This is a genomic window from Paraglaciecola sp. 20A4, from assembly GCF_011378905.1.
Lineage (GTDB): Bacteria > Pseudomonadota > Gammaproteobacteria > Enterobacterales > Alteromonadaceae > Paraglaciecola.
Genome location: NZ_WTPY01000002.1, coordinates 346029 through 402840 on the forward strand (window position 1 = coordinate 346029; position 56812 = coordinate 402840).

At 42.4% G+C, this 56812-nt stretch carries 61 protein-coding genes (2 of these 61 only partly in view); 24 read left to right on the forward strand and 37 right to left on the reverse strand.

What is annotated here, in order from left to right:
- Window positions 1–446: the 5' portion of a tRNA dihydrouridine synthase DusB gene (dusB, locus tag GQS54_RS03985; protein ID WP_166422700.1), read on the reverse strand. Its footprint begins 556 nt before the window's first position; only the first 446 of its 1002 coding nucleotides appear in the window; the start codon lies at window positions 444–446; the stop codon falls past the left edge of the window.
- A gap of 269 nt (window positions 447–715) precedes the next feature.
- Window positions 716–1021, reverse strand: coding sequence for a DUF962 domain-containing protein (locus GQS54_RS03990; protein ID WP_166422701.1), 306 nt, complete (start codon window positions 1019–1021; stop codon window positions 716–718).
- A gap of 175 nt (window positions 1022–1196) precedes the next feature.
- Between GQS54_RS03990 and GQS54_RS03995 the strand changes: the two genes are divergently transcribed.
- On the forward strand, window positions 1197–2042 hold the full coding sequence (locus tag GQS54_RS03995; protein ID WP_166422703.1) for a tetratricopeptide repeat protein: 846 nt from the start codon (window positions 1197–1199) through the stop codon (window positions 2040–2042).
- A gap of 91 nt (window positions 2043–2133) precedes the next feature.
- Here GQS54_RS03995 and GQS54_RS04000 read toward each other — a convergent pair whose 3' ends face one another.
- The gene (locus tag GQS54_RS04000) at window positions 2134–3012 is read right to left on the reverse strand and encodes a LysR family transcriptional regulator (RefSeq protein ID WP_166422704.1); all 879 of its coding nucleotides are present in this window, start codon (window positions 3010–3012) and stop codon (window positions 2134–2136) included.
- Between the two features lie 121 nt (window positions 3013–3133).
- On the opposite strand from GQS54_RS04000, the gene GQS54_RS04005 reads away from it, so the two are divergent.
- From GQS54_RS04005 to GQS54_RS04045, 9 genes are all read left to right on the forward strand, one after another.
- Window positions 3134–3778, forward strand: a complete 645-nt coding sequence (locus GQS54_RS04005; RefSeq protein WP_166422706.1) for a peroxiredoxin-like family protein — start codon at window positions 3134–3136, stop codon at window positions 3776–3778.
- Window positions 3779–3894: 116 nt separating this feature from the next.
- A complete protein-coding gene (locus GQS54_RS04010; protein WP_166422707.1) occupies window positions 3895–4578 on the forward strand; it encodes a haloacid dehalogenase type II in 684 nt (227 codons plus the stop codon).
- Between the two features lie 273 nt (window positions 4579–4851).
- Complete coding sequence (locus tag GQS54_RS04015; RefSeq protein ID WP_166422708.1) at window positions 4852–5436, forward strand: pentapeptide repeat-containing protein; 585 nt, start codon at window positions 4852–4854, stop codon at window positions 5434–5436.
- 711 nt (window positions 5437–6147) lie between these two features.
- A complete protein-coding gene (locus GQS54_RS04020) occupies window positions 6148–6495 on the forward strand; it encodes a hypothetical protein (RefSeq protein WP_166422709.1) in 348 nt (115 codons plus the stop codon).
- Between the two features lie 365 nt (window positions 6496–6860).
- Complete coding sequence (locus GQS54_RS04025) at window positions 6861–7898, forward strand: succinylglutamate desuccinylase/aspartoacylase family protein (RefSeq protein ID WP_166422710.1); 1038 nt, start codon at window positions 6861–6863, stop codon at window positions 7896–7898.
- Between the two features lie 551 nt (window positions 7899–8449).
- Entirely contained in the window at window positions 8450–8584 is a 135-nt protein-coding gene (locus GQS54_RS23490; RefSeq protein WP_346766548.1) for a hypothetical protein, read from the forward strand.
- 218 nt (window positions 8585–8802) lie between these two features.
- Window positions 8803–9753, forward strand: coding sequence for a DUF2268 domain-containing putative Zn-dependent protease (locus tag GQS54_RS23495; RefSeq protein WP_166422712.1), 951 nt, complete (start codon window positions 8803–8805; stop codon window positions 9751–9753).
- Between the two features lie 423 nt (window positions 9754–10176).
- Window positions 10177–10599 carry a tetratricopeptide repeat protein gene (locus tag GQS54_RS04040; protein WP_166422713.1) on the forward strand — a complete coding sequence of 141 codons (423 nt, stop codon included), beginning with the start codon at window positions 10177–10179 and terminating at the stop codon, window positions 10597–10599.
- 25 nt (window positions 10600–10624) lie between these two features.
- Window positions 10625–10840 carry a TIGR02450 family Trp-rich protein gene (locus GQS54_RS04045; protein WP_166422715.1) on the forward strand — a complete coding sequence of 72 codons (216 nt, stop codon included), beginning with the start codon at window positions 10625–10627 and terminating at the stop codon, window positions 10838–10840.
- 140 nt (window positions 10841–10980) lie between these two features.
- On the opposite strand, the gene GQS54_RS04050 is transcribed toward GQS54_RS04045, so the two are convergent.
- The 6 genes from GQS54_RS04050 to GQS54_RS04075 all read right to left on the reverse strand — a co-directional run bounded on the left by GQS54_RS04050 (window position 10981) and on the right by GQS54_RS04075 (window position 16618).
- Window positions 10981–11424 carry a PA2169 family four-helix-bundle protein gene (locus tag GQS54_RS04050; RefSeq protein ID WP_166422717.1) on the reverse strand — a complete coding sequence of 148 codons (444 nt, stop codon included), beginning with the start codon at window positions 11422–11424 and terminating at the stop codon, window positions 10981–10983.
- 453 nt (window positions 11425–11877) lie between these two features.
- Window positions 11878–12927, reverse strand: coding sequence for a mechanosensitive ion channel family protein (locus tag GQS54_RS04055; RefSeq protein ID WP_166422718.1), 1050 nt, complete (start codon window positions 12925–12927; stop codon window positions 11878–11880).
- 88 nt (window positions 12928–13015) lie between these two features.
- Window positions 13016–13561: a hypothetical protein gene (locus GQS54_RS04060; protein ID WP_166422720.1), complete on the reverse strand. Its 546-nt coding sequence runs from the start codon at window positions 13559–13561 to the stop codon at window positions 13016–13018.
- A gap of 283 nt (window positions 13562–13844) precedes the next feature.
- On the reverse strand, window positions 13845–15467 hold the full coding sequence (locus GQS54_RS04065) for a diacylglycerol kinase family protein (RefSeq protein ID WP_166422721.1): 1623 nt from the start codon (window positions 15465–15467) through the stop codon (window positions 13845–13847).
- 108 nt (window positions 15468–15575) lie between these two features.
- Window positions 15576–16106, reverse strand: a complete 531-nt coding sequence (locus tag GQS54_RS04070; protein ID WP_166422722.1) for a redoxin domain-containing protein — start codon at window positions 16104–16106, stop codon at window positions 15576–15578.
- Window positions 16107–16177: 71 nt separating this feature from the next.
- On the reverse strand, window positions 16178–16618 hold the full coding sequence (locus GQS54_RS04075) for a hemerythrin domain-containing protein (RefSeq protein WP_166422724.1): 441 nt from the start codon (window positions 16616–16618) through the stop codon (window positions 16178–16180).
- Window positions 16619–16902: 284 nt separating this feature from the next.
- On the opposite strand from GQS54_RS04075, the gene GQS54_RS04080 reads away from it, so the two are divergent.
- Window positions 16903–17304 carry a DUF2177 family protein gene (locus GQS54_RS04080; RefSeq protein ID WP_166422725.1) on the forward strand — a complete coding sequence of 134 codons (402 nt, stop codon included), beginning with the start codon at window positions 16903–16905 and terminating at the stop codon, window positions 17302–17304.
- Window positions 17305–17437: 133 nt separating this feature from the next.
- Here the strand turns inward: GQS54_RS04080 and GQS54_RS04085 are convergent, their stop codons facing one another.
- Both GQS54_RS04085 and GQS54_RS04090 read right to left on the reverse strand, forming a co-directional pair.
- Window positions 17438–18361: a formate/nitrite transporter family protein gene (locus GQS54_RS04085; RefSeq protein ID WP_166422726.1), complete on the reverse strand. Its 924-nt coding sequence runs from the start codon at window positions 18359–18361 to the stop codon at window positions 17438–17440.
- Between the two features lie 24 nt (window positions 18362–18385).
- On the reverse strand, window positions 18386–18958 hold the full coding sequence (locus tag GQS54_RS04090; protein ID WP_166422727.1) for a VTT domain-containing protein: 573 nt from the start codon (window positions 18956–18958) through the stop codon (window positions 18386–18388).
- Window positions 18959–19759: 801 nt separating this feature from the next.
- Between GQS54_RS04090 and rarD the strand changes: the two genes are divergently transcribed.
- Window positions 19760–20668 carry an EamA family transporter RarD gene (rarD, locus tag GQS54_RS04095; protein WP_166422728.1) on the forward strand — a complete coding sequence of 303 codons (909 nt, stop codon included), beginning with the start codon at window positions 19760–19762 and terminating at the stop codon, window positions 20666–20668.
- On the opposite strand, the gene GQS54_RS04100 is transcribed toward rarD, so the two are convergent.
- Window positions 20649–21917, reverse strand: a complete 1269-nt coding sequence (locus GQS54_RS04100; protein ID WP_166422729.1) for a diguanylate cyclase — start codon at window positions 21915–21917, stop codon at window positions 20649–20651. The two genes, rarD and GQS54_RS04100, sit on opposite strands and share 20 nt — an antisense overlap.
- Before the next feature lie 91 nt (window positions 21918–22008).
- Window positions 22009–24183, reverse strand: coding sequence for a DNA helicase II (uvrD, locus tag GQS54_RS04105; protein WP_166422730.1), 2175 nt, complete (start codon window positions 24181–24183; stop codon window positions 22009–22011).
- A 146-nt stretch (window positions 24184–24329) separates the two neighbouring features.
- Here uvrD and cysE point away from each other — a divergent pair, with 146 nt between their 5' ends.
- The gene (gene cysE / locus GQS54_RS04110) at window positions 24330–25109 is read left to right on the forward strand and encodes a serine O-acetyltransferase (protein WP_166422731.1); all 780 of its coding nucleotides are present in this window, start codon (window positions 24330–24332) and stop codon (window positions 25107–25109) included.
- Window positions 25110–25196: 87 nt separating this feature from the next.
- On the opposite strand, the gene GQS54_RS04115 is transcribed toward cysE, so the two are convergent.
- The 7 genes from GQS54_RS04115 to GQS54_RS04145 all read right to left on the reverse strand — a co-directional run bounded on the left by GQS54_RS04115 (window position 25197) and on the right by GQS54_RS04145 (window position 31698).
- Window positions 25197–25910 carry an HAD-IA family hydrolase gene (locus GQS54_RS04115; protein WP_166422732.1) on the reverse strand — a complete coding sequence of 238 codons (714 nt, stop codon included), beginning with the start codon at window positions 25908–25910 and terminating at the stop codon, window positions 25197–25199.
- A gap of 32 nt (window positions 25911–25942) precedes the next feature.
- Complete coding sequence (locus tag GQS54_RS04120) at window positions 25943–26839, reverse strand: tyrosine-type recombinase/integrase (protein ID WP_346766549.1); 897 nt, start codon at window positions 26837–26839, stop codon at window positions 25943–25945.
- On the reverse strand, window positions 26839–27537 hold the full coding sequence (locus GQS54_RS04125) for a DUF484 family protein (protein WP_166422734.1): 699 nt from the start codon (window positions 27535–27537) through the stop codon (window positions 26839–26841). The genes GQS54_RS04120 and GQS54_RS04125 overlap by 1 nt, the downstream gene beginning before the upstream one ends.
- Complete coding sequence (gene dapF, locus GQS54_RS04130) at window positions 27534–28364, reverse strand: diaminopimelate epimerase (protein WP_166422735.1); 831 nt, start codon at window positions 28362–28364, stop codon at window positions 27534–27536. The genes GQS54_RS04125 and dapF overlap by 4 nt, the downstream gene beginning before the upstream one ends.
- 151 nt (window positions 28365–28515) lie before the next feature.
- Window positions 28516–29763, reverse strand: a complete 1248-nt coding sequence (lysA, locus tag GQS54_RS04135; protein WP_166422736.1) for a diaminopimelate decarboxylase — start codon at window positions 29761–29763, stop codon at window positions 28516–28518.
- A 337-nt stretch (window positions 29764–30100) separates the two neighbouring features.
- Entirely contained in the window at window positions 30101–31177 is a 1077-nt protein-coding gene (locus tag GQS54_RS04140; RefSeq protein ID WP_166422737.1) for an MJ1255/VC2487 family glycosyltransferase, read from the reverse strand.
- Window positions 31178–31188: 11 nt separating this feature from the next.
- Complete coding sequence (locus tag GQS54_RS04145) at window positions 31189–31698, reverse strand: phosphatase PAP2 family protein (protein WP_166422738.1); 510 nt, start codon at window positions 31696–31698, stop codon at window positions 31189–31191.
- 205 nt (window positions 31699–31903) lie between these two features.
- Here GQS54_RS04145 and rraA point away from each other — a divergent pair, with 205 nt between their 5' ends.
- A complete protein-coding gene (gene rraA / locus GQS54_RS04150) occupies window positions 31904–32389 on the forward strand; it encodes a ribonuclease E activity regulator RraA (protein ID WP_158771836.1) in 486 nt (161 codons plus the stop codon).
- Between the two features lie 93 nt (window positions 32390–32482).
- Here rraA and GQS54_RS04155 read toward each other — a convergent pair whose 3' ends face one another.
- The 4 genes from GQS54_RS04155 to GQS54_RS04170 all read right to left on the reverse strand — a co-directional run bounded on the left by GQS54_RS04155 (window position 32483) and on the right by GQS54_RS04170 (window position 35204).
- On the reverse strand, window positions 32483–32890 hold the full coding sequence (locus tag GQS54_RS04155; protein ID WP_158771835.1) for a biopolymer transporter ExbD: 408 nt from the start codon (window positions 32888–32890) through the stop codon (window positions 32483–32485).
- 360 nt (window positions 32891–33250) lie between these two features.
- A complete protein-coding gene (locus tag GQS54_RS04160) occupies window positions 33251–34084 on the reverse strand; it encodes a CLCA_X family protein (protein ID WP_166422739.1) in 834 nt (277 codons plus the stop codon).
- Window positions 34081–34629, reverse strand: a complete 549-nt coding sequence (fldB, locus tag GQS54_RS04165) for a flavodoxin FldB (protein ID WP_166422740.1) — start codon at window positions 34627–34629, stop codon at window positions 34081–34083. The genes GQS54_RS04160 and fldB overlap by 4 nt, the downstream gene beginning before the upstream one ends.
- Window positions 34630–34742: 113 nt before the next feature.
- Window positions 34743–35204: a nuclear transport factor 2 family protein gene (locus GQS54_RS04170; protein ID WP_166422741.1), complete on the reverse strand. Its 462-nt coding sequence runs from the start codon at window positions 35202–35204 to the stop codon at window positions 34743–34745.
- A gap of 255 nt (window positions 35205–35459) precedes the next feature.
- On the opposite strand from GQS54_RS04170, the gene GQS54_RS04175 reads away from it, so the two are divergent.
- Together GQS54_RS04175 and GQS54_RS04180 are read left to right on the forward strand one after the other, a co-directional pair.
- A complete protein-coding gene (locus GQS54_RS04175) occupies window positions 35460–38570 on the forward strand; it encodes a glycoside hydrolase family 2 TIM barrel-domain containing protein (RefSeq protein ID WP_166422742.1) in 3111 nt (1036 codons plus the stop codon).
- Between the two features lie 153 nt (window positions 38571–38723).
- Window positions 38724–39878, forward strand: a complete 1155-nt coding sequence (locus GQS54_RS04180; RefSeq protein ID WP_166422743.1) for a hypothetical protein — start codon at window positions 38724–38726, stop codon at window positions 39876–39878.
- A 17-nt stretch (window positions 39879–39895) separates the two neighbouring features.
- Here the strand turns inward: GQS54_RS04180 and msrA are convergent, their stop codons facing one another.
- Complete coding sequence (gene msrA, locus GQS54_RS04185) at window positions 39896–40438, reverse strand: peptide-methionine (S)-S-oxide reductase MsrA (protein WP_166422744.1); 543 nt, start codon at window positions 40436–40438, stop codon at window positions 39896–39898.
- Window positions 40439–40579: 141 nt separating this feature from the next.
- On the opposite strand from msrA, the gene GQS54_RS04190 reads away from it, so the two are divergent.
- The 3 genes from GQS54_RS04190 (at window position 40580) to GQS54_RS04200 (ending at window position 43347) form a co-directional block, all read left to right on the forward strand.
- Window positions 40580–41026, forward strand: a complete 447-nt coding sequence (locus tag GQS54_RS04190; RefSeq protein ID WP_166422745.1) for a DUF393 domain-containing protein — start codon at window positions 40580–40582, stop codon at window positions 41024–41026.
- Window positions 41026–41787: an SDR family NAD(P)-dependent oxidoreductase gene (locus GQS54_RS04195; protein WP_166422746.1), complete on the forward strand. Its 762-nt coding sequence runs from the start codon at window positions 41026–41028 to the stop codon at window positions 41785–41787. Before GQS54_RS04190 ends, GQS54_RS04195 begins: the two co-directional genes overlap by 1 nt.
- A gap of 138 nt (window positions 41788–41925) precedes the next feature.
- Window positions 41926–43347, forward strand: a complete 1422-nt coding sequence (locus GQS54_RS04200) for a sodium-dependent transporter (protein ID WP_166422747.1) — start codon at window positions 41926–41928, stop codon at window positions 43345–43347.
- A 64-nt stretch (window positions 43348–43411) separates the two neighbouring features.
- On the opposite strand, the gene GQS54_RS04205 is transcribed toward GQS54_RS04200, so the two are convergent.
- Entirely contained in the window at window positions 43412–44278 is an 867-nt protein-coding gene (locus tag GQS54_RS04205; protein ID WP_166422748.1) for a sugar nucleotide-binding protein, read from the reverse strand.
- A gap of 16 nt (window positions 44279–44294) precedes the next feature.
- Complete coding sequence (locus tag GQS54_RS04210) at window positions 44295–45074, reverse strand: DUF2884 family protein (protein ID WP_166422749.1); 780 nt, start codon at window positions 45072–45074, stop codon at window positions 44295–44297.
- 276 nt (window positions 45075–45350) lie between these two features.
- Between GQS54_RS04210 and GQS54_RS04215 the strand changes: the two genes are divergently transcribed.
- Window positions 45351–45551, forward strand: coding sequence for a hypothetical protein (locus GQS54_RS04215; protein WP_166422750.1), 201 nt, complete (start codon window positions 45351–45353; stop codon window positions 45549–45551).
- Between the two features lie 25 nt (window positions 45552–45576).
- Here the strand turns inward: GQS54_RS04215 and GQS54_RS04220 are convergent, their stop codons facing one another.
- From GQS54_RS04220 to GQS54_RS04240, 5 genes are all read right to left on the reverse strand, one after another.
- Window positions 45577–46821, reverse strand: coding sequence for a mechanosensitive ion channel family protein (locus GQS54_RS04220; protein WP_166422751.1), 1245 nt, complete (start codon window positions 46819–46821; stop codon window positions 45577–45579).
- Window positions 46822–47718, reverse strand: coding sequence for an acyltransferase (locus tag GQS54_RS04225; protein WP_166422752.1), 897 nt, complete (start codon window positions 47716–47718; stop codon window positions 46822–46824).
- Between the two features lie 4 nt (window positions 47719–47722).
- Window positions 47723–48625, reverse strand: coding sequence for an acyltransferase (locus GQS54_RS04230; protein ID WP_166422753.1), 903 nt, complete (start codon window positions 48623–48625; stop codon window positions 47723–47725).
- Between the two features lie 113 nt (window positions 48626–48738).
- The gene (locus tag GQS54_RS04235) at window positions 48739–49314 is read right to left on the reverse strand and encodes an HNH endonuclease (protein WP_166422754.1); all 576 of its coding nucleotides are present in this window, start codon (window positions 49312–49314) and stop codon (window positions 48739–48741) included.
- Between the two features lie 184 nt (window positions 49315–49498).
- Window positions 49499–50074 carry a pyridoxamine 5'-phosphate oxidase family protein gene (locus tag GQS54_RS04240; RefSeq protein WP_166422755.1) on the reverse strand — a complete coding sequence of 192 codons (576 nt, stop codon included), beginning with the start codon at window positions 50072–50074 and terminating at the stop codon, window positions 49499–49501.
- 275 nt (window positions 50075–50349) lie between these two features.
- On the opposite strand from GQS54_RS04240, the gene GQS54_RS04245 reads away from it, so the two are divergent.
- The 4 genes from GQS54_RS04245 (at window position 50350) to GQS54_RS04260 (ending at window position 52786) form a co-directional block, all read left to right on the forward strand.
- Window positions 50350–50892: a carboxymuconolactone decarboxylase family protein gene (locus tag GQS54_RS04245; RefSeq protein ID WP_166422756.1), complete on the forward strand. Its 543-nt coding sequence runs from the start codon at window positions 50350–50352 to the stop codon at window positions 50890–50892.
- Window positions 50893–51095: 203 nt separating this feature from the next.
- The gene (dusA, locus tag GQS54_RS04250) at window positions 51096–52133 is read left to right on the forward strand and encodes a tRNA dihydrouridine(20/20a) synthase DusA (protein WP_166422757.1); all 1038 of its coding nucleotides are present in this window, start codon (window positions 51096–51098) and stop codon (window positions 52131–52133) included.
- A gap of 209 nt (window positions 52134–52342) precedes the next feature.
- Window positions 52343–52618, forward strand: coding sequence for a hypothetical protein (locus tag GQS54_RS04255; RefSeq protein WP_166422758.1), 276 nt, complete (start codon window positions 52343–52345; stop codon window positions 52616–52618).
- A 9-nt stretch (window positions 52619–52627) separates the two neighbouring features.
- Entirely contained in the window at window positions 52628–52786 is a 159-nt protein-coding gene (locus GQS54_RS04260; RefSeq protein WP_166422759.1) for a hypothetical protein, read from the forward strand.
- 31 nt (window positions 52787–52817) lie between these two features.
- Here GQS54_RS04260 and GQS54_RS04265 read toward each other — a convergent pair whose 3' ends face one another.
- The 5 genes in view from GQS54_RS04265 to GQS54_RS04285 are tightly spaced (at most 52 nt apart) and all read right to left on the reverse strand, a layout consistent with a single transcriptional unit that may run on beyond the window.
- Window positions 52818–53867 carry an acyltransferase gene (locus tag GQS54_RS04265; protein WP_166422760.1) on the reverse strand — a complete coding sequence of 350 codons (1050 nt, stop codon included), beginning with the start codon at window positions 53865–53867 and terminating at the stop codon, window positions 52818–52820.
- Window positions 53868–53882: 15 nt separating this feature from the next.
- Window positions 53883–54533: an acyltransferase gene (locus tag GQS54_RS04270; RefSeq protein WP_166422761.1), complete on the reverse strand. Its 651-nt coding sequence runs from the start codon at window positions 54531–54533 to the stop codon at window positions 53883–53885.
- A gap of 52 nt (window positions 54534–54585) precedes the next feature.
- Window positions 54586–55929: a fatty acid--CoA ligase family protein gene (locus GQS54_RS04275; RefSeq protein WP_166422762.1), complete on the reverse strand. Its 1344-nt coding sequence runs from the start codon at window positions 55927–55929 to the stop codon at window positions 54586–54588.
- Entirely contained in the window at window positions 55926–56621 is a 696-nt protein-coding gene (locus tag GQS54_RS04280; protein WP_166422763.1) for an SDR family oxidoreductase, read from the reverse strand. Before GQS54_RS04280 ends, GQS54_RS04275 begins: the two co-directional genes overlap by 4 nt.
- A gap of 4 nt (window positions 56622–56625) precedes the next feature.
- Window positions 56626–56812, reverse strand: partial view of a hypothetical protein gene (locus GQS54_RS04285; RefSeq protein ID WP_166422764.1) — the 3' portion only. It continues 107 nt past the right edge of the window; only the last 187 of its 294 coding nucleotides appear in the window; the start codon falls outside the window, past its right edge; the stop codon is at window positions 56626–56628.

Genomic DNA, 56812 nt, shown 5'->3' on the forward strand with positions numbered 1-56812 from the left:
CGATTATCCGTATTCCAGCCTGTGCGTATTTTTAAGGTTACCGGTACTTTTACTGCCTTCACTACAGCTTGAACAATACGTTCAACCAATTGTGGATCTTGCAGTAGCGCAGAGCCCGCCAACTTTTTATTTACTTTCTTTGCTGGGCACCCCATGTTGATATCAACAATCTGAGCACCGTTATCCACGTTAAACTGTGCCGCTTGAGCCATTAATAATGGATCAGCGCCAGCAATCTGTACTGCACGAACCCCTTCTTCGCCAACATGATCCATACGTTGCTTAGATTTATTTGATCGCCAAACGTCAGGATTCGACGAAAGCATTTCAGAAACCACTAAGCCAGCACCCATGCGTTTGCATAATTGCCTAAACGGTCGATCTGTCACACCTGCCATTGGCGCCAGAATCAAATTATTTTCGAGCTTGTAAGGACCAATCTGCATAATTCAAAACGCGAAATCGCGCAAAAACTGTCCGGTTTGCAAAAAAGGGCGGCAAGTTTACGGTTTTTTTACAGGCTTGGAAAGGCTATATTTTGAACAAATTGTCAGTTTTTTTGCCATTTTGGGCTTGACACTTATAGAACAAGGCGAATCACGGGGGTTCCGCCATGTTGCTGCGTAATATCTGAACGCCGGTGTAAATTAAATGTAGCTAAGTTGGCAGGGTTTGTAACAGAGAAACCCTATAAAGGCTGAGGGTAAGAGGGTATTTAAAACTTTATTTTGCCGGTCAGCATATCCTTAAACATCACCCAATCCCCTAAGAAACTGTAAAACGGGTAGGTAAACGTGGCTGGTTTGTTATGTTCAAAAAAGAAATGACCTACCCAAGCGAAGCCATATCCTAATACCGGTATAAACCATAAGAGCGCTAATTGACTATTCATAACAGCATATATGATGAGCATAATAATTAAGCTTGAGCCTATAAAATGTAGACGGCGGCAAACGTTATCTTGATGTTCACTCAAGTAATACGGATAGAAATCGGCAAAACGTTGGTATTTATGCGACATTGGGTTTCCCCTTCCATGTTGTTCCAATAGACTATGACGTTAGCACGGCCGCAGCCTAGGTAATTGTCTAATCGGCGACAATTCAGCGTTTTTCGCTGATTGGTGCTTAAAATGTGGCTTGAGTTTGGAGCAAATGACCCCACCATTTGATCATTAACATCATAAGAGATCTGAGATGCAAAATAGCGTAGACATCACCATAGAAAACTTTCAGCAAGTCATATTACAAGACTCAACAACTCAATTGGTTATGCTTGAGTTCTGGGCGCAAGGTTATGAGCCGAGCGAGCAACTAGCACCAGTTTTACAAGCGATAGCGCATAAACAAGGCGCAAATTTGTTGCATGCTCGGGTAGATTGTCAGGCGCAACCAGATATTACAGCGCAATTTGGCGTGCAAAATCTGCCCACAGTTATGTTGATTAAAGATGGTCAACCCATTGATGGTTTTGCTGGCGTTGAAAGCGAAGTCAATATTCAAGCTATGTTAGACAAGCACCTACCTAAGCCTCAAGACGAATTATTTGCTCAAGCGAAGGCTATGGCAGAACAAGCAAATTACCAAGAAGCCTATACTTTGGTTAAAGAGGCGTCAGATCTTGATGCTAGCCGTGCTGATATCAAATTGTTACTAGCTGATTGCCAAGTGGAAGTAGGTCAGGTTAATCAGGCTAAAGCGTTATTGGCGACGATTGGCTTGGTAGACCAAGATGGATATTACCGGACTATTTTGGGTAAAATAGAACTCGCTGAGCAAGCGGCAGAATCACCTGAGATTATCGCTTTGCAACAGGCCCTAGAAAATGATCCAGATAACTTAGACTTAAAAGTAAAGTTGGCTGTGCAACTGCGTCAAGCCAATCAGATAGAAGAAGCGTTAAGTTTAATGCATAGTGTTTTGCTTAAAGATCTTAACTTTCAAGATGCAAAAAAGCTGATGCTCGATATGATTAATGCCTTACCTGACGGCGAACCGCTTAAGTCGCAATATCGACGTAAGGTCTATAGTTTACTGTATTAATAGTCATCGAGTCCGTCCAGCGGCAGACCAAAATCAAGCTGAAATGCCAAGGGTGGAAATCCTTGGCATTTTTTATCCTATATGCTTAGCTTTAGCTAAATGCCTGTTTCACGAAATCAAAAAAAGCCTCAGCTTTGCGTGTTGCTAAGCTGTTTTGTGGGCGTAAAAACCATACAGGTGCTTGGGGCATCGCAAGGACATTGGGCAATACCTCAACTAATTCACCGCTGGCCATGCAACCTTTAATAGCCAACTCAGATTTGATGCCAATGCCATGGCCACTGAGCAGTGCCTGAGTCATATTGTCACTATTGGAAATAGTGAAGCGTGTGGAAGCGTTGAAGGTAAAAACACTGCCGTCGTTGTGCAGTAGCTTAAATTGTTTCTGCCAAGGTAAGCATACAAATCGGTGTTCGGTTAGCGTTTGCACATGGTCAATCGGGGCAAATTGATGCAAGTAATCGGGAGACGCGCATAATATACGCTGGTTATTAGTAATTTTACGAGCCAGTAGTCCAGAGTTAGCCAAGGTACCCACACGAATCGCGACATCTTGGGCATCATCGACTACATTGACAAAATGGTCAGTGACGAGAAAATCCAGAATCACATCAGGATATTGCTGTTCGAATTTCGCTAAATTGGGCAGTATATAAATTGAAAATACCCAAGGCGGGAGTGTCACCCGCAATGTTCCGTTTATCCCACTATCTCTTGCTCCTATAGCAAATTCGGCATCATATAAAGCCGCTAAAATATCCCCTACGCGTTGGTAGAATTCCTCACCTTCGGCAGAGGGTCTAACGTTTCGACTATCCCTGAAAACAAGAACGGTGCCCAATATGCGTTCAAGTTTGGATAAACGGTGGCTGACCGTAGCGGGGGATATATTTAGCGCATTGGCTGCAGACACTACGCCTGTATTTTCTACAATCGCTACAAACGTTTCTAAGTCATTGATTGTATACACGATGTCTTCCAAGATTGGCTTAATTCGAAAATATTAAACCATGCATTCGGTTTTACACGGTAGGTTTTAATTTTTCTAACCCCATATTTTACGAAAGTAAAACTTCACTTAGGAAACGTTTATGTCACTACATGCGCAAATTGCAGAATATGACGCCCAAAAAGCCATCAATATGCCGAAGGATATCTTTGACTTAATGGCCAAAACCACAGATACCTTGGTTGCAACAGGTATTGCCAATGATGCACTCACCGTTGGGGATTACGCGCCGGATTTTAGTTTGCCCAATGTTACCGGGAAATTAGTCACATTGGCTGAACTGCTTGCCCATGGTCCTGTGGTGTTAAGCTTTTACCGCGGTGGCTGGTGTCCCTACTGTAATTTTGAATTACGGGCGTTTCAAAATGTATTGCCTGAAATTCAGCAGTTAGGTGGTCAATTAGTGGCGATCTCTCCGCAGACACCTGATAACTCATTGAGTACCAAAGAAAAAAATGAGTTGGGCTATGCGGTTTTAGCCGACGTTGGAAATAAGGTGACAAACGATTATGGCTTGGTGTTTAGTTTAGATACGCGTTTACGACCTGTGTATGAGAAATTTGGTTTAGACATTCCGGCGATTAATGGCGATGACACTTTTACCTTACCGATGCCAGCAACTTACATTATTGGGCAAGATGGCAAAATCGTTTATGCCTTTGTGGCTGAAGATTACACCAAACGCGCCGAGCCCAGTGATGTAATTGACGTTTTAGCGACGCTATAGACAACACGTTTATCCATTTACGATTAGCAAGAGTATAGATTCCCATGCATTCAACAAAATTAATCCGTTATATATCTATAGCGGTACTTTTTTTCTCACTAGTAGGAGCAAATTTTATGGCCCTCGCAGCCCCTAAACCTAAAGTTATTATTTTTGACGTAAACGAAACATTACTTGATTTGGATACCATGCGTACCTCGATTGGTAAAGCGTTAGACGGCCATGAAGAGCTCACCACTTTGTGGTTCTCAACCATGTTGCACCACTCATTAGTGACAACAGTTACCGGCGATTATCAAGATTTTGGTAAGATTGGCGTCGCCGCGCTGATGATGGTCGCGCAGAATAACAATATTGATATCACTGAAGAAGAAGCGCTAACGGCTATTAAAACGCCCTTATTGTCTCTGCCGGCACATGCTGATGTTAAACCGAGTCTAACGGCACTTAAAGCACAAGGATTCAAAATTGTGAGCTTAACCAACTCATCGAATAAAGGTGTTGAAACACAATTTAAAAATGCCGGGTTAACTAATTATTTTGACAAGCGCATGAGTATTGAAGACATCAAAGTCTATAAGCCTGACTTACGTTCTTACGCTTGGGCTCTTAAACAATTAAACGTTAAACCAGAAGAGGCGCTTATGGTCGCTGCTCACGGTTGGGATGTGGCTGGTGCTAAAGCCGCAGGCTTGCAAACCGCATTTGTGGCCCGCCCAGGTAAAGCGCTATATCCGTTGGCATCTAAACCAGATTATGTGGTTAAAGACCTTAGCGAATTGGTTGAAATACTTAAATAAAGTTTAAATTGATAGCTATATTGTTTATAAACCGCCTCAGAGTATGCAACGTGATTCTGGGGCTGGCTTAAAACCCATTAGATTTAAGCATATCTATCCGCTTTAACATTTCATTTTTCTGTTCTATCAGTCTTCGACCATAACGCCCGAACTATAATGCTTTAAATATAGGCATGTTAACGTTTTCCGATTTTATGCTTATACCAGCCCCACTAGGAAATCGTTAGGGGGGGTAATGTGTAGTCGACAAATAATCGAATGAGTCATTAAAGAATGCAACATGAATATTACGACATTGTCATAGATGCTCACCACCCGCTGTTTAACCTTTCGTGCTGGGATAAAGTTCGCTTTGAACAGTGTCGCTTCGAAGGACTCAATTTACCCAAAAATCAGTGGCGATATTGCGTATTCGACGAGTGTGAATTTTCACACTGTGATTTATCAATGCTCGGCTTGAACAATAGTCAATTTCACAGTGCGTTATTTAGTGATTGTAAGTTGCTAGGTATCGATTGGGCGCAAGCAGATTGGACAGCTAATTTAGGTGATCCACCTAAATTTATCCGTTGCCTACTCAGTGCAGGGTCGTTCTTTGGTCTGAACCTTCAAGGGCTGTGCATGATTGATTGCAAAGTGCATGACGTTGAATTTTCTGAAGGGGTATTTATTAAAGCGATATTTTGCGGCAGTGAGCTGACACATAGTCGTTTTCACAATGCTGATTTGAGACAAGCTGATTTTAGTGACGCACAAAATTATCAGATCGATGTCAGGCACAATAGGTTAGACAAGGCGCGGTTTTCTCGTATTGATGCCTTGGGATTGCTCGATTCGTTGGGTATTGAATTGGTGTGATCGTGTGTCATTATTAACGAGATTTCACATATCTTCTAAGCGTTTCTAGCCATTCTTTTCTAAACGGCTATCCTAGGCGATCAGCGCTCTTTGCGATCGCTTTCAAATCCCAGATAGGATACGTAACGTAAGGCAAATTAATTCAAAATGAACACGCCACCTTAAGTCGGTATCTATTTTATAGAACCGTCCGTTAGCCATCCCGGCTCTAAAGGTTCCTAGAATCGGATAAAAATTAAAAGCAAGAATATGCTCGATAAGCCGTATGTTGTGCTTATTTATCACTTCTCTCAGCTGCGAGAATACTAATTTAGTACATATTTAATTTAGCTTTCTAAGCATATTGTCTAATCGTTAAGCGATTTTACCCATGTTATCTTCTTTGCATCGAAAGCTGATGTTCAATTTAGCCTGTAAAGCATAAAAATTAATCAGTCTATACATCAGTATTTTTTATCTGATGCGTGTGTAAAAAACTCTAAGTTATTCAGGAAGATGTAGGCCTGTTTATAGTAGGCGCTACCAATTACATGCAGTGAAGCAAGAGTTGAAATTAATTTAACTTCTTGATTTTAATTGTAATTTTATTTATTTGCACTGAGTGCCCGCTAATTTATTGCCTTTGGCTAGATGGGGCACCGATATTGCAAATACTGTTTTTAAGGCAAGGCCACAGCCCTTGTTTAATTAATTACCATGAAGAGAGAAACCATGAAAATCTTATTATCTGTAACCACTATTATCACATTAGCTGCAGGCAGTGCGCTTTTGAGTGCGCAAGCGGATGAAAGTGTCTTTAATGTTAGCGCTGCAACGACAATGCCGATATTACCGGCAGAGCTTCAGCAGCTTGAAGCTAAGTTGACTGAAATTCAGTACGACATGTCTGATCGTAATACCAAGCTACGTGTTGAACGTGCTGTGCATTATTTTAGTATGGCTCGTAAGCATGCTGATTCTGGTTGGAGCAAAATGGCTTCAGATCAAGCGACTCGTGGTTTGTCATTACTTGAATTAGATAATATGCAATATATGCAAAGTAGTGATGTGCAAATGTAAATTACGTTTCTTTTAATCCATCGTATCTGCTGATGGCCACTACTACATCATGCATTCCCTGCACCTAGGAACCGCGTTTAGTTTATCCGGTTAGTATTCACGCCTTTTTCTCACTCCGTCTTTGGGGACGTCTTCCCACGAATTTAAGTAATTCCTTCTTCAACAGCTAAGCAAGAGCATAAGATGCTCGGGAAACTTGAGTCGGTGGTAAATCAAAAAGCGGCTACTGCGTCGCAAGAGTATTCGCCTCGCTTATCAGCATTGGTTAAGACCAGATCTTCTAGAGTAAGATATTTTAATATACAATTTGAGATATGTGATTTCTATACCTACCCCTTTCCCTTCGTGACTTATTTGGAAAAACTATGCTTTTACAATCCCGTTATTTGATAATCGCTCTGTGCTTTTTTGCTTCCTCAGCGAATGCTACTCGCTCACCCTTTGAGCTAGCGGGCAATAGCATCCCTGCTGGCCAGAAGCGTTCATTTTTCGCCAGTGTTGCAGATACTGATATGCAGATCCCGATCACTGTCTTTCATGGTGTTAAAGCGGGTTCGGTTTTAACGCTATCAGCGGGTACCCATGGTGACGAGTTCCCTGCAATCACAGCGCTACAACGTTTGCGCTCTGAGATTGATCTGACTGCTCTTAAGGGAACGCTTATTCTTGTACATGCAGCGAATTTGCCAGCCCTTCATCAGTACGGCCTAAGCGCGCTACATCCAGGTGATAATAAGAACTTAAATCGTGAGTTTCCTGGCAATGCAAATGGTTCAGATACAGAACGTCTTGCGCACTTTTTAACACGAGAAATTGTCGACCGTAGCGATTACTTTGCTGACTTACACTCTGGCAGCGCATATCAGCAACTCTGGCCGCATATCTACGCACCATTTGTGGGTGATGAAGCGCTAGATGCCCGCACCTTAGCTTGGGCCAAAGCCTCTGGCATGCGTCACGTCATTTTATACGGCGATCGCCCTCGAGACCCCGCAAATTCAATTAGTTACCCCAACACAGCGATGACACGTGGAAAACCCGGTCTGACTCTTGAAATCGGCGATCGTGGACACAACGAGGAAGAAGACGTACTCACTTATCTTGATGCTTTGCGTCGTCTTATTGCGGGTATCGATATGCTGCCTACCACATTACCTGCATCTGAAGGACAAGTTATCTATAAACATCTCGTAGACGTTGAAACCCCGGTCACGGGCATTTTTGAACCTCATTGTAAAATAGGCGAACTGGTGAACGCGGGCGCCTTGTTGGGTATTGTGCGGGATTATTTTGGCGAAACAATCGCTGAGCTTCGAGCACCAAATCGCGGCGTAGTGCTTATGCTTCGACATGCCCCGCCCGTAAACAAGGGAGCTGGGTTAATCTCTATTGGCATTGAATAATGAGTTTTGAAGTGCAAATGGTATTTGCACTTCGCTTTTTAAAAGCTGCGCTCGCATTATAACCTGCAGTCGAAAGTAGTAACCAAAAAAGCTCGTTCTCAAGTAAACGTTCCAATCTAATAAAGCCATGCTTACTTTCCTAGCCAATTGGCAAGTCGTGCGTGTTATCGGCAAAGTTTGGGTGGACTACCTATTCGTTGCGCTTATGAGTGAAAATGACCGATTGATAAAGAGCTATTATCCTTGGCGTTCTGCCTATCCCGTGTACGTCAGCTTCGGTAATCTGAAAGCTATTGCAATGATGTGGTATTTCTATAAAAACAACATATAGCGCTGGAGAAAATTTAACCTGTGCAGTAGGTTAATGCTCGTGCAAAAAATGACTGCTATCGGAGGCTGAAAATCCGTTTTACATTCACATACTCATCACGGATTTGTTCAGACAATCACGTTGTGGTTTGCCAAGGAGAAAAGGCGCAGCATTTAGCTAATATCCCAGATTCCAGAGCCCATACTACGCCCTTACTTTTACGTCCGTTTGCAGTGACGTTGTGAAAGGATATAGCGAAACGGCAAATAGAATGGCAGAGCTTGCCCTGCAACAACCACAATTTTTAGGCGCAGGGTCAGCTCGGGAGAATGTAGGTATCACCGTTTCTTATTGGGCAGACTTTGAGAGCTATTAAAAACTGGAAAACAAATATAGAACATCTAGCGCCTCAAAGGACGGGTCTTAAGTTATGGTATGAGTTGTTTAAGGTTCTCATATCAAAAGTTGAGTGGGCCTAAGGTATTTAGAAAAAGCAATTAATCAGAAATTCAGCTTAAATAAGCTCAAGTTAATTCGTATTCTTGATAAATAGAATTTATATAAAATACATAAAGACAAAATATGGAATATAGCGTGTTCACCAGATTAGTGTTGGTATTGTGCATTAGCTTGTTTTTGCAAGGTGCGCTAGCTGCTAGTTCAAACCCTAAAATAGATAGCTTCACTATTAATGTTGGTGATGTTCAACGCTTTGAAAATATGCTTACCAAATGGCAAGTCGGCAACCCAGCTTACAATATCAGGCTAATCGAAACTGAATATTTGTTAGATGCATCAGCTGGGCTAGAAGATTTTTATCGTTTAAAAATAAAGAATGAAGCAGAACTGGTAACCACTGTAGATACACTATTTAGCTATTATCAAACTCTCGATATTTATACGTATAACCCGGCAGCATTACGCCCTCAATTGTTGCAGATGTTTAATCAGTTTAGCCAATGGTCTGACGATGCTGAGCCGTTAGACGTCTATTTTGTCATCGGAAGGATGAGCTCAGCTGGCACCGTAAGTAACCGAGGCATTCTGGTGGGAGCAGAGCAGTTGGCTAAAATAGCCCCACCTGATTTAGTAGCGCAAGGCTATAAATTTGCCAGTCTTGATCTGCTAGTGCAACTGATAGCGCACGAATACGTGCACTCATTTCAGCAGCAAGCGGGCCCGGGCACATTGATACGAGCAGCCATATTTGAAGGAGGAGCTGATTTTTTGGCTGAATTATCCACAGGAATTTCGCCCATGGTAAAACTGCATTATCAATATGGAACTGAAAACGAACAAGAAGTGTGGCATCGCTTTTCTCAACAAATGAATTCCACTGATGTTTCTAATTGGATCGCTAATCAGAAAAAAGGCAGCAGACCGGGAGATTTGGGTTACTACGTAGGCTATCAGATAGCGAAAAAATTCTATTACAATATGGCTGACAAAAGAGAAGCGTTTACATTGCTAACCACCGTTCCAGATGCGAATTACATTTTGCAGGTGAGCGGATACGCCAGAGAAGAAAAAACTCAAAACCATTAAAGTCACTGTTGTGAGTCCTCTACATTACGCCACTGAGAACGAAGCGCTCGCAATCCTCATGGTCCAGCATTGGCGTTACTAAATGTTGTTGCTAAACAGCCTCAAGTAATTTTGCGCGCACTTGATTAGCAATTACATTAGACCAGACTCCACTAGCAGGAGAGTGGCCCTTTTTGCTTATTTTTTGCCGCTGTCTATTGAAAGCCAGTTGCCCTTGCGCGGCGACCACCCAGGACTGGGTTTAAAAATGCGTCATGGATGATGTGGCCGAAGACCATAAGTAAGCGTAGCTGGGTTGAGTCGCCGCAGGCCATAAATAACGGTTGTGCGTAGGTTACGCCACAAACCCATGTTATCTTGGCTGCCATAAAATGGGCTTCGAAGATGTCTTCGTTGCTTGATGATGCCTAAAAGGGTTGCGTGATGATTAACACCAAAATATACAAAGCAGTTTATGGCCTATCTGAAAAGCTGATGGCGGCGGCTAACAAGAACGATCAGAAGGCGTTTGATGCGCTCTACGATGAATTAAAAGCGCTTTGCCTTGAGCATGAAAATAGTCATAAAGATCACCCTGAACAGTGGGAGACCCTAGCCGATTTTACTGAAAATCTTAGTGACGCTGTGCTTATTTATCAAAAAGCGTTAGATAAAGCCACAGCCATGAATTCGAAAGACCACATGTCGTCTATCGCTTATTCAATGGCGAAATTACAAGTGGAGCTTAATCTCACTGGCGACGCGATTAAAAATCTACAAGCGGCGAAAATCAGCGCGAATAAAATTGAAGACAAGGAATTGAAAGCAGAAATAGACGATCTGCTTGAATCATTACTGGTGGCGTAAAATCGTTCGTTACTAATAGGCTAAAATGAATCAGATAAACCCAAAAAAGTTGCTCAATAGCAAATGGACTGCCGTGACACCACAGGATAAAGAGAAGCACTTTATCGTTACAGAGATAGAATTTGATGAAGACGGCCTGGTTGTTTCTTGCTGTATTGAGGCCATTATGTCGAAACGGCCTATGTCTATTAACTGGCGAGATTTAAAAGACACCGATCGTTGGCTTCAAGGCTGGAAATAGCTAAAGTTTGTACTAATAGGCGACAGACAATAAAACACCCCGCCACTTGTGTGACGGGGTGTTTTTGTATTAAACGATTATTGAATGCTAAAGGTACACTGCTGACAAGGCACCACCTTCAGTATCGTCTCTAACGCGACTTATGCGGTGCTTTTTTGTAAGGCACGCATTTGGTCGTGGTTTCGCTTCATATCTGTTAGTACACCGTTTAACGCCATTGTGCACGCTGCGGGTTGGTCTTCCTTAAGTGCATCACGCAATACTGCTAATATTTTATCTTCTACTTCTTCTAACTGGCTCACGTAAGTGTGATCACTATTAGAGGTGAGTGAGCTGATTACACTGGTGTACATATTTCGGATATCAACACTCATCGCGTTATCATCTTCATATTCACCCTGTTCGGCAACCGCGAATGGTTGTAGGGTAGTAATAGCTGCTTGCTTGTCGCTGATCATCTTCTCGAAGACTGCTTTAACACTTTGAGAGTCAACTTTCTTAATGGCGTCCGAATAAAACTCGATGCCGCCGTTTAGCACTTTGATAATCGATGATACTTTTTCAATATGATTTGGATTAGACATAGATTACTCCTTTGTGATTAAACTTATTATCTCGTCAGAGGGTTCCTCTGAGTTAATCAAGTAATTGCAATGGCTGTACCAAATAGTGCGTATTTAGTTAATAAGTTAAAAGTATTTTGAATAAAATAAAACCTAAGTAAAACAGTTGCTTGCATCTTTCTCTAAAGGGTTTTTGAATTATTCCGAATTATTTAAGTGAAAATGCTTAGGGATTATTTTTACGCTAAGTAAAGATTGCATTGACGTTGAATAAACTACCGAGGCAGCTTCTAGTGAGGTGACATCCACAGAGCAGGTAGAAGTAGATATCGGTGTGGTTTACCCAGTGAATTACCAAAAATATTTATCTGCTCAATTCAAATAGACGCTTTTTATAAAGCATCAAGCATAAAATAAAAGCACCGAAGGTTGCCCCAAGGTGCTTTTTACAAGTTATATCCAATCTAATTTTAATTATGTTTGGTTACCCCTTACAGAGGATGGCGTGTCTAGGGTTGTTGCATTCATTTTACTTACGCTTTTTTCGTTAGTACTGGGCTTAACAGTATTTTTATGTCCGCCACCTTTGACTTGAGTGTTGTGATTTTGCTGTGAATCGTTGCCTGAGCCTTGCTGGCTGGCCAACATAGTGTCTAACTTCTCACCGCCTTTAGCACCGAAGTCCAATGTACGAATCGGAAACGGTATTAAGACGTCGGCTTCTTCTAAGGTCTTTTTAATTAAGATAATTGCTTCGTGGCGGGCGACCATAAATCCTGTGTCGCCTGGATAATCTATCCAGAACCACACCAACATATTGATGCAGCTGTCGCCAAAGCTTTCTACATAAACTGCAGTTTCTTGTTTTTTGATAACGAAATCACATTCGTTGATCTTATCTGTTAGTAATTTAGCCGCTGCTGCGGGGTCATCGCCGTAAGAGATCCCTACGGGAATTTCGAGTCGGCGTACTCCTATGGTGGAATAATTAGTCAGAATGTTTCGAAAAAGAATCTTATTGGGAATCACTTCAATTTGACCAAAAAAAGTCTCTACGATCGTATTGCGTAAATTAATCGCCCGAACATTCCCGAATACACCTTCTGCTTGAACTACATCACCTAGTTCGAATGGCTTTCTAATACCCATCGCGATGCCGGCAATTAAGTTCTCAGTCATATCTTGAAAGGCGAAACCAATGGCTAAACCGACAATGCCGGCACCGGCTAATAACGAAGTAACCGTTCCGGATAAGCCTAAAAATTCCAAAGCGATGAATATACCGGTACACATTACCACCGCTTTAAATATAGATGCGAGCAAGTCAGCAATTTGTCTTGAGTCAAGTGCGCGATGTAAGCCTTTGCGCAGCATTTTGCTCATCACGCGCGCTAAAATTGAAAATACAATAATAATTACAATGGCCACAACGAAATTTGGCAGGTGGGCGATGGTCTGCTCAAGCCAACTTTGCAGTTTGTCGTTGATCAATGAAGAAAACTCACCGAGTGCTTTAAATTCCATTATCTGATCCTAAGGCTGTTACAAGTGAAAAAAGCGAGTACCAATAGGTACTCGCAAGGGGGAACGCACACAATGTGCAGCAGTTAATCTAATGAGCTTGGCGCAAATTTTTGGAAAGTTGTACCGCATCGAATACTTCCAGTGGTGTCTTTGGATCACCCTTGCCCATGGTAATTAGCAGTGATGACATAATGTTTTCTTTTACTTGCTTGGTGGTGACTTCGCCGCCAGCATAATTAGGAGAGCTTGGTGTAGCACAACCCAGTAAACCGCAAGTTGTCTCGCCCTGTATAGGTTTCATGGTACTTGGGCCAACACGGGTTAAATCTTTTGTTTCAATGTCAGTATCGCTTTCGACAACGGTAAACCAATTATAGCCTTGTGCGGTAGTTAGCTCTGCAGCGTGAAGTAACGCGAAATTTTTTACATCATTTTCGGTAGTACTTTTGTTGCCCTTAAAAACAACACGGTATTGGTTATCGCTTAATTGAATATGGCTATAACCTTGAGCTCCATTTTCTAAGGCTGCCTGATATTGAGTTGGCGGGACGCTGGAACAACCGAATAAACAAAGGCAAATCATACAAAGGGTTAAGGTTGGTTTTAGCAAAATGTAATCAGGCAATATATTCATAGTGATGCTCTTCGTGGTCTTTGCTGCGAGTCGATTACGCAGCTTATTGAGTTTGTCTTGATATATTGTCCTATTCAAAATTGAAGCCAACCTTGCAGTCCTTTGTTTACAAGGCTTTCACTAAATTGCTCTTTTAAGTCTAGGCAAAAATTACTGCGGGTATGGTAAAAAGTGCACACCAAAGTAGGGAATAGTTGAGTGGTTTATCTACCTAAAATACAGGGTATAAAAAAGGGCAAGCCGTGCTTACCCTCTTAATTGATTTTGCTTAACGCTGTACACATTATTGTTCAGGGGCAATCAACATGATTAATGAGCTTGGGTTAATGCGTATATCCAAGGCGTCATCTTGATACGTTTCACCATCGATAACATAGTTAAGTGGTTGGTCGGCAGATATTTTTATCTTCTTAATGCGTTGGTGATGAACATTTTTATTCTCTGCATCAGCGAATAAGCTGGGGGCAATTAATTCAGACAGACTAAACATATGCTCGCTGACAGACGTTTGTGGGGGCAACCAAGTAAGATCGAGCTCGCCGTCTGTTGCATCAGGCTCGCCTCCGCCCTGTGCCAATACGGTAGTAAAGGGCGCAGCATTAGCCACCACAAGGCTACAGACAGACAACGACTGCTGTGCCTCGTCATCTATAGTGATGCGAAGGTCAAGAGAATCATTAACATTGACTGCCTCCCAAAGAGCTTTGATGTACGCCATTTGACCCCCTTGGTTTTTTTCATCGCGATCCGCGCCTTCAATCATTTTCTGCTCGAACCCTACAGCGGTCACTAACAACATTAAGTGCTCGTTACAGTTGGCCGTGTCAATCTTTGTAGGTACGCCATTTTCGATATGCTCACAAGCAACTTCTATGGGCATCACTTTTGATTTGGCACCAAATAATGCATGAGCCAGGGCATTTGCAGTGCCCATAGGAATGATCGCGAAATGCACATTAGTATTTACCAATACCGATGCGACTTCTGTTAATGTGCCGTCACCACCGCATGCTATAACCCTACTGGCACCGGCTTCAATAGCTTGTTTAGCTAGATTTTTGGCACTGACATCTGGCGTGGTTTCCACTATCTTAAGCTGCATTGAACCAGACAGGCGTTGTTCGATAAACTCACGATTCTGCGGCCATTTACCTGCCCCCGATACAGGATTAGCTATTAACCAAGTAGGGGCTTGTGCACTTAATTTTCCGCCTTCGAATACCTTACATAACGCCCTTAGCTGATGGCTATTTAAACGTGCTGTTTCTCGTACATCTTGAATGCTTGAAATCGCCTGTCTTACACTCATTTTAGGATTTATCCTGAGTAAATAAGCTGCCATCACGAGCACTGATCTTCCTCGACCTAATGCACAGTGCACAACCACACCGCGTTTTGCTCGGCGGTGGTTATCAATCCAGTTTACAGCTCGGATCAAATCCTCTTCACTGGGGCTTTGATGATCAAGTACAGGGACGTTTAAGTAAGCGAGCTCTTCAGATGTGGCGGTCCAATCAAGCCCATCGAATTCGGCGGTAACGTCCAAAATTGCTTTAACGTTCAAGTCATGTAGCTGTTCTACATCGCTAGGAAATAAGCGACAGGCAAGATACAAATCATCGTCAATCTTCTGAATGGCGGGGACTTTGTCATGCTTTCGCGCCCAGCTGTTATAAAGTTGAACACCTAATAAGAAAGGAATAAACACCCAACGAATATAAAATGGGATTGAACCGTCTTGTTTCTTACGAAAAATAGCAGGCTTTTGCAGTAAATAAGCGCTACCGACGCACAGTAGCGATAACCCAATCCATATCAATGGCAGGGAGACGAGTATATTTGCGCTGAAATACGCCAACAGTAAAGCGCCCAGCGCACCACCTAGGTAATACTTGACAATAAACATACGGAGATTCCTTTACTGAATTGCTGACGGCCCATGAATGGTTTGTTTTTTCGATGGGCTAACCTAAGCGTTTTAGGCAAAACGCTTAGGTTTTTTACTTCTAGCCGGTTAAATCGATTTAGTACCACGAATAGGGTAGTCATTCTTACGCGTGTAACCTAAACCTGATACCAACATATTGAGATCAGGGCGAACAAATGGACTGTTAGCTATTTCAATTATCTGCACCTTGTTATCACTGTTAATAATGAACAAGCCAGGTTCTGGGAACGGGTGGTCTGTTTCGGCATCTGATCTAGGATCTGATACGAATAAACCCAATTGCTTCATATAATCCATGCTCAGACCAGCATAAACCGGATATTCAGCGGCCACATCATCAAGCTTTCTGTTTAACTGCTCGACGGTATCGGCTGACACGGCAACGATATCCACTTTGATATCTTGAAACTGTGTACGCATTTCCTGTAGTTGGGTTAAATACTTAGTGCACACAGGGCAATGCACACCTCTATACACCACAACCATAGTCCAATGCTCTGGGCTAATTGGATTAACTAATGGAACACATTCTCCTTTGTTATTTAATACTTCAATATTGGGGAACGTCGCCCCTGGAGTTAGTCTTTCAATATTCATGTTTATCCTCTTATGTAGATTGCTTATCGTTACACATTTATGGACGACAAAAGCCTCAGAGAGGCTCTGTATTAGGCTGTTTGTTGCTCACGCATTTCTTCACGATAGCTGCTAGCCAATTTGCTCTTTTGGGTTTCGTTTAGCACCTTACCTGCCATTTGAAAGAATTGATGTTCTTCATCATCTAAATGATGCAATACCAAATGTTGCAGGCTTTTCATATGCGTTAACCAAGCCGACGAGCTCATATCCGTCTGTTCAAGTTTTTCGATCAACTCATCGATTTCATGATGTTCTGCAATAGCATGACGAGACTGGTCCGCCATGTCATCTGATTCCATCAGCGGCGCATAGAAAAACCGCTCTTCCGCCAAGGCGTGACTTTCAAGTGCTTCCTTTAATTCGTTGAATGCATGGATACGTATATCGCTTTTGCCAGATGTATTTATCAACTTATTCATCAAATCACGCTGAACGTCGTGATCGTTACGTAACGCTTCAAAAATTTTCATCTTTATTCCTCGTCAGTTACATATTCGCTATATTTGTATGCTTTAACAATGCGAGCATCATACCAATCTTGGAGAGCCTCTAATCTGTTGAAAAATATAATTTTTTATTTCATGCACAACATATTTTATGATCCATACGCGGTAATATTTACACAACTAAGGTAGTTCTTTCTGTGTGTAAAAATAGTTTTTTTGGGCGTTTTTTAATATTTTTCGTAATATTAATTAACGATGATTCACCGTTAGGGGTTTGTGAGTGTTTATGGCAATTAAAGGAAGACAACATGAAAAAATCTATTCGAGCTTATTGTGGGTCTTTGCTGGGGTTCTTGCTACTGGATGCCGTGTGGCTTGGATTGATAGCGAAAGATAGTTACATTGCTGCAATGGCAGGGTTGATGCGTAGTGATGTGCATATTTGGCCTTGGATAGTATTCTATAGCTTGTATTGTATGGCCATTGTGTATTTGGTTATACGGCCAAATTATCACGTCGCACAGAGCAAAAACGTGTTGTTAGGCGGGGCTATATTGGGTGCGGCAGCATATGGTGCTTATAACATGACTAACTATGCGTTATTGGCAGGTTGGCCATTGGGCATCAGTTTACAAGACTGGGCATGGGGTACAGTCGTGACCAGTTTAAGCGGTTATTGCGGTTGGCGCTTAGCACAGACGACGAATTGATACCTGCGTCGAGGTGTAAACGTTACATTGGATCTTAAGGCCGACAAGGTATATTGCTCCGTAAAGCCAAAAGTTATATTTTTGCGCAATATATCCTTTAAGGGACAGCGATGACTGTAGCTTAAAGGATATATTATTTATTTAGTTTTCGTATGTGACTGTAATTGAGCAGAGCCACAAACACAGAGCCGCCGATAGCGTTACCTAATAGCATTACAGACAACGCGCCTAGCATGCTAATAAGAGAAATACTGTCAGCAGTAAAGTAGCCAACGAGTAATTCAACCGAGCCCGCAATGGAGTGGTGTAATCCACCTAGGCCAATAATAAAGGTAACGATGTAAATACACAGTATTTGGCTGGTGGTTGAATGAGTAGATAATATGGTCCAAGCACCGAGCGCCATTAACCATCCTGCTAGGGTCGCGCTAACGAGAAGTGTTCCTGGCGAGTAAGACAAAATATGGTCTGCGATAATCAAATAACCCGCACTAGCGTGAATTACTTCATCGCTCATGGTCAGCAAACCTGCACTGAAAATACCACCGATAATATTGCCCGCAATGACAATTGCCCATAAACGAAACATACGAGTAATATGTATTCTTCTGTCTAGAATAGGGTAAAAGGCCGTTGCCGTATGTTCAGTAAAGAGCTGGGTCCGACTTAAGATACACATAACAAAACCCAAAGGATAAACCAAGGCAACAAGTACGCGATTAAAGCCGCTAGAGAGATCACCAACGATGGTGGTCATCACGCCTACGGCTAACACGGTAAAGCAGATGATCATACCAGCAGCTAATGCCGACATGAAAAGTGACATAGCGGGCCTAGCGAGTTGCTCAACACCTTCATCAATGGCTTTTTCTAGAATATCGTCAGGATGACGGAAAGTTTCATCTACGCGTTTGACGATGACTGAAACATACTCTTTACTTTCACGGGTGCGTTCTTTAGTTCGCTCGCGGGTATCTTCATTAAACAGCAACTCGCCGGAAGGCGAGACGATTCTAGCTTCATGATCGTGCTCCCCATGCTCTAAATCATCACTCATCATTTTATCCTTGATAGTCATAGGCTAGTGCTTTATCCACCAGAAAAGTGCCACAGCTAGAGTAAGCACGATAGCGGTGGGAATTTTATATTTTCTAAAAATAGCTTCAGCTTTATTTCCCGCAACCTTTACTAATAAGGCTAGGCCAAAATAGCGGATCGTGCGGGCAATTAAGGTAGCCAATAAGAACATAAAGAGCGAATACTTAGCAGCTCCGGCAGCTAACATAGCGATTTGGAATGGGATCGGAATAATACCAACTGATAACACATACCAAAAACCTTGTTGCTGCATCTGGTTTTTGACGTTTTCTAATTGCTGCGGATCTGAGAACCAACCGGCAATTTGTTCGGCAAATTGATCAAACAAGTAATAGCCAACGCCATATCCGATGATTGCGCCAAAAATACAGCCAAGAGTTGCTAAGAAGGCTAATAACCAAATTTTTTCGCGCTTAGCCTGCATTAAGGGAATAAGTACTGCTTCTAATGGAATAGGAACAATAATCGATTCCGAGAATGACGCGATAACTAATGCCATATACATGTTTTTAGATTCGATAAACTGCTTAGTTTTACGTTTAAAGTAAGCGACCATACTTGTCCTATTCAGGGGTTATTAACACGTTTTATCTGTGCCAAATGGTGAAGAAAATGTACTTCTTTCTATATCCAAAAGCAGGATATATACCAAATCAATAAACTGGGATGCTTAGAGGGCGCCAATGCTCCGAGTTTTCTCCCAGACTGATGTATTTCCTAGGTTTGAAGCCTATTCAATAAAGTGAAATATAAAAGTAGTGATAGATTTTCACCGTCATAAACGAGGTTTAATGTTATCTATGATTTGTCTTGTGGCGCAATAAGTCCGTGTCTTTGAAAATTTTACTGAGTGGATGCAGGCCAATAAGTGAGCAAGCTACAAGTAAAACCGATTTTTAGTTACACGGTTAATAAATGACTAGTGTTAACGCGGATGGTCAACTACCTGCGTAGCTTTTGTGTCTAATGGGATGTTCGTAGTTTAGCTAGTAAGGTAAATACCAACGCCAATAAATAATTAACTACTCAGCGAAGATTTAAAAGGACTTAATCAAGGCGTTTGAATGATAGCCCTTTATTGAAAATAATATGGCGCTCTTTCAAGTTTGAGCAACACATAGTAAGTCCTTTTAAAGTTAGCCCAAAGGTAATATCCCAGCGGATTTTGTATTACGTTCTCGGTATTTGAAAGGGAGCAACCATTACTGCACCCCGACGCCTTGTTTAAAACCCGTTGGATGAATTCTCAGAGGGCAATTATTTATTGGATTTGAGTATTAAGTATGTCCGGTTTGAATATTGCTTTTTACTGGCAGTTAACTCACACTCCAGCGCTTGATACACAAGGGGTGGCAAGATGAATGATAAATCAGTGAGGTCAGGTATCTTGTTCGCAATAGCGGCTTATACCATGTGGGGCATAGCGCCGTTATACTTCAAGCTGATAGGGCAAGTCCCTGCGATGGAAATTTTAATGCATCGTATTGTTTGGTCTGTCCTTGTTTTAGTCTTACTGGTGGGAATTACTGGCAAGTTTGAGAAGGTTAAACAAGCTATTTTTAACCCTAAGGTCATGCAGGTTTTATTGATTTCTGGGGTACTGCTTGCGGCTAACTGGTTTATTTTTATTTGGGCTATTAATAATAATCATTTGTTGGATGCCAGTTTAGGATATTACATAAACCCCTTGCTAAATATATTTTTAGGTCGATTATTTTTAGGTGAACGACTGCGGCGCCTACAAAAAGTGGCCGTTGCTTTAGCCCTTTTTGGTGTCATGTATTTTATCGTAAGTTACGGGCAATTGCCTTGGGTTGCGCTAGCACTAGCTGGTACCTTCGGTGTATACGGTTTACTGCGTAAGCAAGTCGCCGTAGATTCATTGCCGGGTTTACTGGTTGAAAGCTGTTTATTGCTGCCACCTGCAATCGTTTACTGGATTTGGTTCGCTGGTGAGTGGAGTAATATGCTGACTAATGATTCGGCTTTAAATATCACGCTTATCTGTGCTGGAATTGTGACTACGGCTCCTCTATTGTGTTTTACCGCAGCAGCGAAACGCATTATGTTTTCGACTTTGGGGTTCTTTCAATATATCGGCCCGAGCATTATGTTTGTGTTAGCCGCGGTGGTTTATGATGAGCCACTTGATGGCAATAAAATAGTGATGTTTGGCTTTGTATGGCTAGCGCTAGGGTTGTTTAGTTACGACTCCTTGCGTCAGTATCGAAAAATTAGAAAGGCTCTTAAGCTCCCCCAAGATTAGTTCTCGCAGGGGGATCGTGCTCTACACGATTGCGGCCATTTTTCTTCGCTTGGTATAGATATTCATCTGCCTTACGTAACATGCCATTCACCCCGCCATGTTTAATAGCTGTTACGCCAATGCTGACACTGATATGGAAAGTCTGCCCCTCAAATTTGAAAGTGATACCCGCTAATGCGTGGCGGAAGTCCTCAACAATCCGTACGGCACCCGGTAAATCTATATTGGGCATAGATACACAAAACTCTTCTCCACCAAATCGTGCAGGTATGTGAGATTCAAAAGTAACAGCAACTAATGTGGCAATTTCACGTAATGTGTAGTCACCACAATCGTGGCCATAGGTGTCATTAATCACTTTAAAATGATCAATGTCGATAAGCGCTAAGCTGTGGTTAACAGGGGCTAATTGATTGGCGGCGGCGACGCGTTCGAAGAAGTGACGTCGATTGGGTAAGCCGGTGAGAAAATCTGAATTGGCTGCCAAGCGAATAAGTTCGATATTTTCTATTAATTCAATGTTTTGCATTATACGGCATAGAAACTCTTCTTCACCATAAGGCTGTGCTAAGTAATCGTTGGCACCACTTTTGATAAAACGGGCTGAAACCCCAGTATCACTATGGTCAGATAAACCAATAACTGCAATATCATCTTTTTTAGCGAGTTTGCGGACTTCACTGAGCATTTCAATGCCGCTCATGTCTGGTAATTCGTTGGCAATAATAACTAATTTAACGTGACTAAAATGGGTCAATGCCTCTAACCCCTGTTGACCTGTAGTGGCTTGATGGGTGATAAAATTGTGACGTCGAAGTAGCGAGGTACTGCGATTACGACTGACTCTGGCGTTGTCGACTACTAATACGCCAATATTTTTATTTTTCTGTAAACGGTTAAGTAATACGCTGAGATATTCGTAAACTTGCTCGTTCTCTTTAAGAATGTAGTCAATCACGTTTTTGTTAAGAATACCCGCGCGGGTTTCAGCGTCCAAAAACTCGGTGGTTGCAATCGTAGGTAAGAACGAGCTCAGGGCAAAATCAATGGCTTGGCCAATGGGCGCATCAGGTAAGCGGTAATCAACGATGGCGCACAAAAAATCTTCTGGTGCCGAATTTGAAAATAAATGTTGCGCAGCAGTCAGGCTGGTGGCCGTGACTGGTGTTAGTTTGGCCTTCAGTAGCAAACTGGCGATAATATTTAAACTGTGTTCGTTACCATCAATTATCAGTACTTTTGGACGCATAAAACGAGTTTACCTTTTGCCAGATACAGAGACGGTACACAACTTCGTGTTACCCACATAGTACCGAGTTACTCATTCAAAGTTTACGTTTTTATAATTTGTCTAATTTAGCGAACGAAAGCACTAACCATTTACTGCCTACATCATCAAAATTTACCTGAACTCGAGCGTGCTCGCCACTACCTTCATAGTTGAGTACCGTGCCTTCGCCAAACTTACGATGCGCCACTCGTTCACCTAGTTTAAAGCCTGTGGAATCAAATGCTGTATGGCTAGCTGATGATTGAAAGCGGCTTTGCATTGGGCGCGATACTGTGGCTTTGGTGCGTAGGCGTACTTCTTCTATATATTCACTCGGTATCTCTTTGATAAAACGTGACTGAGTATGGTATTTATCTTGGCCGTAAACTCGACGATTCTCTGCATAGGTAATATAAAGCTTTTGCATAGCGCGGGTCATGCCCACATAACATAAGCGCCGTTCCTCTTCGATTTTGCCTGGCTCATCGTTACTCATTTGGCTCGGGAACATGCCTTCTTCTACGCCTACCAATAACACCAAAGGAAACTCTAAGCCCTTAGCGCTATGTATGGTCATCATTTGTACCGCATCTTGGTGCTTATCAGCTTGGGCGTCTCCGGCCTCAAGTGATGCATGGGCTAAAAAGGCTGACAAAGGAGACATGTTTTCTGCTTCTTCTGGCGGTGCAAACTGCTTACAAGCAGTAACCAATTCTTCTAAGTTTTCGATACGAGCTTGGGCCTTCTCGCCTTTTTCAGCCTTGTACATAGCGTATAAGCCAGAATGCTTAATGACATGATCAGCTTGCAGCTCTAATGCTTGTTCTTGGGTATCTTTTTGTAACTGTAAGACTAAATCAATAAACGACTGCAAGGCGTTCGACGCACGGCCTGATAAACGTTTTTCGCGTAATAGTTGTAAGCTGGCTTGCCACATCGAAAGCTCGTGTTCTTTTGCTTGCTCGCGGACTTGTGCCAAGGTTTTATCGCCAATGCCGCGGGTTGGCGTATTCACTACGCGTTCAAAGGCTGCATCATCAATCTGCTGGTTGATGATCCGCAAATAACCTAAGGCGTCTCTAATTTCCTGACGTTCAAAGAATCGTAGCCCGCCATATATTCGATAAGCGACAGATTCTTGTAATAAGGCTTCTTCTAAAACACGGGATTGAGCGTTATTACGATACAAGATGGCACAATCGCTTAGCGCATTGCCTTGGGTATGCCAATCTTTAATCCGTGAAACCACAAAACGTGCTTCATCTAATTCGTTAAAACCGGCATATAAAGAAATGAGCTCGCCGTCGACACCTTCTGTCCAAAGTTCTTTGCCTAGGCGGCCTTGGTTGTTATCTATGACTGCATTGGCCGCTTTAAGAATATTGCCGGTAGAACGGTAGTTCTGCTCTAGGCGAATGGTTTTGGCATTCGGATAGTCGCGTAAAAAATGCTGAATATTTTGTACGTTCGCTCCACGCCAGCCATAAATTGACTGATCGTCATCACCAACAATAATCATATTGTTGGTAGGGGCGGCTAGTAGGCGTAGCCAAGCATATTGGATATTGTTGGTATCTTGAAACTCATCAACTAACACGGCACGAAAACGATTCTGATAGTGTTTAAGGAGCTCCGGATTTTCCGCCCATAGGCGATGAGCGCGAAGCAACAACTCAGCAAAATCGACTAATCCAGCCCGGTCGCAAGTTTGCTGATAAGTTTGATAGATATCGCGCAGTTTTTGCTGATTATAATCGCCATGGGTATCAATATGCTCTGGACGTAGGCCTTCGTCTTTATTGCCATTTATGTACCATTGAACATGCTTGGGTGCCCATTGCTTTTCGTCTAAGTTCATACTTTTTATTACCCGACGGACTAAACGATATTGATCATCTGAGTCGAGGATCTGAAAGTTTTCGGGTAACTTGGCTTCAGCGTAATGGGTGCGTAATAGGCGATGGGCAATACCATGAAAAGTACCTATCCACATGCTACTCAGTGCGCTGCCTTGCAACTCTTCGATCCGCCCACGCATCTCTCGAGCGGCTTTATTGGTAAAGGTTACCGCTAGAATACCCCACGGGGCGATACCTTCGACTTCCATCAACCAGGCAATACGGTGAACCAATACACGAGTTTTACCACTGCCAGCACCGGCCAAAATAAGCATATCGGCGGCGGGAGAAGCAACGGCATCGCGTTGTTTGTCGTTGAGTTGTTCTAAGAGTCGAGATACATCCATGGGGAGAAAAATGCTGTAGAATTATGCTGGCATTATAACAGTTATACTGTGTTTTTATACAATTAATGAATTTGTTCTTAGTCAATATTGGGCTTTATTATCACAACTGATTACACTAAAAAGTCATACAAACTAGAGGGTATACCGTGGACAATAACTTTTGGCTAACGCTTCGTGATGAAGCTAAGGTGATGGCTGAAAAAGAGCCCGTACTCGCCACCTATGCTGAAGAATGTATTTTAAAACAAGATAACTTCGCAGGTGCATTGAGCTTTATTTTATCTAATAAGCTGTCGGACAAAGTTATGTCGGCCGAAGCATTGCGCAGCATGTTGCAACAAGCATATCGCGATCAACCCTTGCTTGTTGAAGCAACTGTTTTTGACATTCAAGCCACATTTGAGCGTGATCCTGCGGTGAAATCTTTCCTTACTGTCTTGTTATATTTTAAAGGCTTTCACGCTATCCAAGTACATAGGTTTGCACATATGCTTTGGTTGATGGGGCGCCACGAATTAGCCTTGTTCGTACAAAGCCGCAGTTCTGAAGTCTTGTCAGTCGATATTCATCCAGCAGCCTATATCGGTCAGGGCGTGATGTTCGATCACGCCACAGGCATTGTAGTCGGTGAAACGGCTGTGATTGAAGATAATGTATCCATTATGCAATCTGTGACACTGGGCGGCACAGGAAATGAGAGTGGCGATCGTCATCCAAAAGTACGCCGGGGTGTAATGATAGGTGCCGGCGCTAAAATATTGGGCAATATTGAAATTGGACCAGGGGCAAAAGTCGGTGCCGGTAGTGTGGTATTAAGCGATGTACCAGCTCATGTAACCGTCGCGGGTGTGCCTGCTAAGATTGTTGGTAAACCTAGCTGTCAAAATCCTTGTCTAACCATGCGTCAAAACGTATTAGAAGACTAATTAGAAATCAGCTATACCTCAGGTGCAGCTGATTTATTTTGTCGGACTCGAGCAACGGTGGTCGTTATGGTAAGTTGCGTTTTTCAGTTATAAAGAGCACAGTTCGCTTAAGTGTTGTAACTGAATATCAGGCAAAACAGTCACATCCTCATTCTGTAAGTTCATACTGCGATTATCCGCGTACCACGCACTCATAAACCCAGCTTTTTTTGCACCAAGCACGTCTTTTTCTAAATTATCCCCTACGTGCAAAATCGATTCACTTGGTAAATTAAGTAACTGCTGGGCAGCATCAAACATGGCGCTACTGGGCTTCATGGGAAACGTTAAGCTGGCATGAAAACTTTCTTGAAAGTAGTCCGCGATACCAATTTGCTTAAGGTTGACGTTGCCATTAGTAATGGCTACCAAAGGCCAACGCTCACCAAGCTCGCCCAGAATACGGGTTACGTCTTCGCCAACCTGAAAGTTGCTGCGCTCAAAGTAAAAAAAATCAAAAGCTTGGTCTACCGCATCTTTAAGTGCGGATCCGCTGTGACCGAATGCTCGCAGGCCACTGGTGAGAACTTCTCTACGTAACAACCCCATATCGCTATGTAAATTTGGTTTTTGCTGCAAGGTTGTATGTTTATGGCGACGCCAATAGTCGGCGTGACTGTGAGCAGGATCATCGGCGAAGCTACCTAAGAATTCGATCAATGCATGCTCGGCTCGAATGATATAAGGGTAGTTATCGTACAAGGTGTCATCGAGATCAAATGTCATGGCCTTTATTTGGCCTGTTTTACGATAGTAAATCATTTACGCGGTTTCATCCTCTTAATGTGGCAAGCTTATTTGCGTCTTTTGGCTCTGGGGTGCGCTGTATCGTATACGCTCGCTAAATGCTGAAAGTTCAAGTGTGTATACACCTGAGTTGTAGACAAATTCGCGTGTCCTAGTAGTTCTTGCACCCCACGTAAGTCGCCGCTTGATTCGAGAATATGGGTGGCAAATGAATGGCGTAGCTTATGGGGATTTATATGTTGGTCTAAATGCTGTTGCTTGGCCCATAACTGCATACGCTTGGCAATTTGCCTGTGGCTAATTCTACGTCTGTGTTTACTGAGGAATAGCGCAGGTTCATCACCGTCTACTAATTCGCCGCGTACTTTTAGCCATTCATTCACGCAACCTAAGGCAGTTTTTCCGATAGGCAATATGCGTTCCTTACTGCCTTTACCCATGACTCTCAGCTGTGCATCGTTTTGGATGCTAGCGAGATTTAAATCGGCTAGTTCAGCTAAACGTAAACCGCAGCTGTAGGTTAATTCCAACATGGCTTTGTCACGGATTCCGAGTAACGAATCATCATCAAAGTCGAGCAGTTGATGCATCTCATCTACATTGAGTTGCTTGGGCAGAGGACTACCTTGTTTGGGCGCCTGAATAGCTTTTGCTGGGTTGCTAGTTAAAATATTTTTCTCGACTAAATAACTACAGTAACCGCGTAGGGCTGAAAGCCTAAGGGCAATACTTCGCGGGCTTAAGCCTTGCCGACGGGCTTGGTTTAGTACTTGTCGAACATGATCAACGGTGAGTTGTGTCCAATTATTTATCGTTAAAACAGCACAGATACTGGCCAGTTGACGCTGGTAATTTTGGATTGATTTTGGTGCAAGATTACGTTCGTACTTTAAGTAATAGAAGTACTTGTCTAGCGAAGGTTGCAGGCCGGGCTGCGACATCACTAATACGCAAGTAATTTAGGCAACAGAATACTTAAAAACTGCTGCAATTGCGTGATGAGTAGCGTGTCCATATCGGGATTAAAGTGGCCTGGATCATTGCTACCGATTGCCAAAATACCTAACTCGCCATTTTCACCTAAACGCAGTAAAGCGACTGACTCTGCTTGTTGATCGTTGAACAACAACTTTTTTTCATGCTCACTTAAGCGGCCAAAGAAAAAGGAATTATCTTTAAAACGTTTTTCAGCAAAAAGCTTACGTTGAATTTCTGGTATCGCAAACGCCCCTTTATAGGGTTTTAGGGCAACAGATGATAAGTTCAACTGCTCTTGCATAACATTTTCGAGTACATATTGTACCGAGCTAATATCGGTGCATTTGAGCACACGCAAGTTCAAGTCAGCATAAATTCGATAAATTGCTTCGTTTTGCTTCGCGATATTGATCAATTGACTGAGTTTGCTATTTAACAAACGCACTTTTTGCCGTAGCTGTTCACTTTGTCGTTCTACAAGCGACACGCTGCCTTTATGGGCGTGTGGTATTTGTAGTTCTTCAAGTAATATAGGCTGTTTAACGAAAAAATCAGGGTGCTGAGTGAGATATTCCGCCACCTGTTGTTCCGTTACGCCATCCGGTTCAGCAAAAGTGGAGGTGACGTCGAGTTGACTTTTTTGCTGACCAGATGCTTCATTCATAACGTGATATTTCCATCAAAGACATGCTCAGCTGTCCCTGTCATTTTTAAGATTGAGCCCGGCCCTTGCCAACGAATCTTCAAGGTGCCACCAGGTAAATCGACGGTGACTTCTTTATTTAACTTTTTCTGCAATTGGCCAACAGCCACAGCGGCACATGCACCACTGCCGCAGGCGAGTGTTTCACCTACACCGCGCTCATATACACGCAGCTTAATATGGCCGCTGTTTAAAATCTGCATAAAGCCGATATTTGCCCCTTCAGGGAATCGTTCATGGGCAACTAACATTTTACCGATGCCTTCTACATCAGCTGTTTCCACATCATCGACCAACAATACACAATGGGGGTTACCCATTGAAACTGCACCGCAAAAAAAGGTGTGTTCATTGTTGCGAATAATATAAATGTTTTCTTGTTTGTTGGCCTTAAGCGGTATTTTTGCCGGTTCGAAATTGGGCTCACCCATGTTCACGGTAATTTGGCCATCACGCTCATGGTACAACACCATGCGGCCAGCCTTGGTGCTGACGACTATTTTATTACGATTTGTTAGACCTTTCATCTTAACGAAACGTGCAAAACAGCGGGCACCGTTGCCACACTGGGAAACTTCAGACCCATCAGAATTGAAAATCCGGTAATGGAAGTCTTGTTCGGGATCGTACGGAGGCTCAACAACCAATAGTTGGTCGAAGCCGATACCGAAATTGCGATCTGCCAATTGGGCAATCTTTTCTTTGCTGAAAAAAACGTTTTGCGTCACGTTGTCAATCACGACAAAATCGTTACCCAAGCCGTGCATCTTTGAAAACTGAACTTGCATGTTTGCCACTTACGTAAAAATCACTTAACCGGGCGACAATCGCCCTTGTATCAAGTACCTATAATGACGTTTATATCATTTCAAAGCACAGCTGACTACGCATTTGCACCCAGCCCAACTGGGTTACGGTGCAAAGAGGTCGACTTGGTTGCTACAGCACGCTTTCGCCGCGCCATAAATCTTCAAGTTTTTCACGCTCGCGCACGACGATCACTTTATCACTGTCGACCATAATCTCAGCTGCCTTGCAGCGGCTATTATAGTTCGACGCCATAACGAATCCATAAGCCCCGGCGCTACGTACAGCCAGATAGTCACCCGCTTCGACGGCAAGTTCACGGTCTTTGCCGATAAAATCCCCGGTTTCGCAAATTGGACCAACGACATCATAAATGGCGCTATTGCGCGTTAACGAGATGTCTAGCGGAATGATATTTTGCCAAGCGGAGTAAAGCGCTGGGCGAATTAAATCATTCATAGCAGCATCAACGATGGCAAAGTTCTTTTCAGCACCTTGTTTTAAAAACTCAACTTTGGTTAACAGTACACCCGCATTCGCCATAATGGCTCGGCCCGGCTCGAAAATTAGCTGCAGGTCTTGACGACCGCTCATTCGCTGAGTAATCGCTTGGGTGTATTCGTCTGGATGCGGTGGTGTTTCATCTTTGTAAGTTACACCTAAACCGCCGCCTACATCCAAATGAGATAGCGTTATATCGTTTGCTGCTAGTTCATCGATTAACAATAGAAGTTTATCGAGAGCGTCGACAAAGGGGGCTATTTCAGTTAGCTGTGAACCGATATGACAATCGATTCCTTTGATGGCCAGATTAGGTAATGAGGCAGCATGACGGTATACGTCCACAGCTTGTTCTCGCTCGATACCGAACTTATTAGCTTTTAAACCGGTGGAGATGTAAGGATGCGTTTTGGCATCTACATCTGGATTTACACGAATAGAGATCGGCGCAATTTTGTTTTCGGCAACAGCGACTTGACTGATGCGTTCTAATTCGGCTGGTGATTCGACATTAAAGCACTTGATATTGTGTTGTAGACCGAGTGCAATTTCTTCATGGGTTTTACCCACACCTGAAAATACCACTTTTGTTGGATCGCCGCCTGCGGCTAGCACCCGTAGTAATTCACCGCCTGAAACAATATCAAAACCCGAGCCAAGCTTTGCCAATACGCTTAATACGCCTAAATTCGAGTTAGCTTTTACCGCGTAACAGACCAAATGTGGATGAGCTCCAGCTGCTTTGTCGAATGCCAACCAATGGCGCTCTATTGTTGCCCGAGAATAAACATAACATGGGGTGCCATGGGTTTGGGCTATGTCTTGCAGTGATACATCTTCTGCATATAGTTTTTCATTTTTGTAGCCAAAAAAATCCATATTACTGCTTACCTTCTTGCATATCTTTAGATGGGAGAGGCGATGCTTGTGGTGACGTATTTTGTTGCGGTTTTTCAGGCAAAAATAGCGGCTTCTTTTGCCCGCAACCTTGCAATGTTAACAGAGTAATAGTGCTAATTAGCGTTAATAGAAATATGCTTTTACGTCCCATCACAGGCCTCAACTGATAGTGTAGCCGCGTATGATGGCACTCCCAGCGTAAAATGCAACGTGTTAGCCGTGCTTTAGGCATTATATTCTATATCTATATCACCCTAAGCAGGCCTTTGGTTAAGGTTTGTTTTAATAGTGCGAAGTTATACCAATTACACAAAGACTAGCGACTGATGACAGGTAGCTTATCCAGTTGGGTGATAACGGATTGGGGAAAGCGAACTTTACTCCATAATTGCTCGCATAAAGAATCAACTGCTTGCCAGTCTCGTTTGAGCAACCAATCTATTAAAATATCTGGATTTTGTGGATACTCTATGCGCTCAATTGCTGGTTTGAGTAACCATTCTTCAACAATATCAGTATCTAATGTAGCCATACTCTGGCCAAGCCCGAGTTGCATTAACGTTTTAGCATTGGAAAGCTGTTCGAATTGCCCACTTAACGGTTTAATTAAAAGCTTTTTACCAAAATGCAAACACTCACTCGCCAGTTCAAATCCTGCATTGGCGATAACTCCCGAACAGGTCTGTAAAACCTGCAAAAAGTCCATTTTTGACGGACATCGCCAACTAATATTTCCAATTTGATGATCGACTTCTATTTTTGGATGGAAACAGACAAAGTCATGTTCTGAAAATGAGTCAAGTAGCGCACTGACATCAGCTATTTCTTCAAAGGGTAAATATACTAAATACGTCCGAGATAGTGGATTTTTTGCGTCATCAGCTTCGATGAAGGGTGGCATAATAGCGTGGCCAAAGTGATACCAGTGTACGCCGAGCTGCAAATCGGTAGGTGCGAAGTACTGGGTAATTAAGCGGTCGAACAAAGTACCCTCGTGTTTGGGTATAGGATGCATAAATGCAGCCTGATGACTTATAGAGATAGATGGGATCTTGTTTAATTTCGCAGCCCAAGCGCTAATGGGTTCAAAATCATTGATGATCAAATCATAATCTTGGGCGCGTACAGTTTTAATGTCGCGGTATAACTCACCTATCTTGGCCGCTTTTAGGGTCTCGTATTGACTGATTTTACCGCCCCGTGTTTCGAAGCTCAATCCACGATAACTGGCAAAGTCACCAAATACTTGCATGTCGAAATATTTATTTTTTTCACGACCAGAGAACAAATAATCTACCTGAATATCTTTGCGCAGGCTAAAAGCTTTAGCCATGACTCGAGCACGCGTTGTGTGTCCGTTTCCTGTACCTTGTACACCGTAAAGAATTTTCAAAGTTTCGACTCTTATAATAAGGATAAACTGAAATAGGACATACTCAGACCCAATGCGGCGCCAGCAATAATATCGCTTGGATAATGCACACCCAGTAATACACGAGACAAGCCAATAATACTGGCCCAGCAATATACTAAAATCATCATTGATGGGTAAAAGCTAGCGATTAAAGAAGCCATTAAAAAGGCTGCCGCAGTATGGCCGGAGGGCAGGCTAAATTTGTCTGAGGGCGTGATATGCGCGTTGAAATTTTGCAATAAGTCACAGGGACGCTGGCGGCGTAGAAACTTCTTTAAAATTAGGTATACAGGCAATTCAAGACTATAAGCAAGCAAAGCGCTGTATATAAACAGGGCGCCGTGTTCAGCTTCAAATATCCACAGTAGCAAACCGAGAACTAGGTATAAATGACCATCCCCGGTTCGTGACATCCAAATGACTAAGCGGCAGTCGCGCTTAGCGGTAAGTCCGAATAGCCAATGAAATAGCTGGGTGTCTGTCTGAGTAAGTGTTTTCAAGGTCACACTCCATCAACGCGCAATCAATTCGATGGGTTGATACTATTTTTGCTGTGTGAAGTTTAGGTGACAGATTAAAGAACACTTTATGAATTAAATTACCCACGGCAGTTGCAGACAAAAAGCGGGATAAAAGGACGATTAGTAGTAGCATTGCAAATGCCTAGCAGTATACTGGGTGTAAATCGACTAAAGGGGATTAACAATGGAATATAATACGTCTGCATTATGTGATTTGTTTGCCGATAGTGTTGATGTGGTTGAACCCATGTTTGTAAGTTTTGGTGGTCGCGCGTCATTTGGTGGTGAAATAACGACAATCAAATGTTTTGAAGATAAAGGCTTGATCCTTAATGCGCTTGAACAACCTGGGCTTGGAAAAGTACTGCTGATTGACGGCGGTGGTTCAATGCGCCGAGCGTTGATCGATTCAACCGCCGCACAAATTGCTTTTGATAATGGATGGGAAGGTATTATCTGTTATGGCAGTGTACGAGAGGTTGATGATTTAGAAGAAATTAATGTGGGTGTACATGCCATTGCGTCTATTCCGGTCAGTGCCGATGATAAAGGTGTTGGGGAAGTGGATGTTGCGGTAAATTTTGGCGGTGTGACGTTCTTGCCTGAAGATCATGTGTACGCCGACAGGACCGGAATTATTCTGTCACCTGAACCCCTCGACGTCGAATAATCAAACTATTTTTTCAGTAAAACTGTTATTTCAGATATAAAAAAACGCCATCAAATGATGGCGTTTTTAGTATCAATATCTGTAACTATAAGATTACTTACCAACAAGAACTGAAACGTTCGCGATACCCGCTTCTTTTGCTTGGTTAATAACTTCTACCACAATACCGTGCTTCGCTTTTGGATGAGCTTGAACAGCCGCAGAATCGGTGTTGTTTTCAGCCAAGAAGCTTTGAATGTTTGCCACGATACGGCGGATGTCCACTTCACGACTATTCATCATGATAGTGCCATCTTGCTCAACGCGGATTGCTAGAGATTTAACATTCGTTTTCGGCGGCGGTGAGTTTGTGTCTTTTGGACGCATAACATCTAAACCTTTTTCTTTTACGAAAGAGGTGGTAACAATGAAGAAAATCAACATGATGAACACGATGTCCAACATGGGGGTCATATCTATTGCTGCTTCGTCATCAGCAGCGCCGTGCTTCTTTCTTTTCATCTGTTCTTGTCGCCAAATTGTTGATAATGAATTCGCCTAGTATAAAGGCACTTTTAATTGAGAGCATCCACTAATTACATATATTTATGCAATTGTATTAACGAAAACGTATTGTTGTTCACATGTATGGTATTAAAAATAACCAATTCAGATTTGCCAGACGGCGAATCAAAGATGCGAAGGATGCTGATTTACTAGCAAAACAAATCGTTTATTCTCTTTATTGACATATTCCCACGACTTAAAACAACCACGAGTGTCGCCCAGATCGTGCTGAGGATCTCGCAGATCGTTTCTGGTTCGCAGGCTATTTGTATCGTAGAACGATCTTTTTTGCAAACCCAGTATATTTTTTGTGCACTAAAATTGTATTCGACTATGTGGTTTTAGAGTTTTAGAACTTTTGTGCTCAATGGCTTGGCCTAAATGGGCAAAGTAATCAAGAAAGTGATGTTGCACGGTAACGCGATGCTGCTCTCTTGGATAAATACCTAGTTTGGCTTCAGGACTTTTTTTTGTACCTTGAACCAAAAAAGCATTGCGTATGGAATGATCTTGTATGATCGCTTCAAATGCGCGAGCTGCGAGCTCTTGAGGGCGTGCAAAATAAAACAACTTCATTTCTTTATCAACTGCGGCGCTGGTTAGCACATATTGATTGGCTTCTTTTTTATTGCTGCTTAGAAATATACTTTCGAAACAGCCGCTTAATTTTTTATTCAGAGGATGGGTGTGCATTTCATGGTCATCAAGCCATAACTCTGAGGCGAAATTTTGCGCGTTACTAGCAACGAATAGTTTGTCACACACATAATGATCAAATGCATGAAACCACTCATGGGCTAAGGAGCCGCCACCTGCATTTTTAGCTAACGCTAAACGCTTAGTTTGAGATTCGTAATGGGCGCAACTGTGCTTGCGGCCACCTGTCCCAAACGCTAGAGATAACGAGCCATTTAAGGTTATCACGGACTCCGGAACTTGTAGAATGTCCATCAGATCACAAAACCCATCGAAAAAAAGATTAGCGGCTATCTGTTGTTCTTCAGGGGTGACCCATTTACCGATATTAATAGTGCGAAAACCAAAAATTTTAACGATATCGTGAAAGCTCACGTCTGCGCCCGCACGATGTTCAATGCCGTTACGGTAATAAGGTCGATGCAGACGAGATTGCCCTGCTATAGGTGTCACTGACTGTCGCTGTCCAATTCTAATAGCAATTGTTCTGTCCAACTCTCGATGCGTTGCTCAGTTTTATCATATTGATTTTCATCATCCAGAGACAAACCGACAAAGTGAGTACCATCTTTTGTTAGCCCTTTCGATTCTTCGAATTCGTAACCTTCGTTAGGCCAATAGCCAACGATATTGCACTCGAGAATTACTAACTCGTCATGCAGCATACCAAGGGCATCTTGAAACCATTGTGTATATCCAAGTTGATCACCTAGACCAAACAGCGCAACGGTTTTGTCTTTAAGGTTAAGCTGACTGATATCTTGCCAACTTGATTCCCAATCTTCTTGTAACTCACCGAAGTCCCAGGTGGAAATACCAAATATGAGCACCTCAAATTGTTCAGCTTGGCTCAATGGTACATCTTTAATATTAAAAATATCGACCACATGCTCATCGAACAAACGGTTGAACGCAGTCTGAATTTTTTCAGCGGCCATTTCGGTGTAGCACGTGGTTGAGCCGTAGAATAGGCCAATTTTAAAGGACGTATCTGACATGAATACCTTTTTTAAAGCGTTAAAAAATGGTGCTATTGTCCTTGTTTGCTAGGCATTGGTCTAGGTCTGATAGGCCTTGAGAGTGCAATTATTCGCTATTAAGAATACAGACATCAACACTTAGCTGCAGCGTAATAGGTAATGCTGCTAATTAAGCCATTACGTAATTGGTAAATTGACATAGCACACTGGGACGATGTAATGCCATTGTGTTGGGAAAAAGCTTCTTCAACGATCGCAATAGTATCGCCTAAGACAACACTGTCTTTTATTTGCGAACGGGCGTTCGGTTTTGCTTTGAAATGGGCTTGCATGGCTTCGTGCAGCTGATTTTTGTCAGCTGTTTCTGCCACTAACTGATTATTTGCTACGTTAAGCCATTTAACGTCTTCAGTCATATTGAGCAACATGGCATCAATGTCATGGGCATTGTAAGCCTGCATGAAGCTGGCAATGCGATCTAAGTTGGCCGTGGCTTGTTGTGCATGGCTTTGAAAGCTAAATACGCTTAGCACAAAAAGTATGGAAAAGGCGTAGCGCGCACAGGTTGTAAAACGAGCGGAAGGTATTTTCATAGTGTTTACTCATGAGATTGAATCATTAAGGTATGGTCAATATTCCATTCTTTTACAGTAGGCGACAACTGTTTACCTATAAAGATTTTAGTTAACAATTCGTTAATTATTTAATTAATATATAGTATAAATACTATTATAATGGACTATGTCACGGCATCGTGTCATCGCTGCTAGCTCTTTAGCCCATCTTACAGGCGAATAAAAATTCGCAACCTGTGCTAACCATTTATCTGTTTATAGGATCCGTTTGATATGACATTCGCTAATTCGACTACGTTGCCTGATTGGCAAAACCCTCAGATTTTTGCGATTAACAAAGAGCCCGCTCGTGCTTCGTTTTATAGTTTCTCAAAGGACCCAGGTGGATATGTAGATAGACCGTTCACGTCTAAAAATTATTTGCTGCTCAATGGTAAATGGGATTTCAATTGGGTTAATTCGCCGGCATTTCGGCCCGATGATTTTTTCAAACCTGATTTTAATACCGACCAATGGGGCAAAATAGATGTTCCAGGTAATTGGCAACTTCTGGGCTATGGAGCGGCAAATTATATTAATACGCGGATAGATTTTGCTGAGCATCCTATTGCAGGACAAGTGCCTGAAGATAATAATCCGGTTGGCTCTTACCGACGCACTTTCTCTTTACCCGAAGGGTGGAAAAATCAACGAGTTTTCGCCTATCTCGGAGCGGTCAAATCTGCTTTTTATTTGTGGATCAACGGGCATAAGGTTGGGTATTCTCAGGATTCGAAAACGCCGGCAGAATTTGATATTACCGAGTACCTAAAAGCGGGCGAGAATGTGATTGCCATGCAGGTGTATCGTTGGTCTGATGGCACCTATTTAGAGTTACAAGATATGTGGCGTTTAAGTGGGATTGAACGCGATGTGTATTTATATAGTACGCCAAACATGCGCGTACGTGACTTTCACGTTCTTAGTACCTTAAACGACACTTATAACGATGGGCAGTTTGAGTTGCAAGTCAATATTCAATCTCACTTAGCCTGCCAAAGCGATGAACAGACAGCTTATCAATTGCAGGCCCAATTACTGGGGCCTGATCAACACTTAGTCATGAGCGAAAAGTTATTCATCCAAGCTCATAACAGGCAACAAGTCGATGTGATTTTTACCAAAAAAATTGACAATGTAGCCAAGTGGAGTGCTGAAGATCCGAATCTATATCAGTTAAAACTGACACTACTTGATGAAAATAATCAGGCTGTGCAGCATATTTATACGCGCGTTGGATTTCGCACCAGTGAACTCAAAAACGGCAATGTGTTGATCAATGGACAAGCTGTTTTGTTTAAAGGCGTCAACCGTCATGACCACGATCCTGTTACAGGGCATGTAATAAGTCGCGAATCAATGCGCCGTGACATGCAACTGCTTAAGCAGTTTAATATTAATGCTGTGCGCACTTCGCATTACCCCAATGACCCTTATTGGTATGCATTGGCTGATGAATACGGTATGTACCTAGTCGATGAAGCGAATATCGAGTCTCATGGAGTGGGGGCAGCGAATCAAGCAGTCCCTTACGATCCGAGTGGACATATGGGAAATATGCCGCAGTGGAGAGATGCTTATCGAGACCGTGTATCGAACATGTACGAGCGAGATAAAAATCATCCGAGTATCGTGATTTGGTCGATTGGTAATGAAACCGGCGATGGCCCCAACATGGAAGCGATGTATGACTGGCTTAAAACCAAAACCAGCATGCCTGTTATGTCTGAGCAAGCACAACTGCGTCGGCATACGGATATGTATAGCCAAATGTATGCCTCTATTCCGGTTCTCGAACATTACGCACAATTAGGTGAAACACGGCCATTGATTCTTTGCGAATATGAACACGCCATGGGTAACTCTATGGGTAACCTTGCCGACTACTGGCGAGTCATTGAGCAATATCCGCTATTACAAGGTGGGTTTATTTGGGATTGGGTCGATCAAACGTTTGCTGTCACCACCGAAGATGGCATTCCATATTGGGGATATGGCGGGGACTTAGAAGAACCAGGTATGTATCACGACGGTAATTTTAGTGCTAATGGCATGATGGCTGCGGACAGAACGCCTAATCCACACGCTTATGAGGTGTATGCTGTTTATCAACACATGAGCGTAGAATCCCTAGATATGGTGAGTAACACTATTCGGGTAAAGAATAAGCGTTATTTTACTGACTTGTCTGATGTAATCTTACTATGGCGAATTGAAGAAAATGGCAATGTTATTCAAAAAGGCAGCATTGAGAATTTGCTTGTTGCCCCTCAAACGACTGAACTCATTAAATTTACTGTAGACGTTAGTTTAACCGATAGCGCTGAGTATTTTGTTATTTTTGAGTTTTCCACTAAACAGGGTAATGACATGGTACCCGCAAATTTTGTTGTAGCGCGCAGCCAAGTCCCTATACCAACTTATGCTACGCAGTCCATCGATAAACCAAAGGTGATCCGTAATAAGACCAATGGTTTGCAGATTAGAGAACGTGATTCGGCGCTGACGATTACTTCGGATGTGTTCTCAATCAGCTTTGATACTGTGTTGGGATTGATCAGCGATTACCAGTTGCAAGGACAGCGAATGCTATTATCGGGTATTCGCCCCGATTTTTGGCGGGCCCCAACGGATAATGATTTTGGCGAAGGTTTTCCTGAGAAAGCCAAAGACTGGCAGTATGCTGGTCAACATACTGAGTTAACGGCGTTCAACTGGAAGGAAACTGACGATAGTATTGAAATCCGTACAGAACATTATCTGACTGATGTACAAAGCCGTTATTTGAGCAAGTACACGGTCAGTGAAGATGGCAGTATTACCTTTGATATTTGGTTTTACGCAGCGCCCCATAAAATGCATAGTGCGCTACCACGTATCGGTAGTTTGCTGCAAATGCCCGAGGAATTTGAGCAAGTTGAATGGTTTGGTCGTGGCCCTCATGAAAATTATTGGGATCGTAAACAATCGGCTTTGGTGAGTCGATACGCCATGGCAGTAGATGATCTTTATTTTCCTTATGTGCGTCCACAAGAAAATGGCTACCGCAGCGATGTACGAACTGTCTCATTTAAAAATAAAAAGGGCTTAGGATTAACCTTTAATGGTTTACCCCAGATTGGCTTCGGTGCCCAGCGCTATGATGTTTATGATTACGACCAATTCGAAAAACGTGGATTACACCCACATGAACTGACTAAGCAAGATAGGATATTTATCAATATTGATTATAAACAGCGGGGCGTTGCGGGAACAGATTCCTGGGGTACGGCACCTTTATTTCAATACACCTTGCCTTGGCGAGATTACCACTATGGTTTCGTTATGAAGCCTTACAAAACCTAGAGGCGCGTGCGTTAATTATTACCTCTGGTGTTACCATAAAGCATCTGCTCAGAGACTAATTGTGAATACGTCTCTGAGTTTTTTTCTCAGTTGACTTGACCATGCTTGCACAACTACATATAAATCACCGCAAACAGTTGAATGGGAAATAACATGAAAAGTAAATTTGTAATGCTGTGGACATGTATTGCAGTATTATATGGGTGTCATAGTGTTCAGCCCATGGGAGATAGCCCTGTAGCTCAGGCGGAACAACACAATCCGCCCGCTGGACATGTGACAACCGTAAACGGGCGCTGGCTTATGGAAGCAAACGGCGAAGTGATGCTTGACCCGCAAACTTCAGGTTTGACTGTTTGGAACGGCAAGCTGATTTCCTTAAGTGACAGAAGTGCTGACCGATCTCAGCGATTACAATTGCATGTAATTTCATCAGAAACCGCTTTAGTATCCCCAGAAATAATGGCATTTGAACTAAGCGATACGTTAAAAGACAGTTGTTTTGCCAGTTACATTCAAGAAAATCCAGATTTAGAAGCGCTAGTGGCAGTGCCCAACGAGCCTGGTGTGTTTTTTACGATTACTGAAGATGCGAGCGACCATCAAGGCCTTAGTCCTGTGTGTGCCGAGAAGTATGGGCATTCAGGTTCCGTCGTTTATCCCTTTCTATTAGTTCGACTTGCGGTGCAAACAGACCATTCTGTGCTGATGACTCATGTGCGCCCTTTAATGTTTTCTGATGAGCTTAACCTCGCTAACTTTCCCAATGACGGCATTGAAGGCTTAGCCCTAAGCGATGACGGGCAGTTATACTTAGCCTTAGAAAAAGATGCCGCTGGTGGTGCGCGAGTCTTTACCACTGATATATCTGCAGAGTTTTGGCAGCAAAATGATTTTATCCCCATGCGTGACACACAGGTCAAGCTGCCATCGTTTGAGCACGGCAATCACCCCATTAATGCGCTGGAATTTTATCAATATGGTGGGCATCGCTATTTGTTTGCTGCCGCGCGCAATGATGAACAGCTCTGGGTAATAGATTTAGCTGGCCAGCAAGATGCATTAGTAGTTGATTTGCACTTTTTCGCTCAACTTGATACCCCGAACGAAATTTGCTCAGGTTGGGAGCCTATGGATAATGCGTCTATCGAAGGTTTGACTGTTATTGACGATACATTGTGGATGGTTAACGACCCATGGAAAGCCGTTTATTTACAAAATATTCAGTGTGAGCAAAACCGCGCCAAATTCGAAAAAATGGCGCCTTTGCTCTTCAGTTTACCTATACAGGATGCTTGGTTTCGTTAGGCTAACTGTTTGCAGTACTAAACAGATTTTAAGCGACTGGCGAAGGTCTTTTTGAATTTAGCCAGTTTAGGCGCGACCACCATATTACAATATTGATTTTGCGGATTATTACTGAAGTAATCCTGGTGATAATCTTCCGCTTGATGGTAATTGTTTAGGGCGATCACTTCAGTTACAACAGGATCTGGCCAAATCTGCTCGTCAGTGATCTCTTGCAGAATCTTTTCAGCAGCCACTTTTTGCTCATCGTCATGATAGAAAATAGCACTGCGATATTGTGTGCCGACATCATTGCCTTGTCGATTCAATTGGGTAGGGTTGTGCAAGGTAAAGAAGATTTCTAACACTTCACGGTAGCTTAGTTTGTCGGCGTCAAAATTAACCCGTACTACCTCAGCATGCCCAGTCTGGCCGCCACATACAGCCTCATAGGTTGGGTCTGGAGTTTGCCCACCGGCATAAGCACTAACGGCCAGTTCTACGCCATCAACTGTGTTAAATGCAGATTCTAAACACCAGAAACAGCCGCCGCCTAGAGTGGCCTGTTGAATATTTGCCATGACTTACCTCGTTAAATTTGTAAAACCTTAATGTGGTCACGCTCGTGCCTTGGTTCAAGGTGTAAAAGAGATTAATCTATTTTACACCTTGCAGCGTACTTATCTTAGTACACATATTGTGACGCTCATTAGGAGAAATGCATGCAAATTAGGATATTTTACGATGGTTACTGCCCTTTATGTTTAGCCGAAATGCATAAACTGAAAAAATACGATAAGGCGCACAAAATTTCGTTTGTGGATATTCAACAGTCAGACTTTGCCGAACATTTTCCTGACCTTAATTGGCACGAATTAGATGCCCGTATCCATGTGCAAAAGTTGGATGGCACTCTGGTGACTGGGCTAGATGCAACTTATTTAGCATGGAAGATGGTCGGAAAAGGGTGGCTGTATGCTTGGCTTCGCTGGCCAATCATCCGATGGTTTGCGGATGGCTTTTACAGTATATTTGCACGACATAGATATGCCATTTCATATTTATTGACTGGAAAGAAGCGCTGCCAATCCTGTGAAATTCCAAAGCTTGTTGGTGCCGATACAAGCCGGTCAGCATCAAGCAAAGTCAATAACGGGAGCGCCGGGTAATGGAGCAAAAAGGTAATGCACTAGTCATTGGCGCGTCAGGCGGCATTGGTCAAGAAGTGTTTCGGCAGCTTATCGACTCAGCTCGTTATAAAATGGTATATGGTGTGAGCAGAAACTTACAGCAACAAGCTGGCGCCGATATATCGCACTTCGTGAAAGGCGCTCAGCTAATCGAACTTGATTATACTGAAGAGTCGGCGGTCGCCCGATTTTGCCAAGAACAACAAGGTACTGGGCAATTTACCCGCGTTATTTGCTGTAGTGGTGTTCTGCATGGAGCCAGTAACGATGGAACAAATCTACAGCCAGAAAAACGCTTAGAGGAGATGTCGGCGGATAAGCTTAGCGCTTATTTTTCAATTAATACGATTCAGCCTGCTATGTGGTTACGATATTTGTTGCCTTTGGTTAAAGGCAATCAATCGGCTGACATTAGCTTTTTTAGTGCGCGAGTGGGCAGCATTCAAGATAACCGCCTAGGCGGCTGGTATGGTTATAGAGCGAGTAAGGCGGCGCTAAATATGTTGGTAAAAACCGCACAGGTAGAATACCAACGGCGTGCCAAAAATGTCAGTTTAATCTGTTATCACCCTGGCACGGTTGATACGGCCTTATCGAAACCCTTTCAAGCGAATGTAAAAGCGCAAAAATTGTTTACCCGTGAATTCAGTGTATCTCGCTTATTGAGCTATTTAAATGGGCTGACCCCAGAGCAGGGGCCATATTTTATTGATTGGGACGGAAAAGTGATCCCTTGGTAATTGGGCGCGTTTACACATTGTAAATATTTTGTGCTTTTTACCATCTTTATGAATGCACCTGAGCGAAGACTTTTTAATTATCTGCTGTTAACATCCGTTCATTACAATAAAAATATAACAATAATAAAGGATGACACTATGGGTGCACCTCGCGAACAGTTTGGGTCTCGTTTAGGTTTTATTCTCGCGGCAGCAGGCTCAGCTGTCGGGATCGGAAATATGGTTGGTTTTCCGGTTGCTGCAACAAAAAATGGCGGCGGCGCTTTCCTGCTGATGTATGCCATTTTCGTTGCATTTATCTGTTTACCTGTGATGCTTGCTGAAATGTCAGTCGGCCGTGCTAGTCGTAAAGATCCTCTCGGTGCTTACAACGTGCTTTCTGGCGGTCAGTGGCATTGGAAAATAGCTGGTTGGCTTGCCATTATCACCCCTTTTATGATTGCCATATTCTATTTGGTACTGACGGTATGGATTTTTGGTTATTTAGTACAAAGCGTACTGGGGAATCTTGAATTATTAGCCGATCCAAACACCTTTGGCGTATTTATTAACGGTTATGAATTGTTTTATTACATGATAGGCGTTCTGATTATTGTGTATTTAATTCTGCAAGGCGGGGTTAAACAAGGCATAGAGAAAGCTGCAAAGCTGATGATGCCAGCTCTTTTTATTATGTTAATAGCTCTAGTGATCTTTGTTTTGACGCTAGATAACGCCTTCGAAGGCGTGAAGTACTATCTTATCCCAGACTTCAACAAGATTGACGCCGCAGTTGTTAGCGCGGCGTTGTCCCAGGCATTTTTCTCTTTATCATTGGGCATGGGGATCATGCTCACATACGGTTCCTATCTAGACAAACACAGTGATGTGCCCGGTTCGGCGAAACTGGTTGCCTTAATGGATACGGGTGTTGCGTTTATTGCAGGTTTGCTCATATTACCCGCGGTCTTTTCGTTCAACCCAAATACCAATACGGAAAGTTTAAGTGACTCTTCGGTAGGCATGATTTTCACATTCTTGCCGAAAATATTCTTAGCACTACAAACAACAATTGGCTACGCAGGCGCAAGCGTGGTGGCAAGCTTGTTCTTCTTGTTAGTATTTTTTGCCGCAATTACCTCTTTGGTGTCCATTTTCGAAGTACCGGTTTCGGCTATGATGGACGAGAAAGGCTATAGTCGTAAGAAGTCGTTGGGGATACTAGGCGCTTTACTCGTAGTACTTTCTATTATGGCGGCTACGTCGTTTGGTATTTCAACCTTCTTCACTGAGTTTGTGAGTTATGCGGGACAAACAAAGTCTGTTTTTGATGTGATTATCGACGTGTTTTACGACACTATATTACCCTTTAATGGCCTGTTGGTTTGTTTATTCGTTATCTACCGCTGGAAGAAAAGTAACTTAAATGCTGAACTGGATATAGGCGCACCAAAATTTGCTAAAAGCTGGTTCGAAAGGTATGTCAATTTCTCGCTGGGTACCTTTATTCCTGTTATTTTACTGTTGGTGTTTATTAATACCGTTGCCCTGAAATATTTTGGTAACGCATTAATTGGTTAGAGACGTAACGGTACTGCGCGCGCAATCTATTTTGTTAGCGCTATAACACCCTTTTAAACGGGTGTTATAGCATGTCGTAGGGACTAGGATATGCAAGAGTCATTGATAGTCTCTGTAAGGAATAACGGGCATCAATTCGTTTACCGGTTTTAGGTGTTGATTCACGCGCAAAATGGGGCGCAGGTAAGCCAAGCTTATTCGCTGCCCAAGTATAATATTCTTGACGCGAAGGGTGTACTTGAGCGGCTAAATGCAGTGTTTCTCCCCATATACCCCCATCTATTATTTTTTCAATTGCACTGATAACATCTTGCTGATGGATAAGGTTAACCACCTGACTTGCTCCACTTAACTGCTGCCTTCCCGCTAGAAATTTGCCAGGGTGTCGGGCGGGTCCCACCAAACCAGCCAAACGTAATATACAAGCTGATTGTTTATGATGTTGTTGAATAAACGCTTCTATTGCTTGATGAGCTCGGCCCGACTCGGTTATAGGTGCGACTTCACTTTGCTCGGTGACGTTTTCTACCGCATCAGAGTAAACTGAACTGGTACTAATGAATATGAGTTTGACGGATTTGTGTGTACATACCTGAGTGATCAACATGCACATATCGGCGACAAATTGTTGACTAGCTTGTGGATTATCAGCGAGGTGCCTGCGTCCGGGTGGAATATTAATAATGACAACATTGTTATTGAGTAATTCAGCGTGGTATTTATGAGTAAGAAGACTTTCACCTAGAGCGAAAAGGTAAGCGTTTAAGCCATGCTCTATAAGGTTAATAATGCTCTGCTCGCTGCGCGCAGTAACCCGCACGTGATAACGGTCTTGGCTATTTGTTGAATTGCTTGTTTTGCTCTTTGTCGCGCTTAGCATAGTCGCGAGGGGCTGACCTAGCCAGCCTCCGCCAAAAATAGATATGTTCATAGTAGACTTTGTAAAATTACATTGAGTAGTGTTTTACCTGAAGTACGTCTAGGTCTGCAAGCTGGGGGACTTCGTTTTGCAGTTTTTCTTCCAAGCGATCGATATTCGCTAAGCTGGCACATAATACTTCAGCACGTGCTTCAAGCGCTTCGCTTTGGTGATCAAATTTATGCTCCATACCCTCGGCAAAGGTTTCCATACGTTGCTCAAACTCATCAAAGTCGCCCCCGTTGAACATTAGTTCACTGCCAATGGTAACCATTATTTGGCCAATTGCACGTGTCACGATCGTTTCTACGGCTTTTTCGAATTTATCTTCAAATGCTTTACTTAAAAACTCGTCTTCCTCAAATTGGGCTGAATTTAAACGTATCTGGCCATCGTCGCCGTAGAAACTACGATCTAACTCTCGCTTTAGTTCATGTAGTTGATCTGTGATGTCTGCAACAACCGAGTTGTTTTCACCTAGCAATTGAGTGAACGTTTCATCTAACGCATATGTGGCCAGTTCAATCGCATCTGAAGCTATACCCGCCGCCGCAGGGATAGCTGCATTAATGCTGTCGTAAAATTCGTTTAAACGGGCTTGTTGTTCGGTAGATAAATTGGTTTTTTGGCCGTTAACATAAAGCTGCTTACTTTGGTTAATAACGATTTTATTGTTTTGTTCTGTAGTGAGGGTTAGCACCTGATTTTCGAGTCGCAAACCACCGTTAAATTCTACGTCGCATTGTTGTTCTGCAGCGATTACAGTCGTACTTAACATTAGGACGGTACACAAAATAAGATTACGCATGGCCATTTTTCCTTTGAGGATATTTTGATTAGTTCACATAACAGTGAGATAAGAACTACAAAGCAAACACCAAGCCATTCTTATAATATTATTTAAAAACAAATGGTTAATGGTTATTGGGGTGATTTCAAATACGATTTTTATGCAGTATTGCTAATAAAGCTACTAATAGTTAGGCAATTTCGCCAGTCTATGTTTTCTTGTCAAAATTAATATATAATTCCGCCATAATTTGTGTGGGCTTTTTGAATCGTTATACTATTTTGAGGAACAAAGATGAGTAATTGGACTGATGCAATATTGTTTGGGTTTGGTTTAGTAGCGTTTGTTTTAGGCGTAAGCAGTATCATCATGGGATTTATCGCTCAACCTGCAGCACAAGAATCCGCAATGAAATCACGCGTTGAATACGGCTTCTTCGGTGTATCTGGCGTGGTGTTGTTTTTGCTGTTTTGGTACGCTTTGTCTGTAAGCTAAACGCCTACAGACAATTGTTAGCGGCCTAGTGAGGCCTATCACTAATACGTTGATAGGCTCGCAACCCAAATACTGGCAACATTGCCAGCGCATGATCGAAAATATCAGCTTGAATACCTTCGTAAGCGACCCAATCCTTATTGGCGCTAAAACAATATATCTCTAATGGTAGGCCTAATTCTGTAGATGGCAGCTGGCGTACCATCAATGTCATATCTTGATTTATGCTTGGATGGTGATGTAAATAAGATACTAAGTATGCTCGGAGCGTTCCTATATTAGTCAAGCGACGGCTGTTTAGAAGATCTTGAATATCGATTTTCTGCTCTTTATGATATGCATCCAGCTCAGCACGTTTCTTCTCTATATACTCATTGATAAAACGTATGTTACAAAAGTCGTTAAGCATATCTTGATCGCAAAACTTTATGCTGTTCACGTCAATAATTAACGAACGTTTAATGCGCCGTCCAGCTGACTCTGACATACCACGCCAGTTTTTCATCGAATCAGTAATCAGGCTATAAGTTGGGACGGTCGAGATAGTTTTGTCCCAGTTTTGAACCTTAACTGTCGTCAGCCCGACCTGTAAAACAGTACCATCGGCTCCGTACTTAGGTAATTCAACCCAATCACCTGTGTTTACCATACGGTTAGCGGCAATTTGAATGCCCGCTACAAAGCCTAAAATTGTATCTTTAAATAGCAGTAGCAATATAGCGGTGACTGCACCTAATCCAGATAGCAGTAATAGTGGCGATTTATCTAGTAAGTTGGATATGATCAGTAAGCCAGCAACAATCACGATAAACAGCTTCCCGACTTGAATAAAGCCAGTGACCGGAGCGCGTTTAGCTAATTCTGAAGCGTTGTAAACATCCTCAATAGTATTAAGCAAGGCACTACTGGCGGCTACGGCGGCTATCAACATGTAAATGACCGCAATTTTTTGTAGCATCGAGAAAAGAATAGGGTCTTCAACAAGCATACTGCTGCACAAATAAATAACCATAGCGGGTACAATATGACCGATACGTCTGAATACGCCGTGCTCGTGAAGTTCGTCGTCAATAGTATTTTTACTATGGAAAATGATCCGGGTGAGTCTGCCGGTTAATGCTACCCGCGCTAATAGAAAACTAAGCCATGCCAGACACAGCAGTAGTACCACCGCCGTTATGGCAAATAATCCTCCATCATTGCTTACCGTTAGGCCAATAAATTCATAACCTTGGATGATGTAGTCACTTAGTTGTGCACTTTTTTCCACTTATTTGTCTCCGTATAATTGCTTGATCTGGTTATCTTTATACGCCCAGCGTGCATTCAGCCAAGATTGAAAGTTATCTCTGAAGTCATTATCGCTAAAGTAATCGCCAATAATCTCCTGTTCAATTGGCGTCACGCTCGCGCGCAATATAACCTTATTTAATCTGCCTGCTAACATAGCTAACATGGGCCTATTAGGATTGTTAGGGTACATCAGAGTGACATCTAAAATACCTGTGAATAATTCTCCCATAGCAGCAAGGGTAAACGCTATTCCGCCAGCTTTCGGGGGTAACAAATGGGTAAAAGGGCTGTTGCGGTTTTGGTGTTTTTGAGTAGTAAATCGACTGCCCTCGACAAAATTAATAACTGTGGTGGGGCATTCTCTAAATTTTTCACAGGATTGCTTGGTGGTTTGAATATCTTTGCCTTTCAAATGCGGATTTTTTTCCACGAATTCTCGGCTGTACCTTTGCATAAATGGCATATCCAGCGCCCAAGCGCCTAAACCCACAAACGGTAACCAAATTAATTCTTTTTTTAGAAAAAATTTAGGGGCGGGAATTTTATCTGCTGCAAAGTCCACCAGCAAAATAATATCCAACCAACTTAGATGGTTTGGCATCATTAGGTACCACTCTGTTTTGCTTAGCGCGCCTTCAATTTCTACGTCTAATTCAATCCGATTAAATAGGCGAATTAGGCGTACGCTCAACACGCCAAAAGCACACAACATATAGTTGAGAAGCTGATTAATTGGTCGAGAAACTAATGCGAAAGGTAGTATGAGCTTGATTAGCCCAAAGAAAATAATCAATACTGCCCAAAAAGATAAGTTAATAATTTGCAGACAAAGATGAACTGGGAAAATAAGCACACTGCGTAATATCGAGAGCATGGGCTTACTGCTCCGCCGACATTTGCTCAATTCTGCGGTCTTTTTCCGCCCAAACGCTATTTAGCCAACGCTGAAATATAACGCGCTGTGCTGGATTATCGAAATAATCTTCAGCGAAAGCGTCACATTGTAATAACTCACTAATCGGGGTAACAGATACATGGACTTTGATAGATTTAACTTTTCCGCAGACAAAATCCCAAAAAGTGGGTATTCCTTGTGGGTAGTAAATTGTCACATCGAGTAATTTATGTAATTGACTACCCATAGCGCTTAACACAAAGGCCATACCGCCTGCTTTGGGTTTTAATAAATATTGAAATGAAGGCGATTGACGCTGATATTTTTCAGGTGTGAATCGCGTGCCTTCAACGAAATTCATAATACTTACTGGTTTAGTTTGAAATTTTTCGCAGGCTTTTTGTGTCGTTTCTAAATCTTTACCTTTGAGGTGCGGGTTTTTTGCCAAAAAGGATTTGGTGTAACGACGCATAAAAGGAAATTCTAGGGCCCACCAAGCAATTCCTAGAAAGGGCACCCATATAAGTTCTCGCTTTAAAAAGAACTTAAGAAAAGGAATTTTGCGATTAAATACCCTCTGCAGAATAAGAATATCGACCCAGGATTGATGATTGGCGATGACCAGATACCAGTCTTGAAGGCTAAGTGATTCAGTGCCAGTGACTTCGATTTTTGTACGGCTGAAGATATTTTGGTTAATATTATTAACAGTGATCCATGACGTTGCACAACCATCTAGTGGATAAGACAGCGCAGTACGCCAAATCTTTATAGGAATAAGTTTTAAAAACGACAGTACAACGATAGGGATCACCCAAAATACTGTGTTAATGAAATACAAAATAACCGACAGCACACCCATAACATTGCCTAACAACCGCGCCACTACATTTACTCCAATACCAATCAAATACAAACGATGGCGTAGTGTAAACTAAAGTTGAATAAACCTAATAGCGAAGTATCACTGTTTTTACCCAATTTTCGCCCCAAGTTTACCTAAATACCGACAGTATCGAGGTTATGTGCTGTTTCCCATGCTCTATTTTTAGAAAAGTGGCTACCCAAAAATGCCATTTGATCGATGCGTATACGCCGATTCATTAAATAGAATCTTTCATAAATATTAGGCGTGAAGGGCACGGCAATTAACGTTAATCCTGCTTCTTCTGGCGTGCGATCGGCTTTAAAGCAGTTGCAGCGTGTACAAGCTGATGCGCAATTAGTCCAAATATCACGCCCGCCTTTTGAGCGAGGCATAATGTGATCGCGAGTGAGTTCGGTCATACGGAATTTTTGTCCACAATACATGCACAGATAATTATCGCGGCGAAATAGAAATCTATTGTTTAGCGGCACTTTACCGCAAGGTCTGGTGACTTTACCTTCGCAACCGATGATAGATGATAAGGCTAAACGGCTTTGTAAACCTTGATCATTCCAGCCTCCACGCAATACACGTTTACTATAACCTAGTTCAAACAGCACCCGGTCTTGTGCATAGTATTTGGCTGCTTCTTCTAACGTTATCCATGCCTGAGGTAGGCCAGATTTATTCAATCTTAAAACCAACATACACTTACCTCGCTAGGGGTAGACAAAATAACCTTATCATGGGTAATCCTAAGACACTTTGACTACGTTTAAAAATCGGTCTTACCATTGTACTGTGTACTTATTTTAACCAACTGTCATTAATTGTTATTCCCCAATACGTATGTATCGCAGATAAAAGTGAAACTAACACCAATTATACACGCTAGGGCCGGATGGATTCTGCATGCCAATGAGATTGCGCGTCTTGACGGTATAATACGCGTAAATGGGGAGTAGCCATCAGGCGTAAATAATCTACTTGAGTAATATGCAGTCTCAATAGTACGAAGTGTTCGCTAGGATTGGCCGCATCATAATCGTCAGCATAACTTTCACGTAATGCATCACTTAGATTTCGCCAATGGGCATGTCGCAGCTTTTGAGCATCAAAATTAGAATGTTCATTCATATTATCAATATGCTGGTTCTCTATGCCAGGCTGATGCGCGATACAATCCATATAGCCGCTAAAACGAAATTGCTCTCGGGTTTGTGCGAAGTACCAGCATGCCTCGACCTGACTTTTTTGGGTCAGATGTGACATCTTTTCACTGCGATTGTCTGTGTGCAGGTATATTTGGTTTTTACCTTCATTAAACCCTCTAAATACTATAGTACGGCAGTGGGGGTAGCCATGGCGGTCTACGGTAGCCAATTGTAAATAGCGACTTGTCACTGAGGATAAATGTACTTCTAATGCACGTTCTATGGTTGATTGCCAAGATGGATGTTGCTGCATAATTGCTCCTATTCGATAAAACCCAGGTTAAGTTTAATAAGGGTATGCTGATGATATCTTAAATTTAAATGTCTCAATCTTTAATATATTTATAATGACCTGTTATTTAATATTATCTCGATAAATCAACTGTTTACTGGAATAACTAGAGTAAGAAAGAATGTAAATTGAACACCTGTTCAAATAATAATTGAACGATCGTTCATTTATGTGTATCTTAGTATCATTGACTAGCAGTAGTCATCATATTAATTTTATAAACTGGAGAATTAACAATGGCAGATTTCACCCTTCATACAGTAGAAAGTGCACCAGAAAAGAGTAAACCTATTCTTGAGCAATCTCTAAAAACCAATGGCATGATACCTAATTTGCATGCAGTAATGGCTGAAGCCCCTGGTTTGCTTGAGGGTTACCAAGTCTTGCACAAGTTATTTATGGATTCTTCTTTCGATGCAGAAGAGCTTACCGTCGTATGGCAGACCATAAACGTGGAGCACAATTGCACTTACTGTGTTCCTGCTCATACCGCTATCGCAAATTCAATGAAAGTTTCATCTGAGCTAACTGAAGCGCTACGTAATAAAACTGCTATGCCCAGTGATAAATTACAAGTACTTCACGACACAACATTGGCGATGGTGCGTGGTCGTGGTGTGATATCAGATGACGTTATAGAAAAGTTTTTTGCCGCGGGTTACGGGCAAAGACAACTACTCGAAATTATTTTAGGTTTGTCACAAAAGGTAATGAGTAACTATACAAATCACATAGCGAAAACACCTGTTGACGCGCCGTTTAAAAAATTCGCGTGGTAGTCGTGTGAATTAGTGCAAACTTAGGCCGCTGTATATTATATATAAGCGGCCTTTTTTGTGGTTGATATGCATAACATGTATAGAGTTGCTTACTAATGCTATAATCCGCCGCTAGTTTATCCTTACAGGCATGTAGTCAGGGTCTCGGGAATAATTATTAGTGTCTGGCGTTTATTAAAAATTCTAAATATCAAAGGTTTGCAGTGAATAATTCATCCTCTCCAATCAACCGCACCATCTCTGTCGCTCCAATGCTCGATTGGACAGATAAGCATTGTCGTTATTTTTTGCGTCAAATATCTAAGCATGCATTGCTGTATACCGAAATGGTGACCACAGGCGCTATTATTTTTGGTAAAGGCGATTACTTAGCATACAACGATGCGGAACACCCAGTGGCGTTGCAATTGGGCGGTTCAGATCCGACGGATATGGCGCGCTGTGCTGCTCTTGCGCAGGAGCGGGGCTATGATGAGGTGAATATCAACGTAGGGTGCCCATCAGATCGTGTTCAAAATGGACGATTTGGTGCATGCTTAATGGCGGAGCCAAGTACAGTGGCTAAGTGTATTGAGGCGATGCAAAAGGAAGTAGATATTCCGGTGACAGTGAAATCACGTATCGGGATCGATGATATGGATGAATATCAGGATCTAACTAATTTTATCCACGTTGTAGCTGATGCCGGATGTGATATTTTTACTGTGCACGCTCGGAAAGCTTGGCTTAAGGGGCTTAGCCCGAAAGAGAATCGTGATATACCTCCATTAATGTATGACCGAGTGCACGCCCTTAAAGCAGAGTTCCCTCAGTTGAATATCAGTATCAATGGTGGCGTGAAAACATTAGACGATGCTGCATTGCATTTAGAAAAGCTCGACGGCGTAATGATTGGCCGCGAGGTTTATAGTAACCCTTATATACTTGCGGATGTAGACAGACGTTTTTATCAAAATGATAGTGCAGTACTTACTCGTGAAGAAATAGTACACGCCATGCTGCCTTATGTTGAAGCCCAAATGGCCAGTGGCGCTAGAGCATGGAATATCGCTAGACATATGTTAGGTTTATTTCAGGGGCAGCCAGGTGGACGCATTTGGCGTCGATATTTGAGCCAACATGGTACAGGCCAAAGCAAAAATGGTTTGCAAGTGGGGCCAGAGTTATTGGTCAACGCGTTAGCTGCTGTTGATGAAGCCCGAGCGACTACCAAAGCTTATCAAGATACGAGAGTTAGTTAATTTAACCACCTAGGTGGTTATTTTTACGAATCTGTTGCTTTTTACACTCAGCTGAAGTTTTATCTTTGCTGTTATTTTATTTAAAATTCAATCTAATCAATTGATTACGAAAAAATCCTCACTTGGCACAACTCTCGCAATAATTTCTTCGACTTAACAGTGACAAGCAAAATTAGCAACGTCACATTATTTTAAAGAAGAGGAATATTATGTTTACTAAATCAACTATCGCTGCCATTGCATTAACGTCTACTTTTGCTTTTAGCTCGCATGCTTCCGCTGCTGAAGTTAACTTAGAGCAATTTGTAAGCCACTTGATGGTGAAAACCATAGAAAGCACTAAAACAGAGCTTCAGTATAAAATTCAAGAGGCGGTGTTAACAGCAAGCAATATGTTCAGCATTATTGACGAGCCAGCAGTTGCTAGCAAAGTGACTATCACTGATCTAGATCAAAAAGAAGCGCCAAAAAACCGAGCTGAGTAAGATATGAATATGTTTGATCATCATGCCCTTATTACGCTTTTACTCGCACCAGTGGTCGCTTATTTGGCGGGTGTGATTTTGTTTTCAGTCGTTGCTTACCTACGAGAAAACAAGCCGGAAACTATGGGCTTTACGACTTCAAATATAAACAGCGGTCACTCTTTGTAGTATTGATCGCTGTCATATTGTTGAAGAAAATTTACTTAGCAAGCATTGGCATCCAATGAACTAACTTACCCCATCCCCATTTTTTAATTTCATCCACTTTTATTGCTTTACACAATAATTCAGACACCCAAGAAAGCCCGATATACATAATTAGCACTATGCATAAGCGCTTGGGCCAGCCGGTAGAAAATACTAAATTAACAATCGGCTCTATTACATAATAAAGCGGCATATGCCCTATGAAAACAATGATCGTGTTACGCGAAAAAAAGCGCACGATACGTCCGGCTTTTATGCGACTAAACACCAAAATACTAAACATCGTATTACATAAATAAACGATTGAAACTGCAACAGATGTATACAGCGCATTCATCAAATCAGTGCTAACTTGAATATTTTTAAACGGGAAGCGGCGTGTAACATTTATCTCATTTAATATTACAGCCCAAAAAATTATAAATGTAGCCCAAGCAATTATGCCGAGAAGTAAACCTTTGGAACTGTCTTGATCTTTCTGCTGACACATATACATACCGAGCACAAATATCGTGAGCCAGTTCGGTAGTGACATATAGGCAATAAAAGTAGAATGGTCATGAATAAAATAACTACGCGTTAACACTTCTATTATTAGGCTTAATACCAGTATTAAAGGGGTTACCTTAATACGGTATAAAATAAGTGCCCAAAGCAAAATAATATGAAAATAGGTACCTATGAACCAGGTTGTGGGATTGGCAGGGAAAAAGTTAAAAATGACATTAACACCGAAAACAAACGGTGCGTAATTGCTCTCAGAAATATCGTTGATGGCAAAAAAACTGATTACGCTAATAAAAAGCGCAATGATTATTCCCCAAAAAAACATGGGGAATAAACGATTATAGCTAACTTTGTACCTAGGGCCCGTTGCTTTACCCAGACCCCAGCCCATAATAAAGACAAACATAGCTACACCTAGTTGCTTCGGATAAACAGGCTGGGTAAATTGATCAAACGGATCCCCAAAAAAATGTCCAAAAACGATTAAAAACATACCAACCGCTTTCATCCAATCGACGAAGTCGCAACGTTTCATATTATTTCCTTAGCGTTAGGCCTGTGATTTCAAGGCGGCATTTTTTTGCGCTGTGGCAGTTGGATCTTCCGTGGGCGTTGGTGCGAAGCTTTTAACAAATCTGGCTGGGTTCCCAGCGACCACAATATTCGCTTTTACATTGCTGTTAACGACAGCGCCAGCCGCGACTAGTGAGCCTTTACCAATGCTAGCGAGTATTATTGCACCCTCACCAACCCATACATTTTCCGCAATGTTTATACGATTAATATTGCTTGACGAGAAAGGCATCCATTCTCCGCTTTCGTCGTTACGCAAATGTTGAGTATTGCCACTGAGTAAGCTTGAATGGCTGCCTATCAGGCAGTTTTTCCCTAAATGAGCAGAACCTATGGAACAGTATATGCCAGTGTATACGTTGTCTTCGACTACGGTACTTCGATGCGCGAATATAGTGCCAAAGCCAATAAAACTATTTAACGAGCACTTTTCCAGAGTTAAGGAGTAAAATGCCCTACGCAAGAACACACCTGGCAGACCTGGCAATATGGAGAATACATGAGTCCAGAAGGAGAAAACGGCTTCTGAATGCTTACTTGTTGAAGATTCTAACCAACAGGTGATTGCCATCGGTAAAGTCAATAACTGACATAAACGGTTAATAAATAATTTAAGTGCGTGGTACATAGTAAATATCCTTAATTACGCGTAGCTCCAATTCAGTTTGTGGCAAATTGTTTTAGGAGCGTTTGCGCATCCTTTTAAACCGTGCATTATGAGTATAGTTGTCAATCAGCGATATTTTCTTAGGAACTTTGTAGGCTTGTAAACGACCTGCGCAATGCCGTCTTAATCTGACTTTGAATTCTGTTAACGTCTCATCAGTACTGAGCTTAACCTCTATGGCTACAATCATACCGGTAATGGTGTGTGGTGAAGAATACACAGCCGCATCTTCGACACCTGGCATCTCTAAAACAACACTCTCTACTTCGGCAGGGTAGACTTTTTCGCCGCCCACGTTGATGATTTCACTTTGTCTGCCGAGTATTTTAAGCCACTCCCCATCTTGCTCAACTTGATCTCCAGTGTCTAAAAAGCCATCTTCATCGAATGGTGATGGGGCATTAAGGTATCCAAGCATCGCTGACTCAGATTTTATCCAAAGACGGCCATCTACTATTTTTGTCTCAAACTCCGCGCCTCCGACTTTCACCCAAAGTGATTTAGAGTCCCTAGACTTAGAGCGTAATATGCCCACTTCAGACAGCCCATAAGTTTGCAACAGTTTGGTTTGTGGGAACCTTGTCGTTATGGCTGTTAGGGTGCTATCAGGCATGGTCTCAGTCCCATAGGTAATGAGCTTAAGTGAACTTAAATCAACATTATCGGCGGCACCAGATAATAAAAGCAGATTGATAAACGTAGGCGACGTTGGTAATACTTCCACCTTGTGTTTTTCAATGGCCAGGCAGACCGACTCTGGCGTTCGATGAGCCGGCACCACTGCAGTGCCTCCATTAGCCAATGTATATAGTAGTGTGTTCACACCGCCAATATGGTCAAACTGCAAAAATGCTAATGTACGCATCATTTTTCTTGGTACGGTAAATTTATTTAGCAGTTGCGACAGGTCATGAAATATCGCTTTACTTTTCCCCGTTGAGCCAGAAGAAAATAACACTAATCCAGGATGATTTTTTTCGCGCAGTACATCATAAAGGGGATGTGATGGCTGGTTATTTGTTCTAATTAGCTGAGTGTCGTTTTCGCTAACAATAATATCATATTGATTTTGCGCTATTTCGCAGAACGTTTCAAAATGCGCTTTCGAATCATTGGAAAGTGGCACAATGATATTGCGATTGTGGGTCAATGCTAAAAATAATGAGATGCTTTCGGCACAATAGTCAGACTTGATGCTCACCACCTCGCCTGGTCTTATCTTTTCCTTTGCTATCCAGCCTAACCAGTTGTGGTATTTTTCGCGTAATTCACCGTAAGTAATAATATTATTGCCTACCGCAACGGCCTCTTGAGTTTCAAGTTCAGACATTTTGTCTAATAGAAATTGCACAGTCATGATATCCCTCCTAGATAAATTATCTGCCCGGTAATCATGTTGCTCTGGGGCTTCATGAAAAAGTCGACCAGATTCAGTACATCTTCTGGCTTTGCCATTTTTTGTATAGATTGTTGCTCTACTAAACGCGAAATTTTTTCTTCGCTAACACCGCTAATTAAATCGGTCGCGATAGGTGATGGGCCGATGGCATTGCACGTTATGTTAAATGTGCTGAGTTCTTTAGCAATCACTCGCGTAAGTGATTCAACAGCACTTTTTGAGGCTGCATATGCAGCTTCACCTTGCAAATTCATGGGAACTGCAACAGTGCTCATATTTATAATTCGCGGGTTGGCCGATTTTCTTAGCAAGCTAATTGCTTTCTGGCTGCACATAAACGTGCCTGCATAATTGACGTCCATGGTTTCGCGCATATTTTTGAAGGGGGTAAGTGCAAACGCATTCATTCGAGCAACGCCAGCATTGTTTATTAATACATCTATATATTTGAAGGCTTTGCGAATTTTAATGAATAGCGCTTGAACTTGCTCTTCAATTGCCACGTCAGCCTCAAAGTGATGATAATGTGGGTGTGAAACGTCACTCGCGCTTCTAGCGCACCCAATCACTAAATGCCCCTGAGCCAATAGATGTTGCACAATAGCTAAACCAAGCCCACGGCTTGCTCCTGTCACCAGTATATGTTGCATGGGGCTACTCACCTTTTAACAAGTGATCAATATGCTCAACGAGTGAACTGACATTCTTAAAAGGACTATTTGCCGCTGACATTGCCCGTTCATCACTTAAAGATACATTTATATCTTGGTCTTGCAGCATATCTTCAATGTCGATGAGTAGGGCAACTAAGCCCATAGAGTCTAAATATCCTTGTTTACCG

What these genes read in the sequence shown, in the direction of transcription:
- GQS54_RS03990 (WP_166422701.1), bottom strand. Translation starts at nt 1,021, where the DNA reads ATGTCGCATAAATACCAACGTTTTGCCGATTTCTATCCGTATTACTTG.
- GQS54_RS03995 (WP_166422703.1), top strand. Translation starts at nt 1,197, where the DNA reads ATGCAAAATAGCGTAGACATCACCATAGAAAACTTTCAGCAAGTCATA.
- GQS54_RS04005 (WP_166422706.1), top strand. Translation starts at nt 3,134, where the DNA reads ATGTCACTACATGCGCAAATTGCAGAATATGACGCCCAAAAAGCCATC.
- GQS54_RS04010 (WP_166422707.1), top strand. Translation starts at nt 3,895, where the DNA reads ATGGCCCTCGCAGCCCCTAAACCTAAAGTTATTATTTTTGACGTAAAC.
- GQS54_RS04015 (WP_166422708.1), top strand. Translation starts at nt 4,852, where the DNA reads ATGCAACATGAATATTACGACATTGTCATAGATGCTCACCACCCGCTG.
- GQS54_RS04020 (WP_166422709.1), top strand. Translation starts at nt 6,148, where the DNA reads ATGAAAATCTTATTATCTGTAACCACTATTATCACATTAGCTGCAGGC.
- GQS54_RS04025 (WP_166422710.1), top strand. Translation starts at nt 6,861, where the DNA reads ATGCTTTTACAATCCCGTTATTTGATAATCGCTCTGTGCTTTTTTGCT.
- GQS54_RS04040 (WP_166422713.1), top strand. Translation starts at nt 10,177, where the DNA reads ATGATTAACACCAAAATATACAAAGCAGTTTATGGCCTATCTGAAAAG.
- GQS54_RS04045 (WP_166422715.1), top strand. Translation starts at nt 10,625, where the DNA reads ATGAATCAGATAAACCCAAAAAAGTTGCTCAATAGCAAATGGACTGCC.
- GQS54_RS04050 (WP_166422717.1), bottom strand. Translation starts at nt 11,424, where the DNA reads ATGTCTAATCCAAATCATATTGAAAAAGTATCATCGATTATCAAAGTG.
- GQS54_RS04055 (WP_166422718.1), bottom strand. Translation starts at nt 12,927, where the DNA reads ATGGAATTTAAAGCACTCGGTGAGTTTTCTTCATTGATCAACGACAAA.
- GQS54_RS04060 (WP_166422720.1), bottom strand. Translation starts at nt 13,561, where the DNA reads ATGAATATATTGCCTGATTACATTTTGCTAAAACCAACCTTAACCCTT.
- GQS54_RS04065 (WP_166422721.1), bottom strand. Translation starts at nt 15,467, where the DNA reads ATGTTTATTGTCAAGTATTACCTAGGTGGTGCGCTGGGCGCTTTACTG.
- GQS54_RS04070 (WP_166422722.1), bottom strand. Translation starts at nt 16,106, where the DNA reads ATGAATATTGAAAGACTAACTCCAGGGGCGACGTTCCCCAATATTGAA.
- GQS54_RS04075 (WP_166422724.1), bottom strand. Translation starts at nt 16,618, where the DNA reads ATGAAAATTTTTGAAGCGTTACGTAACGATCACGACGTTCAGCGTGAT.
- GQS54_RS04080 (WP_166422725.1), top strand. Translation starts at nt 16,903, where the DNA reads ATGAAAAAATCTATTCGAGCTTATTGTGGGTCTTTGCTGGGGTTCTTG.
- GQS54_RS04085 (WP_166422726.1), bottom strand. Translation starts at nt 18,361, where the DNA reads ATGAGTGATGATTTAGAGCATGGGGAGCACGATCATGAAGCTAGAATC.
- GQS54_RS04090 (WP_166422727.1), bottom strand. Translation starts at nt 18,958, where the DNA reads ATGGTCGCTTACTTTAAACGTAAAACTAAGCAGTTTATCGAATCTAAA.
- rarD (WP_166422728.1), top strand. Translation starts at nt 19,760, where the DNA reads ATGAATGATAAATCAGTGAGGTCAGGTATCTTGTTCGCAATAGCGGCT.
- GQS54_RS04100 (WP_166422729.1), bottom strand. Translation starts at nt 21,917, where the DNA reads ATGCGTCCAAAAGTACTGATAATTGATGGTAACGAACACAGTTTAAAT.
- uvrD (WP_166422730.1), bottom strand. Translation starts at nt 24,183, where the DNA reads ATGGATGTATCTCGACTCTTAGAACAACTCAACGACAAACAACGCGAT.
- GQS54_RS04115 (WP_166422732.1), bottom strand. Translation starts at nt 25,910, where the DNA reads ATGATTTACTATCGTAAAACAGGCCAAATAAAGGCCATGACATTTGAT.
- GQS54_RS04125 (WP_166422734.1), bottom strand. Translation starts at nt 27,537, where the DNA reads ATGAATGAAGCATCTGGTCAGCAAAAAAGTCAACTCGACGTCACCTCC.
- dapF (WP_166422735.1), bottom strand. Translation starts at nt 28,364, where the DNA reads ATGCAAGTTCAGTTTTCAAAGATGCACGGCTTGGGTAACGATTTTGTC.
- lysA (WP_166422736.1), bottom strand. Translation starts at nt 29,763, where the DNA reads ATGGATTTTTTTGGCTACAAAAATGAAAAACTATATGCAGAAGATGTA.
- rraA (WP_158771836.1), top strand. Translation starts at nt 31,904, where the DNA reads ATGGAATATAATACGTCTGCATTATGTGATTTGTTTGCCGATAGTGTT.
- GQS54_RS04155 (WP_158771835.1), bottom strand. Translation starts at nt 32,890, where the DNA reads ATGAAAAGAAAGAAGCACGGCGCTGCTGATGACGAAGCAGCAATAGAT.
- fldB (WP_166422740.1), bottom strand. Translation starts at nt 34,629, where the DNA reads ATGTCAGATACGTCCTTTAAAATTGGCCTATTCTACGGCTCAACCACG.
- GQS54_RS04170 (WP_166422741.1), bottom strand. Translation starts at nt 35,204, where the DNA reads ATGAAAATACCTTCCGCTCGTTTTACAACCTGTGCGCGCTACGCCTTT.
- GQS54_RS04175 (WP_166422742.1), top strand. Translation starts at nt 35,460, where the DNA reads ATGACATTCGCTAATTCGACTACGTTGCCTGATTGGCAAAACCCTCAG.
- GQS54_RS04180 (WP_166422743.1), top strand. Translation starts at nt 38,724, where the DNA reads ATGAAAAGTAAATTTGTAATGCTGTGGACATGTATTGCAGTATTATAT.
- msrA (WP_166422744.1), bottom strand. Translation starts at nt 40,438, where the DNA reads ATGGCAAATATTCAACAGGCCACTCTAGGCGGCGGCTGTTTCTGGTGT.
- GQS54_RS04190 (WP_166422745.1), top strand. Translation starts at nt 40,580, where the DNA reads ATGCAAATTAGGATATTTTACGATGGTTACTGCCCTTTATGTTTAGCC.
- GQS54_RS04195 (WP_166422746.1), top strand. Translation starts at nt 41,026, where the DNA reads ATGGAGCAAAAAGGTAATGCACTAGTCATTGGCGCGTCAGGCGGCATT.
- GQS54_RS04200 (WP_166422747.1), top strand. Translation starts at nt 41,926, where the DNA reads ATGGGTGCACCTCGCGAACAGTTTGGGTCTCGTTTAGGTTTTATTCTC.
- GQS54_RS04205 (WP_166422748.1), bottom strand. Translation starts at nt 44,278, where the DNA reads ATGAACATATCTATTTTTGGCGGAGGCTGGCTAGGTCAGCCCCTCGCG.
- GQS54_RS04210 (WP_166422749.1), bottom strand. Translation starts at nt 45,074, where the DNA reads ATGCGTAATCTTATTTTGTGTACCGTCCTAATGTTAAGTACGACTGTA.
- GQS54_RS04215 (WP_166422750.1), top strand. Translation starts at nt 45,351, where the DNA reads ATGAGTAATTGGACTGATGCAATATTGTTTGGGTTTGGTTTAGTAGCG.
- GQS54_RS04225 (WP_166422752.1), bottom strand. Translation starts at nt 47,718, where the DNA reads ATGCTCTCGATATTACGCAGTGTGCTTATTTTCCCAGTTCATCTTTGT.
- GQS54_RS04235 (WP_166422754.1), bottom strand. Translation starts at nt 49,314, where the DNA reads ATGTTGGTTTTAAGATTGAATAAATCTGGCCTACCTCAGGCATGGATA.
- GQS54_RS04240 (WP_166422755.1), bottom strand. Translation starts at nt 50,074, where the DNA reads ATGCAGCAACATCCATCTTGGCAATCAACCATAGAACGTGCATTAGAA.
- GQS54_RS04245 (WP_166422756.1), top strand. Translation starts at nt 50,350, where the DNA reads ATGGCAGATTTCACCCTTCATACAGTAGAAAGTGCACCAGAAAAGAGT.
- GQS54_RS04255 (WP_166422758.1), top strand. Translation starts at nt 52,343, where the DNA reads ATGTTTACTAAATCAACTATCGCTGCCATTGCATTAACGTCTACTTTT.
- GQS54_RS04260 (WP_166422759.1), top strand. Translation starts at nt 52,628, where the DNA reads ATGTTTGATCATCATGCCCTTATTACGCTTTTACTCGCACCAGTGGTC.
- GQS54_RS04265 (WP_166422760.1), bottom strand. Translation starts at nt 53,867, where the DNA reads ATGAAACGTTGCGACTTCGTCGATTGGATGAAAGCGGTTGGTATGTTT.
- GQS54_RS04270 (WP_166422761.1), bottom strand. Translation starts at nt 54,533, where the DNA reads ATGTACCACGCACTTAAATTATTTATTAACCGTTTATGTCAGTTATTG.
- GQS54_RS04275 (WP_166422762.1), bottom strand. Translation starts at nt 55,929, where the DNA reads ATGACTGTGCAATTTCTATTAGACAAAATGTCTGAACTTGAAACTCAA.
- GQS54_RS04280 (WP_166422763.1), bottom strand. Translation starts at nt 56,621, where the DNA reads ATGCAACATATACTGGTGACAGGAGCAAGCCGTGGGCTTGGTTTAGCT.